Source organism: Halomonas mongoliensis (assembly GCF_052496345.1).
In genome coordinates this window covers 1,794,361-1,848,851 of sequence record NZ_CP199288.1, presented here as the reverse complement: position 1 = coordinate 1,848,851, position 54,491 = coordinate 1,794,361, and the positions used below count along the sequence as shown (strand labels likewise).

Below are 54,491 nucleotides of genomic sequence, written 5' to 3'. Positions count from 1 at the left end.
CATGATCAGCTCGCCGTTGCACTCGGGGCAGTGGCCCACCACGGTGGGGCCGTCGGCCTTGGCCTGGGCGGCCTCCTGGGCCTTGCGCTCGGCCTGCTCGATCTCCTCGGGAGTGGGCGGCGTCCACAGATGGCCGCTGGCCTGGCGCTGGGCGTAGCGGGCCACCAGCTCCTCCACCGGCACCTGGTTGCCATCCTGGTCGAGGAAGCCGCGGCGGTAGAGGATCTGCTGGATCGACCAGGCGATGGCCGCCACCTCGGAGTCGTGGAACACCGGCTTGCCCCAGCGGTTCATGCCGCAGCGCACCAGGCCCTTGTCCCAGGCCACCTTGCGCAGGTCCGCCACCGCCTGGGTGACGTAGCCGCCCCGGGCGGCCAGGGAGAGGCTGCGCATGGTGGCGGTGATCCACTGGTGCTCGCTGGAGAGCTGGCCGGAGGGGAAGAAGAACTCCACCGGGCGCTCGATCACTACCCGCTTGCCGCCCAGCACGCCCTCCACGGGCATGAAGGAGACCAGCAGGTAGACCTTCTTGCGCCCCTCGGCGCCGACGTAGGAGATCTTCTCCGACACGGCCTCAAGGGTGCCCTCGGGGCGCGAGGGGATGCGCACCGTAAGCGGGTTCTCCTCGGGAAGCGGCGGTTCTTCCACCGCCTTCTTGACGCTGTAGGAAACGATCTTGGACGAAATTTCGACGGCCATCAGGGGGCTCCTCCGGTAAGTTTTACGTTGACGCTAGCGTGACAGCAGGCATTACCACTTGCCATAGGTGCCTTCCTTAAGCGCGTCATAGAGGTTGGCCGCATTGTGCTCCTCGCCGTCGTAGATCACCTTCTCGTCACCGGCAAGTTCGATGGTCTCGCCGTTCTCCAGCTCGAACACATAGGTGGTGTTCTTGAGATCGTCCTCGCGCACCAGCACGCCCTGGAAGGCCTCCGGGTTGAAGCGGAAGGTGGTGCAGCCCTTGAGCTTGCTGGCGTAGGCGTCCAGGTAGAGGTCCTTGAACTCCTCGAAGGGGAACTCGGTGGGCACGTTCACCGTCTTGGAGATCGCCGAGTCGACCCATGCCTGGGCGGCGGCCTGCACCGCCACGTGCTGCTTGGGGCTCACCGAATCGGCGGTGATGAAGTAGTCCGGCAGGTCGCTCTCCACGGCGTCGGCGGCGATGAAGTGGCGGTAGGCCGCCAGCTCGAAGGAGACCACCTCCACCTGCTCCTTGGTCTTCTTGCCCGACTGGATCACGTTGCGGAAGTAGCGGTGCGAGAACGACGGCTCGATGCCGTTGGAGGCGTTGTTGCCCAGCGACAGGGAGATGGTGCCGGTGGGGGCGATGGAGCTGTGGTGGGTGAAGCGCGCGCCGTGCTCGGCGAGCTGGGCCACCAGTTCCGGCGCCACCTCGGCGACCTTCTGCATATAGCGGCTGTAGCGGGCGTGCAGGATGCGGCCCGGCACCTTGTCGCCGACCTCGTAGCCGTCCTTCTTGAGCTCCGGGCGCTCGCGCATCATCTTCGGGGTGATCTCGTAGTCCTCGGCCAGCGCCGGGGCCATGCCCTTCTCCCGGGAGAGCTCCAGCGCCTGCTTCCAGCCCTCCACGGCCAGGTTGCGGCTCACCTCCTCGGTGAAGGCCAGCGACTCCGGCGAGCCGTAGGGGATCTTGAGCATGGTCAGGGTGGAGCCCAGGCCCAGGAAGCCCATGCCGTGGCGGCGCTTGGCCTCGATCTCACGGCGCTGGCCCTCCAGGGGCAGGCCGCTGATCTCCACCACGTTGTCGAGCATGCGGGTAAAGATCCCCACCACCTGACGGTAGCGCTCCCAGTCGAAGCGCGGCTTCTTGCCGAAGGGGTCGATGACGAAACGGGTCAGGTTCACCGAGCCCAGCAGGCAGGCGCCCTCCGGGGGCAGCGGCTGCTCGCCGCAGGGGTTGGTGGCGCGGATCTCCTCGCAGAACCAGTTGTTATTCATCCGGTTGACCTGGTCGATCAGGATGAAGCCCGGCTCGGCGAAGTCATAGGTGGAGCTCATGATGGTGTCCCACAGCTCGCGCGCCTTGATCACCTCGACGATGCGGCAGGCCACGCGGCCCTCGGCGTCGACGGTGTAGCCCTCCTCGATCACCGGCCAGTCGCGGTAGATCAGCTCGCTCTCCTCGACGTCGTCCTTCTCGCCGGCGTGGAGCGGGAAGGCCAGGGGCCAGTCGGCGTCCTGCTTCACCGCCTCCATGAACTCGTCGGTGATCAGCAGGCTGAGGTTGAACTGGCGCAGGCGGCCCGCCTCGCGCTTGGCCTCGATAAACTGGCGCACGTCGGGGTGGCCGACGTCGAAGGTGCCCATCTGGGCGCCGCGGCGGCCGCCGGCGGAGGCCACCGTGAAGCACATCTTGTCGTAGATATCCATGAACGCCAGGGGGCCGTTGGTGCCGGCCCCGGCGCCGAACACGAAGGCGCCCTTGTGGCGCAGGGTCGAGAAGTCGTAGCCGATGCCGCAGCCCGCCTTGAGGGTCATGCCAGCGTCCACCACGGAGTCGAGGATATCGTGCATGGAGTCGCGGATGGTGCGCGACACCGTGCAGTTGATCAGGCTCACCGCCGGCTTGTAGGCCTCGGCGCCGGCGTTGGACATGATCCGCCCGGCGGGGATGGCGCCGTTCTCCAGCGCCCAGCGGAACTTGGGCAGCCACTCGTCGGCCTGCTTGCCCTCCACCGCGGCCAGGGCCCGCGCCACCCGCTCCCAGGTCGCCGCCACGTCCTTGTCCACGGGCTTGCCGTGGCGGTCCTTGAGGCGGTACTTGGCGTCCCAGATGTCACGTGACGGGCCCTGCAGGGGGACCTCGCTGGATGACTTCACGGCCTTGGTGGAAGTACTCATGCGGATGGCTCCGGAGAATTCGGTGATAAGAAGGTTAGGTCAGCGCCGCACCAGGCGCTCGAGGCGCACCAGCAGCTCGCCGAAGGGCCCCTGGGCCAGCCCCTCCTCACGACCATCGAGGAGGTTCTTGACCATCAGGCCCAGCTCGGTATCGCCCTCGATCAGCAGGCGACGCTGGAAGAACAGGGCGTCGGGATCCTCGCGCCGGGTGGCCAGGCAAAGAAACTCTCGCCAGCCGCCGCGAATGGTGGCCTCGCCGGGCTCGGCGCACACCCTCAGGCGCTCGCCTTCGAGGGTCAGGGTCAACGCCAGGCCGAGGTCCTCGATGGCCAGGGTGATGCGACGCCCCTCCAGGGCATCGAACTCCCCCTCGGCCAGGGGCTCGGCGAAGGTGCGGTTGAGCACGGGCTCCACCAGCCGGCGCTTGACGGCGATCGGCACGCGGGGATCCACGGCGCGGATCAGGCGGTCGGGAGCGGGAAGACGCGGCAGGGTCGGTAACGGCAGGGACATGATACAGCTCTCCTGATGACTACAGCGCGGACAGGGCCGCCGAACCGCTTATCCTGGGCCGAAATCCCCGGGCCTGCACTGATATGCATCAATGGCGGCGCAGACCCGCCGACCCGACGGCCGCCTACCATATATAGACCATAACCTGCCGGCAAGCCCCATATCTGGTGCAGCCACGGCAGCATCATGACCCTTTTTCATTTGACAGCGGAAACCACCGGAACGGCGGGCCTGGGAGACGAGTACGCCGCCCGCGTCATGGACGGGGCGGCGTCATTGTCATCGGCCAGGGGGCATCAGACGGTGCGCGAATAGCGCCCCTGGCTCTTCGCCAGATAGGCATCGAAGGCCATGGCGGCGTTGCGCATCATCAGACGACCGGCGGGCAGCACCTCGATCTCGCCCTCGCGGATCGCCAGCAGGCCGTCGTCGGCCATCTCCTGCAGCTGCGCCAGGGCGTCGGCGAAGTAGTCGCGGAAGACGATGCCGTGCTCGCGCTCGATGGCGGCGAAGTCGATGCGGTTGTGGCACATCAGGGCGTTGATCACGTCCCGGCGCAGCCGGTCGTCGTCGCTGAGGCGGTAGCCGCGGAACACCGCCAGCTGCCCCTCGCCCAGGCGGTGCTGGTACTGGGCGGTCTCCTTGACGTTCTGGCTGTAGGTATCGCCCACCTTGCCGATGGAGGTGATGCCGAGGCCGATCATGTCGCAGTCGGCGTGGGTGGAGTAGCCCTGGAAGTTGCGCTGCAGGGTACCGTTCTCCCGGGCCAGGGTCAGCTCGTCGTCGGGCAGGGCGAAGTGGTCCATGCCGATATAGACGTAGCCGGCGGCGGTCAGGCGGCGGATGGTGAGCTCGAGCAGCTCGAGCTTGCGCTCCGGCGGCGGCATGTCCTCGGGGCGGATCAGGCGCTGGGCCTTGAACAGCTCCGGCAGGTGGGCATAGCTGTAGGTGGCGATGCGGTCCGGGCGCAGGGCGATGATCTTGTCGAGGGTGGTATCGAAGCTGGCCACCGTCTGCAGCGGCAGGCCGTAGATCAGGTCGACGCTCACCGATTCGAAGCCGGCCTCCCGGGCGGCATGCACCAGTGAGACGACATCCTCCTCGCTCTGCACGCGGTTGACGGCCTTCTGCACGTCGAGATCGAAGTCCTGCACCCCGAAGCTCAGGCGGTTGAAGCCCAGGTCATGGAGCTCGTGGATCTGCTCGGGAGTCACGGTGCGCGGGTCCACCTCCAGGGAGAACTCGCGCTCGGCGGGCGGCGCGAAGTGGAAGGCCTCGTCCAGCGCCGCCATCAGCTCGGCGAGCTGGGCGTTGCTCAGGTAGGTGGGAGTGCCGCCACCCAAGTGGAGCTGGGTCATGCGCCGGGACTCGTCGAAGAGCGCGCCCTGCACGCGGATCTCCTGCTTGAGCCATTCGAGGTACTCGGCGGCACGCTCGGTGTTGTGGGTGATGATCTTGTTGCAGGCGCAGTAGTAGCAGAGGCTCTTGCAGAAGGGGATATGCACATAGACCGACAGCGGCTTGGGCGTCTCGGCCCGGTTGCTGCGCTCGGCGGCAGCGCGGTAGTCATCCTCGGCGAAGGCCGCATGGAACTGGGGCGCCGTAGGGTAGGAGGTGTAGCGCGGCCCGGGGCGGTCATACTTCTCCACCAGGGGGCGATCGAACAGCAGGGTGTCTTGCATCGTGAAACAGCCTCTTGAACCGGAGGGCGGCGCTGCCGGCGCCGCCGTATGGGCAGAGTATGCCATTCAGGGGTCCGTGCGTCGGTACCCTTCTCGAGGTAGCTGACCTGGATCAAGCCTGCGGCGCACCGTGCGGCGACGCCAGTGAAGCAGCCGCCAGGCGGCCAGCAGCCAGGCCAGGCTCCAGGCAAGTGCCGAGCCCCACAGCAGCGGCAGCCACCCCTCCCCGGCGTCCAGCGCCAGCAGGCGCAGCACCGCAGCCAGGGAGAAGAGCAGCGCCAGGGGCAGCAGCAGCGGCTCCGCCTCGGGGCGCCCCTTGGCGCGCAGGATCGCCTGGCGCAGCATGATGCCGGAGGCCAGGGCGCCCAGCGCGCCGATGGTAAAGGCGTGCAGGGTGGCACTGGCGTGGGGCTGCTGCCACCAGGCTCGGGCCAGCAGCAGCAGACCCACTCCCAGCCAGGCATAGCCCAGCATCAGCCCCAGCAGGTCGGGGCGCTGCCGGCAGGCCCAGGGCCGCCAGCGCCATAGCCGCAGCAGCACCAGCAGCCCGGCCGCCAGCACCAGGCTCGCCGCCAGCGGCCGCAGGGGCGGCCACAGCATCAGCAGCGGCGTCGTTCCCAGCAGCACGATCAGCGCCGCCTCGATGGAGGGCTGGACGCCGGCACCGGCCTGGCGGCGGCTCGCCATCAGGTAGCCATTCACCGCCGGCGCCAGGACCCGCCCGCCCATGAAGGTCATCAGCAGCACCAGCCACAGCACCCCCTGGTGCATCACCAGGGCCGTGGTGGGCATGCGCCCCAGGTAGCGCCAGACCAGGGTGACCAGGGCCAGCAGGCAGAGCAGCCCCAGCAGCGGCGACAGCACCCGGTTGCGCCAGCGCTTGGCAGCGATAAAGCGCGGCACCAGGCGCCAGCCGAGCAGCAGCACGAAGGCCCCATCGGCCAGGATCACCGGCAGGGCGACGGGCCACAGCAGTCCGCCCAGGCGTGCCGTCAGCCAGAGGCCGCCCAGCAGCCAGAGCCAGCGCTGGTTGAGCGGTCCCAGCAGGTAGCCGGCGATCACCGCCAGGGCGAAGCCGAAGAGCAGCTCGCGACCGTGTGCCGCAGGGGAGGCCAGCAGCGCCACGCCTGCTGGGTGATAGAGTGACAGCAGGGAGAGCGGCACCAGCAGGGCCCCGTGCAGGGCCGCCAGCGGGAAGAACAGATGCCAGGCCGGCACCGTCGCCGCCTGCGAAGGGTTGAGCATGATAGTCTTTGCACCACTCCTTAACATTCATGTAAAATACTTCTTAATGTGCGCCACCGCCACCCGGAGGTTCCCATGACGCGCCTGGTTTCACGCCTCGCCTGGAGCAGCCTGGCCTATGGCTGTGTGGGCCTGGGCACGGCGGGACTGGTGGTGCCGCTGCTGCCCACGACGCCTTTCCTGCTGGTCGCCGCCTGGGCGGCCCCCAAGGGCTCGCCGCGGCTGGCTCGCTGGCTGCATGAACACCCCCGGCTGGGCCCGACGCTGAACGCCTGGCGGGAGCAGCGGGCCGTACCGCGAAGCGCCAAGCGGCTGGCCCTGCTGCTGCTCGCGGCCAGCTGGCTGGTGCTGTGGCTCGGCGGGGCCCCCCTGCCGGTGCTGGCGCTCACGGCCCTGCTGTTCTGCGGCGTGGCGACCTTCCTGCTGACGCGACCCGATGTCGCAGGACGTGGAACCTTATCCCACGACAGGGGCCGGATGTTATGATGATAGTGATTTGCATCATAAGCTTTGATTAACATCAAGTATCGAGGTCGCCGCAACGCCCATGCACCTGACCCGCTTTACCGACTACTCCCTGCGCGTTCTCATCTTTCTCGCGGTCAAGGGGGAGGAGCGCTCCACCATCAACGAGATCGCGGAACGCTTCGAGATCTCCCGCAACCATCTGATGAAGGTGGTCCAGGAGCTCAGCCACAAGGGCTATATCACCGCCATTCGCGGCAAGAATGGCGGCCTGCTGCTCAAGAAGGCCCCTGAGGAGATCCGCCTCGGGCGGCTGGTACGCGATACCGAGAACGACCTGGAACTGGTGGAGTGCTTCGGTGACAGCAACGAGTGCCGGATCACGCCGGCCTGCCAGCTCAAGCCGATTCTTGCCGAGGCGCTGCGGGCCTTTATCGCCGTACTCGACAAGTACACCCTGGCCGATATGCTGGGCCCCCAGCAGCCGCAGCTGGCCCAGCTGCTCAGCATCGAGCCCCTTAAGAAGGACAGGGACAGCAACGACCCCCTCGAGCCGCCCCTGGCACTCTGAGGCAGCGCCCGGGCACCGCCATGACATAAGTCATGGCGACAATGTGAAGCTTGCGTCATCATCGCTGACATCTGACCGTCGGAGGCAAGGCTGACCTCCGATTTCTTGAATATAGAAAGATGCATTCTGGAGATCTGTTATGAAGCGACTGGCATCCCTGGCCCTGACCGGCGTCGCCGCCCTGACCCTGTCCGCCGCCGCCCAGGCCGAGCCCGATGGCGAGGCGATCTACAACCAGGCCTGCATGGCCTGCCACATGACCGGAGCCGCCGGCGCGCCCATCAAGGGCAACGAGGGGCACTGGGCGGAGCGCCTCGAGAAAGGCATGGACGAACTCTACGCCAACTCAATCAACGGTATCGGCGCCATGCCACCCCGCGGCGGCTTTACCAACCTCAGCGACGAGGAGGTGAAGGCGGCGGTGGACTTCATGCTGGAGCCGGTGCTCTAACCCGCACGGCTCGCCCCAGACGCAAGTGCCCCCGGCAGCCTGACTGCCGGGGGCGCTGCGTTTCAGGGCCGGGCAGCCGCCCGGCGCTATCTACATCATCCGCTCGATATGCGCCCGGGCCAAGTCGTTGAGCACCTGGACGTCGATCTCATCAAAGCGCAGCAGCCGCCCCTCATGCTCGGCCATGAAGGCCCTAGCATCCTCCTCGCGGCCGAAGGAGGCCAGGGTCGGCCCCATGGCCCCCATCACCGGATGCTCCGTCACATAGACCGCCACCTCGGCGTCGATAAAGGCGTCGTCCGAGGGGTGATCCCAGTCGGTGATGCCCATGTCGTGGACATAGGCCTTGCGCAGCAGGGGCACCGAGTCGGGCTGCAGCAGCCAGACGAACATGTCCGAGGTGGAGCAGAAGGTCAGCAGCCGCCCGTTGCGCAGGCAGGCCTGGGCCTTGGGGCCAGGGTAGTGGCTGATGAACATCCCGCAAACCGCACACTCGTCGTCGTCCCGGAAGGGGCGCGGCTCGCAGGCCGCGGCCACCTCCTCCTCGCCGCCGCAGCCGGCCAGCCCCGCCAGGGTGACGCCCCCCACCACGATGATGAACTTCCTGCGTGTCAGCATGTGCCTGTGTCCTGTTCAGATTTCGCGACGACGGAAGATCCACAGCGCCAGCCCCAGGGGCACCGCCACCCAGGCCAGCAGGGCACCGATCAAGAGCGCCGGGTGGAAGGCCGCATCGGCACCGATGGAGGCCAGGCCCGCCTGGGTCCGCGCCGCCTCGAAGAAGGTGAGGTTGACGATGCGGAAGATATCGGTGGGATTGAGCAGCAGCAGATAGTGGAAGAGCCCCTCGCTGACCTGGCCGCCGGTGCCCACCAGCACGCCCAGCAGCACCAGGTCGAAGACGATGACGAAGAGGAACCACACCACCAGGGCGATGCCCGCCGCCTTGGACTTCTCCGCCACGTTGACGCTGATCAGGTAGGCAAAGCCGATAAAGGCCCAGCCCAGCAGCATCGCCGAGAGGATGAAGAGCGCCAGGGCCGCCACCAGCTCGCCCAGCTGCTCCACGCTGCCCAGGACGGCGATGACGGCACCGGCCACGCCGAAGCCCACCAGGGTGGAGACGCCGAGGATGGCCGCATGGCCCAGGAACTTGCCGGCGAGGATCTCGACTCGACTCATCGGGTAGGTGAGCAGCAGCAGCAGGGTCCCCTGCTCGTCCTCGCCGACGATGCTGTCGTAGGCCAGCATCAGGGCGATCAGCGGTATCAGGAACACCGCCAGGCTCGACAGGCTGACGATGGTGGTCGAGACCCGGGTGAAACCCACCTGACCCGAGGCCGCGGCGCCGAAATAGGCCAGGCCGATGGCCAGCAGGCCGAACACCAGGGTGATGGCCAGCACCCAGCGGTTGCGCAGGCCGTCGCGGAACTCCTTGCCGGCCACGATCATCAGGTTTCTCATGCGCTCACTCCCTGCTGGGCATCGAGGGTGGCCGCCGGGGCCGACGCGGGCTCCGCACGGTCGCGAATGGTGGCGTCGAAATGGGCGTAGAGCGACTCCAGGGTGGGCGGCTCCAGGTCCAGGTCGGCGACCTTCGGGTCGGCCATCAGGCGGCGCAGCACCGCCATCTTGGCGCGCACCGGCACCGCCAGCTCGAGGCGGCCCTCCCCGGTGGGGCGGGCCACCACCCCGTGGGGTCGCAACGAGTCGGCCAGGCTCTCGGGGGCCCGGGTCGTGCGCAGGCGCATCACCAGCGGCAGGTCGGCGACCTCGCGCAGCTCGTCGATGCTGCCGGAGGCGAGCATGCGCCCCTGGCCGAGGATCGCCGCCCGGTCGATATGGCGCTCCACCCCGGGTAGCACGTGGGAGCAGAGGATCACGCTCACCCCGCGGCTGCGCAGCTCATCGACCATGCCGTAGAAGTCGCGGGTGGCCATGGGGTCCAGGCCCACGGTGGGCTCGTCGAGCAGCATCAGCCGCGGCTCGCCGATCAGCGCCTGGGCGAGGCCGAGGCGCTGGCGCATGCCCTTGGAGTAGGTCTTCACCCGGCGGTGCATGGCGTGGCCCAGCCCCACCCGCTCCAGCAGGGGCGTCACCACCCCGGTACCGATGCGCTTGAGGCGGGCGAAGTAGTCGAGCACCTCGTAACCCGAGAGCTGCTCGTAGAACTGCACGTTCTCGGGCAGGTAGCCCAGGCGCAGGCGCAGGTCGTTGGCCGCGGCACCGCCGGGGTCGTGGCCGAACACCCTGAGCTCGCCGCTGGTCGGGCGAATCAGGCCCAGGATCAGCTTCATGGAGGTGGACTTGCCGGCGCCGTTGTGGCCCATCAGGCCCAGCACCTCGCCCTCCTTGAGGGTCAGGCTTACCTCGTCGAGGGCGGTCAGCTTGCCGAAGCGCTTGCCGACCGCGCGCATCTCGATCACGGGTTGAGTCATTGCACTATCTCCGCCATCCAGTCGGGAAGGGCCATCAGCGGATGGCTGTCGCGTACGCCCGGCGGGCGCAGGATCGGGAACTCGCGCTGCACCCAGCGCAGCACCTGGACCGCCGGGCTGTTCATCAGGATCTTGGCCATGGGGTAGGTCCAGATCAGGCGGTCCACCGAGTCGTTGGGCTCGTAGGGGATGTCGCCGAGGCCGTCACCGCTGAGGTCCCAGCCCAGGTAGTCGCTCCAGTAGTTGCCGCGGCCCTCGAAGGACCACTCCTGCTCGCGCAGGGCCACGTACTTGACCTGGGTCTCGTTGCCCACGAAGGCGTTGCCGTGGAACTCGTTGTCCTCGGAGCCGGCGGTCATGTGGATGCCGATCTCGGTGCGGGCGAAGAGGTTGTCGCGGATCTCGTTGAACAGCGAGTTGTAGACGAACAGCGCCTTGCCCTCGGTGCCGCTGATGGCGTGGCCGTCGGGAGCCGCCGCCATGCCGCCGCGCTGGGCCTCGATGGAGACGTTCTCGGCGATTACCGAGTGCACGATGAAGTTCATCAGGAAGCCGTAGTTCTGGTCGCGTTCGGAGCGATTGCCCACCACCTCCAGATAACGGGACTGCATCAGCGCATAGCCCAGCCGGTTGTTGCGGGTCACGTTGTCGCGCACCACGTTGTTCTGGGAGAACATGTAGTGCACCCCGTAACGCTGGTCCCGCAGCAGGTTGCCGATCAGCCGGTTGTGGTTGCTGACGTCGATGTAGATGCCGTCCCGGGCCTCCCAGACCTCGTTGCCGCGGATCTCGGCGCCGGTGACGTTGAAGAGCTGCAGGCCATTGCCGCGGTCCTGGGAGCGCAGCGAGGTGTCGCCGCTGATGCGGTTGTCGATCACCCTGGCGTTGGGGGTCCCGTCGAGCCAGATGCCGAAGCCCCGGGCCTCGATGCGGTTGTTCTCGATCAGCGCCCCCTCGGCCTGCGTGGCCACGAAGATGCCGCTGTCGATGTCGGTAAGATTGGCACCGTCCTCGCGCAGGTGCAGGTCGCGCACCGTGACATCGGGAGCGGCTACGGTCAGCACGCTGCCGCGACGCTGGCCATCCAGGATGGCACCGGGCTCGCCAACCAGGGTAAGGGGCACCTCGATCACGAAATTGCCGAGGTGAACGCCTTCGGCCACCCGCACCGTATCACCGGGCGCGGCGGCCGCAAGCACCTGCTGCAGCGGAGTCTCGCCGGGTACGGCACGCCATTCGGCGGCCAGGGCCAGGCCGGGCAGCAGCAGGAGAAGAAAGGGGAGTAACCATCTCGAAGGCATGGTGTTCTCTGCGTGTCTCGAAGGTGGCTGCCGAGCCGGCGTGGCGCGCCGGCTCGGCAGGATCTGCCGATGGACTATTACCGCAATATCAGGCCGGCTCGACCAGCAGGCGGCCGACCATCTCCATGTGCAGCGCGTGGCAGAACCAGTTGCAGTAGTACCAGAACACCCCGGGCTTGTCGGCCGTGAAGGTGATCGAGGCGGTCTGCAGCGGGCTGATCTCCATGCTCACCCCGTGATCCACCACGCAGAAGCCGTGGGTCAGGTCCTCGATGCGATCCAGGTTGGTGATGGTCACGGTGATCTCGTCACCCACCTTGGCCGGGATCTCGGTGATGCCGAAGTTGGGCGCCACCGAGGTCATGTAGACCCGCAGCTTGTTGCCGTCACGGATGATGGTGTTGTCGGTCTCGACGTTGACGCCATCCTCCTCGGCCTGACGAATGGTCTCGGCGAAATAGGGATCATCGCGTTCCCAGACCTGCTTGGTCTGGATCTGGTCGCGGCGGATGATCACCGCGTCGTGGGGCTCGGCGAAGGTAGGCGTATCATGCACCAGCTTCATCTCCTCGCCGGAGATGTCGATCATCTGATCGTTCTCGGGGTGCAGCGGGCCCACCGGCAGGAAGCGATCCTTGGAGAACTTGTTCAGCGAGAACAGCCACTTGCCATCGGCATCCTTGGACTCGGAGAGGGTCGCGTGGTTGTGGCCCGGCTGGTAATGAACGTCGATCTTCTGGCGGATGTACTCGACGTCCTCGCCATTCCAGTGGCGCACGGCGTCTTCCATGTTCCACTTCACCACCTGGCTGTCGATGAACAGGGTGGTGTAGGCGTTGCCGCGGCCGTCGTAGGTGGTGTGAAGCGGCCCGAGGCCCAGCTCCGGCTCGGCGGCGATGACATCGCGCTCGTCGTCGAGGTTGCCCTCGAAGAGGTCGTCGAGCTTGGCGATCTCGATCATCGACACCGTGGGCGAGAGCTTGCCGGCGGCGATGAAGTACTTGCCGTCGGTGGAGGTGTTGAGCCCGTGGGGGTTCTTGGGCACCGGCACGTAGCGGGTGACGTTGAGGCCGGAGCTCTTGCGGCCGTCCACCACCGGCACATCGGAGTCGCCGATGGTCATGTAGTTGCCGTCGGCCACCGCCTGCTCGATGCGCTCGATGCTGAAGATGGTCACCCAGTCGCGGTCGGCGCGCATCTTGCCGGCCAGATCCACGGCGCCCTCGGAGTTGTAGCAGGTCGCCGCGGCGTACTTGCCGGTGTAGTCGGCATCCATGTTGTCCAGGTTGCCGTCGACCATCACCTGCCACTTCACCTCCATGGTGTCGGCATCGATGGCGTTCCAGAGGGTGTGGTACTTCGACGGGTCGTTGATGTCGCGGCCGTCGTTGGGCTGAGGAATCATGTACTCGCCGTTGGCAAACACATAGCCGGTACGCGGCGCCTTCTGCAGGCGCAGGCCGTGGATGGCCTGGACGTTGGGCACGGTCACCATGGCGTCGGTCTTGAAGACGTCCAGGCGTACGCGAGCCACGCGAGTGTTGGCCTTGTCGTTGATAAAGAGGTAGCGGCCGTCGTGGCTGCCGTCGGTGTAGCTGATATGGGGGTGGTGGGCGTCGCCGTTGGTGAAGCGATGGCTGTCGCCCATGATGCGCTTGGACTCGTTGGTCATCCCCCAGCCGGTGGCCGAGCAGTGGTTGAAGACCGGGATGCGCATGATCTCGCGCATGGAGGGCACGCCGTAGACCCGCACCTCACCGTTATGCCCACCGCTCCAGAAGCCGTAGTACTCGTCCAGTTCACCCGGTGCCACGTGAGTGTCGGCGGCACCGCCGTTGCTGGCCGCCCGGGCCGGCTGGCTGCGGGTCATGGCGCCCACGCCCGCCACGCCGGCGGCGCCGGCCATGCTGACCGCGCCAACTGCGGCACTGCCCGCCAGGAAGCGGCGACGCCCCTCGTTGACGGTTCCGGTAGGCTGGTCGCCCTTCTGCTTGTCGCTCATGACGCTTCTCCGTTTCGTTGTCGCTTCTTGCAATGCCGACTCTGCGGCCGGCCTTTTCTTCCGGCGCGTCGTCGGCAGGTGCCGCCGACGCTGCTCGGTTCGCTGCCTGGCAGGTCTGGCGCCTCAGGCACCACCGCCGGGTACTTCGGTTGCCGGAATCCGCCGGCTATCGGCCACCTTGCTGCTCAGGCGAGTCGCCTTCTCACGCTTCTTGCGCTGCACCACCATGGGCGGACACTTGCGGTCGTCGTGATAGGTGATCTGGCAGTCCAGGCAGTAGTGGCACTCGTTGGGGTTGATCCGGCCATCGGGATGGATCGCCTGGATATGGCACTCGTGGGCGCAGATCTGGCAGGGCTTGCCGCACTCCTTGTGGCGACGCAGCCAGTCGAACAGGCGGATACGGGCGGGAATCGCCAGGCCGGCCCCCAGCGGGCAGACGTAGCGGCAGTAGAACTTGTGGTTGAAGGCGCTGATCGCCAGCAGCAGCACCGCGTAGAGCACGAAGCCCCACTCACGCTGGAACTTGAGCAGCACGGCGGTCTTGAAGGGCTCCACCTCGGCGTAGATCTCCGCCTGGCCCAGGGACTGCAGGGAGACGGCGAACAGCGCCAGCAGGATGATGTACTTGAGCGCCCAGAGCCGCTCATGCAGCGCGAAGGGCAGCTCGAACTGCGGCACCTTGAGCTTGAGGGCCACCGCGCTGATCAGCTCCTGCATGGCACCGAAGGGGCAGAGCCAGCCGCAGTAGACGCCGCGGCCCCACAGCAGCAGGGAGACCGCCACGAAGCTCCAGAGGATGAACATCATCGGGTCCATCAGGAAGGTGGACCACTGGAAGTCGGTGAACAGGGCGTTGGCGAAGGTGAAGATATTCACCACCGAGAGCTGGGCCAGGGCGTACCAGCCGATGAACACCACGGTGTAGACCAGGAAGGCGTAGCGAATCGTGTGCAGCAGCCGCGGCCGCTTGGCCAGCCAGTCCTGGAACAGCAGGATGAAGGTGAGCACGCCGAGGCCGGCGCCCAGCACCACGATATGCATGACGCGGTCTTCCCACACCGAGACCCACAGCGGCCGCGCCTCGTCATCCTCGAGCATGGCGTCGGCCACCGGCTCGGGGATCTCCAGGAAGCGTTCGGGCACCTTGAGCTCGGCGGCGAAGCCGACGAACTCGGTGTCCAGGGCGCCCACCTGGCGGCGCACCAGCAGCTCCAGCTCCCAGGGCTGGGCGGGGTCGAAGCGTGCCTCCTCGCGCATGATGAAGATATCGCGCTCGGGCAGACGCGGCGCGCCCTCGGCCTCGACGCCCCACAGGCGGCGCATATCCGCATCGGTGAACTGGTCGGAGCGCGCGCCGTGGTGGATCAGGATGCGGTCGTAGATGCCCCCGCGCACGAAGCCGGAGCCCTTGAAGGAGTAGCGGCCGTCGGCCATGATCGCCAGGGCGTGCTCGCCCTCGGCAAGCCCCTCCATCAGCTGCTCGAACTGGCGCTCGCCGAGCAGGTTGCGGCCCACGGAGGGCACGTTCAGGTAGGCGAAGTAGAGGTCGATGAAGGTCTCCTCCTCGCGCCCCTCGGGGGCCGCCTCGACGCCCTCGGCGTCGGTGCCGACGAAGGCCTCGTCCACCTGGCCCCGGGTCAGGTGCAGGTGGCCGATGGCGCCCTGCGCCTTGAGCTCGGCCCAGCTGGCCTCTTCGAAGAGATCCTCGCGCACGGTGGCGGGCTCGGCCACGCCCCCCTCGAGAATCTCCAGCGCCCTGGCCACCTGACGCGCCGAGCGCATGATCCCCTCGCCCATCACCACCACAGTGACGGTGGCGCCGGAGATGGCGTCGACGTGCTCGTAGCCCTCGCGTCGCTGGCGCGACAGGCCCACGCGGACCTTCTGGCGCACCGACTTACCGGCGTACTGCTCGACGAAGTCGTCGAGCACGGTCTCGGGAATGCCCACCAGCATGATCGGCTCGGAGTGGTCGAGCACCTCGACCCCGGTAATGAGCCCCTCCAGGGACATGCCGACGCGCATATTGACCGGGTGCCCCGAGTAGGCCGGGATGGGGGCGATATCGTTGGTCTCGAAGACATAGCCCACCACCTCGCCGTCGCGCAGCACCGGCAGCACCGGCGGCTCCTCGATGGGCTCGCCGACGGCATCCGCTTCGGGAAAGACCGTGGGCAGCCAGTCGGCCGCCTGGGCCGTGGTCGACAGGGCGACCACCACTACCAGCATCAGGGTTACCAGCCAGGTACGCAGGAAACTTGTCACGAAATGCTCCACTCCGGGTCAGTCAAGCCAGACAAAACATTCATCCGGAAAACCTCTTTAGTGGTGAAGCATGGGACAGAAAGCCGCACCCGACAATGAACCCAGGTCAAGGTAATCGCCTTTTCCCCTTCTGGCCCGGGTGCTATGTTGACCGAACGCCCCTGCCCGGGCGGGTCCCGGCCAACCTCTCAGGAGACTCACGTCCATGGATACTCCGGCCGCCATTCGCCACCCCCTGATTCATCAGCAGCGCTTCCTGGCTGCCGAGATGAGCTTTCAGCTCGGCGAGATCCCCACCGCGATCCGCATCCGCTGCTACCGCGATGCCGGCGGGGGCCGGATCAGCTGCGAGCAGAGCCACTACCTGCAGACGCCGCTGCAGGCCGAGCCCTCCTTCGAGGCAAGCGACGACCACGCCAGCGTCGACGCGGCCCTGGCCGCCATCGCCAACGACATGGTGGCCCAGTACGAGGCGGCCCGGGAGGCAGGGCATCGCCCCGGCGACGACTGGCTGATGCCCAGCCGCGACTTCGACTGAGTCGGCCTCTCTCCCCGTTGACCTGCATCAATGGGGAGCCAGGCGCCCCCTCCTAGAATGACGGCAGGTTCTCTCGACGGAGTGAGTGGATCATGCCGAATGCCCCTGTGGCCCTGCTGGCCACTCTTGCCCTGCTGGCCACTCTTGCCCTGCTGGTCGCCCCCGCGGCGCTGGCGGAAATCGAAACGGTCCTGCCGGGCGACCCCGGGCGGGGTGCCGAGCTGGCTCCTCTCTGTACCAGCTGCCACGGCCGGGAGGGCCGCAGCAATATCACCCGCTACCCCAGCATCGCCGGCATGGAGCCGCTGCTCTTCCGGGAGCGGATGATCGCCCTGCAGGCCGGCGAGGGGGGCCACCTGCTGCAGAGCATGACCCGCGGGCTCAGCGAGCAAGATATCGCCGACCTGGCCGCCTACTTCGCCGACCCGGAGGAGTAGCGTTTCGTGGAGCGGGCGCAGAGGCAGGCTGCTAACATCGACGCCTCGTCCCCGAGGAGCCCTGCCCATGCCCAAGCTCGCCCCCCTTGCCTGCGCACCGCTGCTGGCCGCCCTGCTGCTCGCGCCGGGCCCCGCCCTGGCCGCCCTCTTCAACACCCAGGACAGCGAACGTCATGACCGCTGGCAGTCGCTGACCCTGGCGCTGGGCGAGGAGCGCCACTACCGCGCCATGGAGGCCAGCAGCTACGGTGACTCCCTGCTCAGCGTCAACTTCACCCCGGGAGCCTGCGAGCGCCCCTGGCTGGAGCTGAGGGTGGATCTCGGTGAGCGCCAGCCGGAGAGTCGCGTGGTCAACCGGGTGCCCGCCGACCTGCGCGTGGACCACGAGACCATCCACGGCGGCGAGGCCGAGTTCATCATCGAGCGCGGCGACAGCGGCTTCTACGTGCAGCTCTTCCTCGAGGAGCAGGCGCTGCTGCTGGAGGAGATGGCCAGCGGCGAGACCCTTCGCTTGCGCCTGATGCGCGGCGAGGACGATCCCTGGTTCATGGTGTTCTCCCTGGAGGGTGCCGCCGAGGCCATGGCCCGCGCCCGGCAGCAGTGCCTGGACGACCTCGGCTGAAAGACACGCGCGAGGCGAAAACGACGGCGCCCCGCCCTCCTTTCGGAGGGCGGGGCGCCTGCCTCGGGCCCGGGGACGGCTAGAAGCGGGTGGTCAGGTTGGCCCAGACGATGCGGCCCGGCTCGTTGACCGGCTGGGCGGAGGTCCCCAGGTCGGCGCTGCCGTTCTGGATATGCTCGGCGTAGGTGCGATCGAAGAGGTTGTCGACCCCAAGGGTCAGGGTGGTATTGCCGAACAGCTCACGGCCGCCATAGGCGGAAACGGTGGCGAATCCGGGGGTTTCCCTGGTATCCAGGCTGTAGATGGTGCCCTGCCCCTCGGCGATGCGGTCCTGGCGAGCCACGCCGCGCAGCAGCACGCCGCCGAAGTAGGCATTCCGGGCATAGTCGAGGCCCAGGGTTGCCTCCAGCGGCGGGGTCTGGGCCAGCGGGCGATCCTCGCTGGTGTTGTTGCTGCGCACCCAGGCCAGGGTCGAGGTCAGGCCCCAGCTGTCGGTGAGCCGCAGGCGCATATCGGCCTCGAGGCCATAGGTCCTGGCATCCACGTTATCAGCACTCCGGCCCCCTTCGGTGACCAAAATGTAGTCGTCATACCAGCCATGGAAGAGCGACAGGTTGGCGCTGAGCCTGTCGCCGTGCCAGCTGGCCCCGGTATCCAGCTGAGTCAGGGTCTCGGTCTCCAGGTCGAAGACCCGACGGCGCTCCCAGAAGTCCCCGGCACGCTCGGCGCGCCCCACCCCGGCGAAGAGACTCAGCGGCTGGGGCTCCAGGGCGTACTCGTAGCGGGCGAAGCCGCTCCACAGGGTCGAGCGTGAGGTTTCTCCCCGTTTTGCTCCGCCGAAGCCTTCGAGGCGGGCAAAGCCGTCGGCGCTGCGCGCCTCGGCCTCGCTGCGATCCACGCGCAGGCCCAGGGTGATCCAGCTGCGTTCGGAGAGCTCCTGCTCAACCTCGGTGAAGACGCCGTAGTCCTTGAAGCGCGCCACCTCCTGGCGCGGCAGGTCGCGGTAGGCGAAGGCCTGCATGCCGCCGGCACTCCGGAAGCGGTGCTCGTTCTCGGCATAGTCCATCCCCACCGCCATCCGAGTGGCGGGCGCCAGCTCCAGCTCGGCGGCCAGACGCCCGCCCAGGGTACGGCGGTCCGGGTTCTGTACCATCGGCATGCCCGGCGGCTGGCGCAGGGTGTAGTTGTCCATCACGTGGTCGACGTCGTTATAGTAGAGCTGCAGCTCCACCTCGCCGAGCCAGGGGGTGATGTCCCGGCGGCTGGCGGTCAGGGTATAGCCGGTACGGTCGAACTCGGTGCCGTCCATTCCCCGGTCGTCGTAGGCCGCCTCGGCGTCGCTGCGGTCGAAGGCAAGCTCGATGCGCGTATCGGGGTCGGGGGTCCAGCCGACGATGGCGGTACCGCTCCAGCGGTTGTAGCTCGAGTGCACCTCCTCGCCGTCCCCGTCCTCGTAGTTGTCCTGGTCGGAGAGGGTGCCGATCAGGCGCACATAGCCCTCCCGATTGCCGGCGGTGATATCGCCCACCAGATCGAAGCGGTCGTTGCTGCCCAGGGTGGTACTGGCGAAGCCCTCCACGGTGGACTCGCTCAGCTCGGGCTTGTCGCGCTCGAAGCGCACCACCCCGGCCGGAGCCACGCCGTAGCGCACGCTCTGGGGCCCCTTGATCACCTCGACCCGGTCATAGGCCTGGGGGAAGATATAGGCGGTTGGCGGGTCCATGCGCCCCCCGCAGCCCCCTAGAATATTGGCGCCATCTGCCAGGATATTGAGCCGCGAGCCGCCCAGGCCGCGCAGCTCGGGATCGCCGCTGGTGCCCCCCTTGCGGCTGACGCTGAAGCCGGGGACCGACTTGAGGAAGGCGCCACCGTCGGCGGCGGGCAGCGGCAGCTGCGGCGTGCGGGCATCGGTGGAGACCCGGTAGGGGTCGGTCATGGCCGGCGCGGTGATCACCATGGTCGACATGGCGGGCTCGGCGGCGGCGGCCTGCCAGGCGGCCAGCGAGACGGCGGCCGCCAGGCCGGTGCGGAGAAAGCGAGAGGCGTGCGACATCAATCCTGTTCCCTGAGGTTCCTGTAGACACGGCTTAATGAGCAATTAATGTGCCATCGCGCCTCTTCCACGCGCGGCAGGGGTCAGGAGGAGGAGACATCGCCCGCCGGACACCTCTGGGAGGGGCATTTGGCCTACCGGCTGTGGCATATGCCACAGCCGGCCGCCCCGCCCGGGTCGACATCCGGCTCCCCGAGGCGTCGCTGCGCAGCCGCCACGCAGCCCGCCGGGCCCGGGTGGGCGGCGTGGCGGACAAAAGAAAGCCCCCTGAGAAGGGGGCGAAGCACGTCAACGAAACGGTACCTAGCCTATGCACCTTCCGTGCCAGGATCGGAGGCATAACCCTATATCGAGCTCTCCTGTTGATGCATGGCACCCCGCCATATATCGCCTCCTCGCCCCGAGGACCTGCCGCGGCCAGTGCGATAGAATCAGGGCCAACTCAGGACTCACACCCGGTAAGCCGAAGCGTTCAGGAGACCCTTGCCGATGCCGGCCGAATGGACCGTGGCCTTCCTGCTGGGACTGCTCAGCAGCACCCACTGCCTGGGGATGTGCGGCGGCATCGCCGGGGCCCTCACCTTCAGCCTCTCCCCCGAGGTTCGCCGCCAGCCCCGCTGGCTGATGGCCTTCAACCTGGCCTACAACCTGGGCCGGATCACCAGCTACGTGGTGGCCGGGGTGCTGGTGGCCGCCAGCGCCGGCTGGCTGATGGGCCTGGTGGGCACGCCGGACCGCCTGGTCATGGGCAGTCTGGGCATGCTCTTCCTGGTGGCCGTGGGGCTGCATATCGCCGGCTGGTTTCCCCGTTTTTCGCGCATCGAGTCGCTGGGGCGGCCGCTATGGCGGCGCCTGGAGCCGCTGGGGCGTCGGCTGCTGCCGGTACGGCGCCTGACGCAGGCCTGGGGATTCGGGCTGGTCTGGGGCTGGCTGCCCTGCGGGCTGGTCTACTCGGCGCTGCTCTACGGGATGACCACGGAGAGCGCCCTGCGCGGCGGGCTCTTCATGCTCTTCTTCGGGCTGGGCACCCTGCCCATGCTGTTCACGGTGGGGGTGATGGCGAGCCGCGTAGCCGCCACCCTGCGCCATCCCGCTATCCGCCGGCTGGCCGGGCTGGCCATCATCGCCCTGGCCCCCGTGCCGCTGCTGATCACCCAGTGGGGAGTGTCATGACGCAAGCCCAGGAGCACAAGATGCTCGCCGCCGAGCTTATCGGCGAGTCACCCGCCCTGCAGAGCGTGGTGCGCTCTGCTCGCCTGGTGGCCGCCACCGACGCCACGGTGCTGATTCTCGGCGAGAGCGGCACCGGCAAGGAGCTGATGGCGCGCCTGGTACACCGCGAGAGTCGCCGCGCCGGGGCCCCCTGGGTCACGCTCAACTGCGCCGCCATTCCGGTGGACCTCGTCGAGTCGGAGCTCTTCGGCCACCGCCGCGGGGCCTTTACCGGCGCCCAGGCCGACAAGCGCGGCCGGGTCCAGCAGGCCCACGGCGGCACCCTCTTCCTGGACGAGGTCGCCGAGTTGCCCCTGGCGGCCCAGGGCAAGCTGCTGCGCTTCCTGGAAAACGGCGAGTGTCAGGCCCTGGGAGCGGACCGGGCCGAGCGGGTAGACGTGCGCATTCTCGCCGCTACCCATCAGGACCTGCGCGCCCGGGTGGAGGCCGGCACCTTCCGCGCCGACCTCTTCTACCGGCTTCACGTGATCCCCCTGGAGCTGCCACCCCTGCGCGAGCGAGACGGCGACGTGCCGCTGCTGGTCAAGCGCTTCTGCCGCGAGCTGGCGGGTCGCCACGGCGTAGAGGCTCCCACCTTCACCCCGGCGCTGCTCAGGCGCCTGGCCGCCAATCCCTGGCCGGGCAATGTCCGCGAGCTGCGCAACCTGGTGGAGCGGTGCGTGGTCCTGCTGCACGGCCAGACCCTGACGCCGGAGAGCCTCCCCGAGGGGTGGCTGGCGCCCCTGGCGACGCCGGCAACCGGCGGAGGCTGGCAGCTGCCTTCCTGCGGCCTGAGCCTGGAGGCGCTGGAGATCGAGCTGATTCGTCAGGCACTGGCCCAGACCGGGGGCAACCGCACCCGGGCCGCCGACCTGCTGGGGCTGACCCGGGATACCCTCCTCTACCGCATGAAGAAGCACACCATCGCCTGAGAGGGCGGCTCAGTGACCGATCATCTCGCGCAGCCTCTCCGGCAGCTCGAGTTCGGTGTCGGCCGGCAGCGCCTCGAAGGACTCGGCGTACCAGCGCATGCCGTTCTGGGCCTTGCCCACCATGGTGAAGCCCATCGGCTCACCCTCGGCAAGCTCGGGTGCCGACACCTCCTCGGCCAGATGCAGGTTCATGCGCATGGCCGCCATCACCTGAGGGATCTCCTCGTGGGCCACGCTGATGCGGTGCGCCTCGGCGTCATAGCCGAGATAGATACCGCGCACCTCATGGCGGGACTCCGTCATCTCCCCGTGGGCGTGGCCGTGGTGGCCGTGATCGGACGCCTGGGCCTGGGTGACGGCTCCCGCCAGCAGGGCGGCGGCCAGTAGAACGGTAGGCTTCATCTCGTTACTCCTCGCTATCAGCGGATCAGGGTGTCAACGCATAAAGGGGCCGCCCCTAAGGGCGGCCCCAGGTAGGGCATGATGGCGACCGCGACTACGGCTGGCCGGAGAGCCGCCGGTTATCCAGATACTCCACGGTCAGGTACTCCTCGAAGGTCCACAGCCGCACGAAGCGGTCTCGCTGCTGCTCATCGCCGCCCCAGGCGGTGAAGGCCAGCGGGGTAGCCGGCATGCCCTCGGCAAGCTGCTCCAGCCACCACTCGGCCATCTCCTCCCCCCATGGCTGGCCGTACTCGGCCGTCAGCCGTTCCTTGACCGCGGGGTGATCGTCCACCTCGGGATGGAAGGCCACCACCAGCGCCAGCTGCTCACTGCCCGCGGGGAAGACATAGCGCAGGTCGGTCTCCACCGCAGGGTCGCCGCCCAGGCGGCCATCGATCAGCAGGTCGCCGTCGGCGGTCTGCTCCTCGCTGACGTCGGTCACGCCATCCTCGATCAGGCGCTCGCGCACCTCGTCGGGCGACATGCCGAACTCGGCGCTGCCGTAGCCGGTGATGGTCGGGGCGGCCAGGGCCGCCCCGGCGACCAGCAGCAGGGCCGGCGCCAGGGCGCCGATCCAGCCGCGGAGTTGCCTCGCTTGATTCATTCCACCTCCTTCTTTCAGCGCTCGATGCGCATGGCGTTGATCTCGACCATCTCCTCGTCCACCTCCTCGGCACCGAACATCAGGCCGTGCTGCCAGGAGACATGGTGGAAGCGAGAGGAGGCATGATCATCGTGAAGCGCAAAGTTGATGTTGTACTTGCCGTCCAGGGAGAGCGGCTTGTCGCCCTGCTGACCGGTGCGCAGGGCGCGGGTCATATAGGCGGTCCAGATACCGTCCTCCTTGCCGGCGCTGAACACCACCGCCTCGCTCTCGTCGAAGTGGCGCTGCTCGAGGATATAGCCGGACTCGGTGCGCTCGCTGCCGCTCTTGAAGCGCGCCATGTCCAGGTAGACCCCGCCGCCGAACAGCTCGTCGATCTCCTCCTGCTCCTTGAGCTTGTCCCAGCCGCCGCGGGCGGCGCCGCGACGACCGCGCACCTCGATCTCGGTCCGGCTCTCGGAGAGGTACTTGGTCACGCCCTCCATCAGCGCCAGGCGCTCGGCCAGCTCGCTCTGCTCCAGGGCCTCCTGGTCGGGGGCATCGGGCATATAGGTAGAGTCGTGGTGGCAGCTGGCCCAGCAGCCGCCGCGGTCGGCCATGTCGACGCGGTCATCGGCGAAGCTGACGGTCAGCTTGATCTCGTTCTCCGGGTCCATCATGCCGCCATCGACGAAGGGCAGCGGCGCATGCTCGGCGTCTTCCCACTGGAAGCGCATGTAGAGATAGTCGTCGTCGAAGGCGGTCTGCACCGTCATCGGGATATGGCCGCGCTTGTCGCCCAGGTCATAGGTCTCGATCTTCTCGGCACTGGTTGCCAGGGCGCCGATATCGGCCTCCTCGCCGGCGTGACACCAGATGCAGCGATCGCCGAAGCTGAAGGCGCGACCGCCGCCGTGCTCGCTACCGTCCTGGATCCACTCGATGGAGGCCTGGCCCGGCATGAAGAGGGTCACGTCCAGCACCGGCACCTCATCCCAGGCCAGGGTGGAGGCGATATCGCCTTCGGCGGCCACGGCCTCGCCCAGCTCCTCGGCCTCCAGCGGCATTGCCGGCTCGCCGCGCTCGGCAAGATCGGTCTCCGGCTCGTCGTGCTCGAAGCGGGCGGCCCACACCTCGGACTCGTCCCAGGCCTCGGGCAGCTCGTGGGCGATGCCCTGGTGGCACTCGATGCAGGTCTGGCCCTGCTCGAAGGCGCGGGCGTGTTCACGAGAGGCGCGGGCCGGCTGCTGCTCCAGGTCCATGGCGGACCAGTCGTGACAGTTGCGGCACTCGCGAGAGTCGGTGCGCAGCATGGAGCGCCAGACGTTCTCGGCCAGCTGCAGGCGCTTGCCCTCGAACTTCTCCTTGGTGTTGATGGTCCCCAGCATCCAGTGCCATACCTCGCGGCTGGCCTCGATCTTGCGGATCATCTTGGGCCCCCAGGCGTCGGGCACGTGGCAGTCGGAGCAGGTGGCCCCGACGCCCGACTTGTTGTGGTAGTGGGGGCGGTCCTTGTACTCCTCGTAGACCCAGCTCATCTCGTGGCAGGCGGAGCTGCAGAACTTCATGTTGTTGGTGGCTTCCATCACCGTGTTGAAGCCTCCCCAGAAGAGGATACCGGCGACGAAGAAGACCGCCACGGCCCCCAGCGACGCCCCCATGATCGTGAACTTGCGCCAGTTGCGCAGTCGCTCCCTCAGCATGTCAATCTCCCGAAAATGTCATGACAGCAGATGCCTGCTCTCGAGATGCCTTGCTTTCGTTATGGTGTCCGGCCCCTTGCCCAGCCACTCCGACTGCCTGTTTCCGGAACGACACGAATGGCTGGAAAAGGAGCCGGAGCGCCCAGGGGCGCTCCGGCGGATCGGCTTAGCCGTGCTTGTACTTCGCCTTGCGGTTGTAGACGTTGAACTTGCCGGTCGGCGTGTAGAGGTTCTCGACCCGAGCCTTCTCCTCCATGGTCTTGTCATCGAAGATCACGATGGCGCCGTCCTCCTGGTGGCCGCGGCCGCGGGCCCAGATGGAGACCCACACCTCTTCGCCGGACTGGTCGTACTCGAAGTGCAGGGCAACGGCATCATGCTCGGCGGGACGGTCGGCAACGTGAATCGGCGTCAGCTCACGCGTCTCCTTGTTCATGACCTGGATCCACTGGTTGACGTCGGCCTCCGGGTGCATGGACTGGTCGATCCAGACGTGCGGAGAGTTCGGGTGGCTGCGCAGGAAGAGCCCCGGGCCGTCGGTCTCGACGATGTCGCAGATCTGCCAGGCGTGTTCCGGATAGTTCTCCGGATCGGTGCCCCAGAAGGACATGCGGCCTTCACCCAGATGGGTGGTGCCAGCCACCGGACCACACTCCGGGTCTACCCAGTTGGCGCCCGGCCCCGGGTGCGGAATCGCACCGGTATCGAGCAGGCTGACGAGCTTGCGCTCCACGGTATCGACGAAGGCCATCCGATTGCTGAAGTTGGCCGCGATCATGAAGTAGCGACCGGTGGAGTCGAAGAAGCCGTCGTGCAGGAACTCGGCAGACTCGATCTTGTCGATGCGCAGGTTCTCGAGGTCGCTGTAGTCGACCTGCCAGATCATCCCGGTCTCCTTGACGTTGACCAGGAAGGAGGGCGCCATGGGCGTGTCATAGAGTGCCGCCACCCGGGCCTCATGGACATACTCACCCTTGGTGTTGTAGCCGCGGGTGGAGACGACCTTGAGCGGCTCCATGGTGTGGGCGTCGGCGATCACGAAGTGGGGGGGCCAGTAGCCGCCACCGATGACGTACTTGTTCTCCCACTCGCCGTACTTGGACACCGCCACGTCACGAGCGTCGATACCGATGAACACCTCGGCGGTCACCTGGGGCGGATCCATCCAGAGGTCGATCTTGGAGAGGCGGCCGTCACGGCCCTGGACGTACCAGAAGCGGCCGTCGGAGCTGGACTTGGCCACGTGCACGGCGTAGCCGGTCTCGGCCTCGGTGACGAGCTGCTTGGTGTCGCCGTCGATGATGCCCATGGCGCCACGGTCACGCAGGATGGTGACCATGAAGTTTTCCCAGTTGAGGTCGTGCTGGGGCGAATCCGGCCACTCCTCTTCCGGCACGATAATCTTCCAGGTCTCGCGGATATCGGCGAGCGACATCTCCGGCGGCTCTTCCGGAGGCTGCTGGATGTACTTGGAGATCAGGGTGATCTCCTCGGGATCCAGGATACCGTCGAAGTTGTTCATACCGCCTTCGGTGCCCAGAGTGATGATGCTCTCCAGACGACGCTGACCCATGCCGATGGTGTCTTCCGGCAGCAGGCCGGGGCCGGTCGCGCCACCGCGAAGGGTGCCGTGACAGCCGGCGCAGCGCTGGAAGTAGATGTTACCGGCGCGGTCCATCTCCTCGGCGGTCATCTCCGGTGCATCAGCCTGCACGCCGCCCGCCATCATGGCGGCCAGCGGGAAGCTGAGGGCGAAGATTCCCTTGCTCAGTGCTTTCTTGTGCATAACGTGCCTCGCTCTGTTTCCCCGTGGGGTAAGGTCTGGAAGGAGTCTCACAAGGCCCGGGCCTGCAGCCAGTCAAACCCGGTGACACCCTCCACCTGCGTATAAGTAGTAGCAGCTTTACCTCTTTGCTCACTTGACCACTGTCAAGTGGCAAACCGTCGCGTTGACTTATGTCATGGGAGGCGACGAAAGGAAGTGGGAGACCCGCGTGCCATTGAGACCAGGACAGGCCGGCAGGGGACGCGACTCTCCCCCGCGGACCAGCAGGCGCAGCGCCGGCAGGTCCTCGAGATGGACGCAGTTGCGCTCGCAGCGCACGCCGAACGAACGCAGGCGCGCCAGGGCCCGGGAAAAGCTCTCGGGCTTCATGCCCAGGCGCCCGGCGATCAGCATCTTGTCGCAGGGCAGACAGACGGTGGTGCGAACAGCGTCATCGGGGCAGAGGGAGAGCAGGAAGGCCGCCAGCCGCTGGTGGGTCGACTGGTTGGTGAGCTGATCGATCTGCAGCACCAGGGAGCGCAGCATGCCGGTGAGGTTGGCCAGCAGGTTGAGGGTCAGGTCGCGATGCTCGAACAGGGTGTCCAGGAAGGGCTCGGCCGGGAAGATCATCAGCCGGGCCTCCTCGGCGACGCTGGCGTTCACCGGAAAGCCCTGGCGATCGAACATCGCCGCCTCGGCGAAGGACTCCCCCCGGGTGAAGAGCCCCACCAGGCACTCGCTGCCGTCGGGGCTGTCGCGGAAGAGCTTCACCCAGCCGTCGAGCACCACGTAGAAGCGATCGGCGGGCTCACCCTCGGCAAAGAGGCGGGTGCCGCGAGCGCAGCAGCGCTCATGGGCCCCCCTGGCCAGCAGCCCCAGGGTTTCCTCGGAAAGACCGGCGAAGAGCGGCACCTGGCGCACCGTCCGCAGGGTCTCCCGGCTGAAGCGATAGGTCATCTCGGCCTCCTCGCTGGCGCCATCAGGGCTGCTGCAGCTGCATCAGGTTGCCGCGGATCACCTCGGCCTCGGCGGTGCCTTCCGGCAGCACCGCCAGCAGGCGCTCCCAGTAGGCGCGCGCCTCGTCATGGGCGCCGGCCTGATAGGCCCGGGTACCGGCCAGCCAGAGCCCCTGGGCGTGCTCGGGGTCGATGGCCAGCGCCTGCTCGATGAGCGCCGCAGGCTCCCCCTCCAGGCTGCCTTCAATTTCCGCCAGCACGTCGGCGTAGCGAATCAGCACCTCGGGGTCGCGGTCGCCGCCGTGGCGCAGCGCCTCGCGCAGCGCGCGCCCCGCCGCCTCGAACTCGTCGAGGAAGGTGAGGGTGCGCCCCAGCAGCACCCAGCCCTGAAGGTCATCGGGGTTCTGGGCCAGGCGCGCCTGGAGCCCCTCTACCAGGCGACTGAACTCGCGCACCATCTCCTCGTCGCTGGGCTCCTCCTGGACCAGGGGGGGCATGGCCTGACCCGCCGGGGCCCGGGCGGCGAACACCTCCTCGCTGTAGCCCACCGAGAGGTAGGTGCCGATCGCCAGGAAGGGCAGCAGCGCCATGCTGGCCACCGCCGCGACCTGAGCCAGGCGACGCTGCCGGCGAGTGTCGCTGCCGGCGCCGACGGCGTCCTCCAGCACGCCGCTGTCGAGCAGCTCGCGCTCCAGGTCAGCCAGGGCACGGGCGTGGCGCTCGACCGTCAGGGTGCCGCTGGCCAGGTCCTGGTCGAGCTCGGCCACCCGGTCGCGGTGTACGGCCAGCAGCACCTCGCGACGCTCCGGCGACTCGACGCCGCGGGGCTCGCGCAGCAGCGGTATCAGCACGAAGGCCAGGGCCAGCACGCAGAGGCCCAGGGCCAGCAGCAGAAAGACGCCATTCATCTCGTCGGACCTCCGGGGTCAGTCGCCACGGCGCAGGCGCTCCAGCGCCGCACGCTCTTGGTCGGTGAATTCGGGTTCATCATCGAGGCGGCTGCGCCGGCGCATCACCTGCCACCAGACCAGCAGGCCGCCGCCGAACAGCAGGAAGGGGCTCGCCCAGAGCAGCGCCGTATTGGCCTGCAGCGGCGGCCGATAGCGCACATAGTCGCCATAGCGAGCCACCATGAAGTCGACGATGGCCTCGGCGGTCATGCCGTCCCGGGTCATCTGGTAGACGCGGCGGCGCATGTCGGCGGCGAGCTCGGCGTTGGACTCGTGGATCGTCTCGCTCTGGCACACCGTGCAGCGCAGCTCTCGGGTCAGGGTCTCGTACTGCTGGCGCTGGGCCTCGCTGTCGAAGTCAAGCGGCTCGCCGATGGCCGTGGCCAGGGCGATGCCGGGCGAAAGCGCCAGGGCCAGCAGCATCAGCAGGCCTGCCATCCAGCGGCTCATGTCGTCCTCCCCGCCGGTTCGGCTGCCCGGCGCTGTTCGGCTCTCAGTTTTTCAATCAGGGGCAGCACCTCGTCGAGCAGCAGCTGGCGGGAGAGCGGGCCGATGCGCTTGTAGCGAATCACCCCTTCGGCATCCAGCACATAGGTCTCGGGGGTGGCGTAGACGCCCCAGTCGATGCCGGCATCCCCCGCGGGGTCGTAGGCGATGGTGCGGTAGGGGCTATCGGTCATCTCCAGGTAGCGCAGCGCGGCGTCGCGCTCGTCCCGGTAGTTGAAGGCGTGGATGGGGATGCCGCCCCGGGCCAGCTCCATCAGCAGAGGCTTCTCCTGGCGGCAGGTGCTGCACCAGGTGGCCCAGACATTGACCAGGGCCACCTCGCCGATGAAGTCCTGCTCGGTCAGGAGCACCTCGGGATCCTCCAGGGACTCCAGCATGAAGGCCGGCGCCGGCTGGCCCACCAGGGGCGAGGGCAGGTCCCGGGAGTTGAGCCCCAGGCCCAGCAGCAGCAGGCCGAGCAGGGCCGTGACGGCCACCAGCGGAACCAGCAGCTTGAGCTTCATGAGGCGGTCACCTCCCGGCCGATGCCCGGCTTGGCCGCCGCCTCGCGCTCGCGGCGGCGGGCCAGCCGATAGCGCTTGTCACAGGCCGCCAGCAGGCCGCCCAGGGCGAGCAGGATGGCGCCGCTCCACATCCAGGCCATGTAGGGCTTGTAGTAGAGCCGGAAGCTCCAGGCGTCCCCCACCAGCCGCTCGCCCAGGGAGACATAGACGTCGCGGGTCGCCGCGCGATGCAGCGAGGCCTGGTGCATGGGGTTCTGGGGCTGGGTGTCGTAGTAGCGGCGCTGGGGCAGCAGGGTGGCCACCGCCCGGCCGTCGCGGGTCACCGCAACCACCGCCTGGTCGGCGTCGTAGTTGGGCCCGCGCACCTCCTCCAGGCGCAGCAGGGTGAAGTCGAAGCCCGCCGCCGAGGTGGTCTGGCCGGGCTCCATGCGCACGTCGCGCTCCACCTCGTAGGTGTTGACCATGGCGATGGCGATCACCACCATCGCCAGGCCCAGGTGGGCCAGGTGCATGCCCACGAAGCTCGGGCGCATGACCCGGCGCAGGCGCCTTGTCAGCGGCTGGCGTGAGCTGCCCAGGCGCTTATGGATATCGAGCAGCGCGGTAAGGATGATCCAGCTGCCCAGCATCAGCGAGAGCGCGGTCAGCGGGCGCCAGGCGCCCATGGTCAGCGGCCACAGGCCGCCGGCCACGACGCTTGCCAGCAGCACCCAGCGCAGCTGGCGCACTACCTCGGCGGGGCTGGACTGCTTCCACATCACCGTAGGGCCGAGGCCCACCAGCAGCAGCAGCGGCAGCATCAGCGGCGCAAACACCGCATCGAAGTAGGGGGGGCCCACCGAGATCTTGCCCAGGCCGAAGGCGTCGAGCACCAGGGGGTAGAGGGTGCCGATAAAGACCGCTACGCAGGCCACGGTAAGCAGCACGTTGTTGGCCAGCAGCAGCGACTCCCTGGAGAACCAGTGGAAGCCGCCGCCGAGGCCGACCCGGGGCGCCCGCCAGGCGTAGAGGGTCAGCGAGCCCAGCAGGGTGGCCGCCAGCATGGCCAGCAGGAAGACGCCGCGATCCGGGTCGGTGGCGAAGGCGTGCACCGAGGTGATCACCCCGGAGCGCACGATGAAGGCCGCCAGCACCACCAGCGCGAAGGTGATGATGGCCAGCATCAGGGTCCACACCTTGAAGCCGCCGCGCTTCTCGGTCACCGCCAGGGAGTGGAGCAGTGCCGTGGCGGTGAGCCAGGGCAGGAAGGAGGCGTTCTCCACCGGATCCCAGAACCACCAGCCGCCCCAGCCCAGCTCGTAGTAGGCCCACCAGGAGCCCATGGCGATCCCCAGGGTGAGAAAGACCCAGGCGACGATGGTCCAGGGGCGCGACCAGCGCGCCCAGGCGGCGTCCAGGCGCCCCCCCATCAGCGCCGCCATGGCCAGGGCGAAGACCACCGCGGTGCCCACATAGCCCATGTAGAGCAGCGGCGGGTGCAGGATCATCCCCGGGTCCTGGAGCAGCGGATTCATGCCGCGGCCATCCATGGGACCGGGCACGATGCGGTCGAAGGGGTTGGAGGTGAAGACCGTGAAGGCGATGAAGGCCACCGACACCATGCCCATCACCGCCAGCACCCGGGCCAGCATCTCCCGGGGCAGCGAGCGGCTGAAGCGGGCCACCGCCACGCCCCAGGCGCCGAGGATGGCCACCCAGAGCAGCAGCGACCCCTCGTGGCCGCCCCACACCGCGGTGATCTTGTACATCAGCGGCTGGCTCAGCGCCGAGTGGCTGGCCACGTAGCGCACGCTGAAGTCGCTGACCACGAAGGCCCAGGTCAGGACCCCGTAGGCGATCGCCAGGAAGACGAACTGGCCGCTGGCCAGGAAGCGCCCCGTGCGCATCAGCCTGAGGCTGCCGGTCTGGGCGCCCACCAGCGGCAGCACGCTCTGCAGCAGCGCCAGGCAGAGCGCCAGGATCAGCGCGAAGTTACCGAGTTCCGCCACCATATCTGCTGCACCCTCCCGCCGCTGGTGACACCCGACCGACGGCCGGGCCTGGATTCACCGGGCCGGCGACAGGCGCCGACCCTCATGCAGCGATGGTCCGGGAATCCCCTCATAAGATCCATACTCGATACCTCTTTTCCACCCTCCTCCGTGACCCATGTCAAACATTAACGGACGCTGGATAAACGCAATCACCGGCCAGGCGCTGACAGCGCTGACATGGGGCCTTATGCTGGGAACCCTGACTTTCCGACCATCGATTTCCACAACCCCTCTATTTTCACAAACATGGTGACCCGCCCCGTGAAACGTCCGCTGATTCCCGCCCTGCTGCTTGCCGCCGCCCTGCCCCTGGGCCTCGCCGTCTCTACCGCCCAGGCCGAGGAGGGCACCTCGCCCGACGTCATCCTGCACACCAGCCACGGCGCCATCGGCATCGAGCTGTTCCAGGCCGAGGCCCCGGAGAGCGTCAACAACTTCCTCACCTATGTGCAGGAGGGCCACTACGACGGCACCATCTTCCACCGGGTCATCGACGGCTTCATGATCCAGGGCGGCGGCTTCGACGCCGAGATGCGCCAGAAGGCGACCCGCGACCCCATCACCAACGAGGCCGACAACGGCCTGAAGAACCGCCGCGGCACCCTGGCCATGGCGCGTACCGGCGCGCCCCACTCCGCCACCGCCCAGTTCTTCATCAACGTCGCCGACAACGGCTTCCTGGACCACGTCAGTCCGCAGTCGGGCCAGACCTGGGGCTACGCCGTATTTGGGCAGGTGGTGGAAGGCATGGAGGTGGTCGACGCCATCCGCCGGGTGCCCACCGGCCGCCAGGGCCCCTTCCAGGACGTGCCCCGGGAGCCCGTGGTGATCGAGCGCGCCGAGCTGCCCTGAGCCGGCCAGACAGGAGAGCGATGTGGCAAGACTGCTGTTTCGGCTGGGCAACGTGCCCGACGAGGAGGCCGAGGAGGTGCGTGCCCTGCTGGACGCCCGCGGCTTCGACACCTACGAGACCCGAGCCGGCTTCTGGGGGCTCGGCGTGGCGGCCATCTGGCTCCATGACGAGAGCCAGTACGAGGCAGCCCGGGAGGTGCTCGACGCCTACCAGGAGGGGCTGGCCGAGCGGATGCGCCAGGCGCGCGACGACCTGGTCGAGCGGGGCGAGGCCCCGACCCTGTGGTCGCGCCTGCGCCACCACCCCGTGCGCATGCTGCTGGTGGCCGTGGCGGTGGCGGTGATCCTGGCCCTTACCCTGCTGCCCTTCCTGTGGCTGATGAACTGAGCTGTCACGGCCGACCATGAGAACGACGACGCCCCCGCAGGCCAGGCCTGCGGGGGCGTCGCTGTGAAGGGCGGGGGCCGGGAAGAAGCGCCCGGCCCCGCCGATCAGCTGCGGATCAGGTGGTCGAAGGCGCCGAGGGCGGCCTTGGACCCTTCGCCCATGGCGATGATGATCTGCTTGTAGGGCACCGTGGTCACGTCGCCGGCGGCGAAGATGCCGGGCACGCTGGTCATGCCGTGGGCGTCGGTGATGATCTCGCCGCGCTCGGACATCTCCACCGGGGAGCCCTTGAGCCACTCGGTGTTGGGCACCAGGCCGATCTGCACGAAGATGCCTTCCAGGTCGAGGCGCTTGATCTCGCCGCTGGCGCGCTCCTCATAGGTGAGGCCGTTGACGCGGGCACCGTCGCCGTTCACCTCGGTGGTGCGGGCGCCGAGGATGATGTCGACGTTGGGCAGGCTCTTGAGCTTCTTCTGGAGCACGGCATCGGCGCGCATCTCGTCCATGAACTCGATCAGGGTCACATGGCCGACGATGCCGGCCAGGTCGATGGCCGCCTCGACGCCGGAGTTGCCGCCGCCGATCACCGCCACGCGCTTGCCCTTGAACAGCGGGCCGTCGCAGTGGGGGCAGTAGGCCACGCCCTTGTTGCGGTACTCGGCCTCGCCGGGCACGTTCATCTCGCGCCAGCGGGCACCGGTGGCCAGCACCAGGGTCCGGCTCTTGAGGCTCGCGCCCGACTCGAACTGCACCTCGTGCTCGCCGCCCGGCTGGGCCGCCGGCACCAGCTTGACCGCACGCTGCAGGTTCATGATGTCGACCTCATACTCCTTGACGTGCTCCTCCAGCGCCGCGGCCAGCTTGGGGCCCTCGGTGTGGGGCACGGAGATGAAGTTCTCGATGGCCATGGTATCGAGCACCTGGCCGCCGAAGCGCTCGGCGGCAACGCCGGTGCGGATGCCCTTGCGCGCGGCGTAGACCGCTGCCGCGGCGCCGGCCGGGCCGCCGCCCACCACCAGCACGTCGAAGAGGCCCTTCTCATTGAGCTTGGCGGCCTCACGCTTGGCGGCACCGGTGTCCACCTTGGCCAGGATCTGTTCAAGGCTCATGCGGCCCTGATCGAAGAGCTCGCCGTTGAGGTAGATGCTCGGCACCGACATCACCTGGCGCTCCTCGACCTCGTCCTGGAAGAGGGCCCCGTCGATGGCCACGTGGTGGACATTGGGGTTGAGCACCGCCATCAGGTTCAGCGCCTGGACCACGTCGGGGCAGTTCTGGCAGGAGAGCGAGAAGTAGGTCTCGAAGCGCAGCTCGCCCTCGAGACTCTGGATCTGCTCGATCACCTCCTGGCTGGCCTTGGGCGGATGGCCGCCGACCTGCAGCAGGGCCAGCACCAGGGAGGTGAACTCGTGGCCCATGGGCAGGCCGGCGAAGACCACGCCGGTCTCCTCACCGGGGCGGTTGATGGCAAACGACGGCTTGCGGGCGTCCTGGCCGTCGCTGCGCAGGGTAATCTTGTCGCTCAGGCCGGCAATATCGGTCAGCAGACCGTGCAGCTCCTGAGACTTGGCGCCGTCATCGAGGGACGCGACGATCTCGAACGGCTGGGTGACCTTTTCCAGATAGGCTTTGAGCTGGCTTTTCAGATTGTCGTCCAACATGACAGCGGTTTCCTTCATGTTCGCGAAACGGGATCACAAGGAGGCCGTGCGAGCGCCGAAGGCGTCGCCCGAGACATGCTTGTGACGGGTAGAAAACACCCGGGCAGCAGGTGCCCGGGTGGGAAGCGGCGAGGCCCGGGGCGGGGCCTCGCGGCAGGGGCAGACCTTAGATCTTGCCGACCAGGTCCAGGGAGGGAGCGAGGGTCTCTTCGCCTTCCTTCCACTTGGCCGGGCAGACTTCGTTCGGGTTGTTGCGAACGTACTGGGCGGCCTTGACCTTGCGCAGCAGCTCTTCGGCGTTACGGCCGATGTTGCCGGCGTTCAGCTCGACGATCTGGATCTTGCCGTCCGGGTCCACCACGAAGGTGCCGCGGTCGGCCAGACCGGCTTCCTCGATCAGCACTTCGAAGTTGCGGGAGATCTGCAGGGTCGGGTCGGCCAGCATCGGGTACTGGAGCTTGCCGATGGTCTCGGAGCTGTCGTGCCACGCCTTGTGGGTGAAGTGGGTGTCGGTGGAGACGCTGTAGACCTCGACGCCCAGCTTCTTGAGCTCTTCGTACTTGTCCTGCAGGTCGCCCAGCTCGGTGGGGCAGACAAAGGTGAAGTCGGCCGGATAGAAGAAGAAGATGCTCCACTGGCCCTTCAGGTTCGCTTCGGTGACGTCAACGAACTCGCCGTTGTGGTAGGCGGTGGCCTTGAACGGCTTGACTTCGGTGTTCAGCAGGGACATTCGATGATGCTCCTCTAGACTTTGGTATGAAGGTGAACTGGAATACGGAGCGCATGTTAGCCCGCATTCTTCGATAGCGTAAATTGAATGGTGGCATCGAGGCGATAATTCAACCCTATGGGTGATGACACCCCGATGTCAGCCGATCTGGACGGCCTCGCCCTGGCGGTCCAGCGCCAGGAACTGATCGACGCTGCCCATCTTGAGCGACTCCACCATGCGCTCGAGCTGGGCCTCGGCCTGCTCGGCGCTCGGCGCCTCGCCGCCGCGGCCGGAGAGCGCCCCCACGAAGAGGATGTCCCACTCGATGCCGGTCTCCTTCGACTCCGCCACCAGGGCGGCCATGTCGGAGAGCTCCTCGGGCGCCTTGTCGACGCATAGCACCGGGGTGAGCACGCCGCCGGCGCCCTGCTCGAAATTCCGGCGCTGCTCGGCGGTAGGGTTGTCGGGCAGCTCGGCCCGGGTGAAGACGAACAGCAGCCGCTGGGCGTCGGGCTGCAGGCGGGCCTCGCCGAGCAGGTCGGCAAAGTTGGTGATGGCCATGGAAGCCTCCGGAAAAAGGGGGTGAATGACCGCCAGCCTGCCCCCTTTCTCGCGAGGGCTCAAGGGGCTGGCGGGCATGCCGGCCGAGTCTAGGTGGCGGGGTCAAGGTTATCCCCGGCGCCCCTCGGTGCGTTCGCCTCAGCTCTGGCGAGCGGTCAGGATATGGTGCAGGCCGTCGCATGCCACCAGGGGGTCGTCGCAGTTGACCACCACCTCGGTATGACCGAGCACATAGGCCTTGCCGGTGATGGTGTTCTCCACCACGGCGTGGGGCCCCTCCCGGCGAGTGTCGGTGAAGGTGCCGATGAAGCCGGTCTCGCGCAGGGAGACGGTCTCCAGCCGGTCGCCGGGCTGGATGCGCCCCTCATGGTGCATCAGCGCCAGGCGCGCCGAGGTGCCGGTGCCGGTGGTGCTGCGGCAGATCACCCCCGGGTGCACGTAGGTCGTGGAGCGGGAACGGTAGAAGCCGTCCGCCACCTGCTCCACCGGCCCCATGAAGTGCAGGAAGGGCAGCGGGCCCACGTCGCCCAGGGTGTAGTGGGAGAAGCCCCGCTCGGCCTGGATCGCCTCGACGATGCGGTGGGCGCACTCGGCCAGGGCCCGCTCCTCCTCCCGCACCAGGGAGAAGCCGAGCTCGGTGGCGTCCACCAGGGCGTAGAAGCCGCCGCTGTAGGCCACGCTGTAGGTCACCTCGCCGATGCCCGGCACCTGGATCGACGCACGGTGGGTGTCGATGTAGCTGGGCAGTCCCTCGCAGGTGATCGCCTCCACCACGCCGTTCTCCACCCGGGCCTCGATCTTGACCCGCCCCGCCGGGGCCTCCAGGGTGAAGTGCTGCACCCCCTCCCGCTTGGGCACGATGCCCGCCTCCAGCACCGCGGTGGCGGTGCAGATGGTGTTGGAGCCCGAATAGATCGGATAGCCCATCACCTCCATGATGATGTAGCCGGCGGCGGCCTCGGGGTCGGTGGCCGGCACGATCAGGTCCACCGACATCTCGGGGATGCCGTAGGGCTCGAAGAGCAGCAGCTTGCGCAGGCCGTCGGCATCGTCGCGCAGGTAGTGCATCTGGTCGCGTACGGTGTCGCCGGGCAGCGGCGCGATGCCGCCGAGCACGATGCGGCTGACGTCGCCGCCGGCGTGGGTGTCCATCATCTGGAAGGTCAGCGGGCGGCTCATGGGCGCGGCTCCTGGCGGGCAGAGGGGGAAGCCAGGGCGAAGGGGGCGCCGTGCGTGTCCCACTCGGCGTCGGGGACGATCACGATCTTGCCCAGGAAGTTGCTGCCGCGGCTGACGAAGTAGCGCTCGGCCTCGTGGAGCTCGGAGAGCGGAAAGGCGGCGTGGAGCACCGGCCTGAGCTCGCCCGAGCGGATCCAGGCGATGAGCTGCTCCGCCTCCTCCCGGGTGCCGTGGGAGACGCCGAAGAGCTGCACCTGATAGAGATAGATGCGCGTCCAGAGGATCTCCGAGATATTGCCGCCGCTGGCCCCGGCGATGGAGAGCCGCGGGTAGGTGCTCCGCGCCTTCATGTCGTGGATCATGGTGTCGATGAACAGATCGGTCATCTCGCCGCCGACCAGGTCCATCACCGCATCGATGGGCGCGCCGCCGGTGGCCTCGAGTACCCGGGGCACGAAGGTGGCCAGATCGCCGCGGTCGATCACCGCCTCGGCCCCCAGCGCCTTGAGCGCCTCGGCCTTGTCAGGCTGGCTTACCGCGTAGGGCACGGCGCCGACGATGCGGCAGAGCTGGATCAGGGCCGTGCCCACCCCGCCGCTGGCGCCGGTGACCAGCACCCGCTCACCGGCACTGACCCGTGCCGAGGTCATCATGTGGTAGCCGGTCTGGTAGGAGCACATCCCCATGGCGGCGAGCTCGGCATCTTTGATCTCCGGGTTGGGCACATGGTGGAACTGGTCCGAGGGCACCGCCACGTACTCGGCGAAGCCGCCGTCGGCGCCGTGACCGTAGTAGTCCGGGGTCAGGTTGATATCGCGGCGGGCGTCCGGGTAGAGGTTGAAGTCGAGCAGGCCGCGCTCGCCGATCCGCGCCGGGTCGACCCCCTCGCCCACCGCCGCCACGCGCCCGGCGATATCGGCGCCCTGGATCCGCGGGAAGGTCAGGGTCGGCTCGCCGCCCATGGCAAAGGACGTGACCTCGCCCTTCTTCACCGGGTAGAGCCCCTCGCGGGCCTTGCGGTCGGTATTGTTCTTGGCGGTGGCGGTGACCCGCACTAGCACCTCGCCCGGCCCCGGCCGGGGCACCGGCACGTCGTCGCGGTAGACCAGCCGGTCGACGTCGCCGTGCCCGGTCAGCAGCATGGCCGACATGGTGGCGGGAATCGCGGTATCAGCAAGGGTGTCTGCCATCTGCTGCTGCCTCCTCTCGTTGGGTTCGGGTTGACGCGCAGGGCTTTCGGCAGGCGACCGAAAGCCCTGATTCGCAAGACGAGACGATAGCAGAGGCACCCGGGGACGACCGAGAGGCCGGGACGTGAAATGCGGGGGGAATCCTTTCTGTTTTCGAGAAGCATGCTTGCGCTTTTTCCTGCAGGTCAGAAAACGCAAAAGGCCCGTGGAGAAACTCCACGGGCCTGGCAAGCTGGCGCGCCCAGCAGGATTCGAACCTGCGACCCCTGCCTTCGGAGGGCAGTACTCTATCCAGCTGAGCTATGGGCGCGCATGCCTGGCGGTAACACCAGGCGGCCCACATCCTAAACCGCAAGGCGTCGCCTGTCCAGCGCCGACCGGCTCCATCATTCCCGGCTCTCATGCCAATGGCGGGGGGTGTTGCATTTTCCTGCCGTCGGGGATGTCGGTATACTAGCGCCCATTATGCGCGTCATGGCGTCACCCGGCCGCGCTGCCGCTCAGCCCGCGCCGCACATAACTTCCTACAGGACCGTCAAGAGGTGGTGAGAGTGAAATCCAGCAAGCTGATCATGGGGTGCCTGGCCACCCTCGGCATGACCGCCGGCGTGGCTACCGCCCAGGCCAATGTCGACCGTGACGCCATCGCCGAGCGTCTCAAGCCAGTGGGCCAGCTCTGCCTGCAGGGCGAGGATTGCGGCACCGCGGCCTCTGCCGACGCTGCCCCGGCAGCCAGCGACAACGGCGGTGCCGGCGATATCGACGGCGGCGCCATCTACAACAGCGTCTGCATGGCCTGCCACGAGACCGGCGCCGCCGGCGCGCCGATCCGTGGCGATGAGGGCGCCTGGAGCGCCCGCATCGAGCAGGGCTGGGATACCCTCCTCGACCACTCCATCAACGGCTTCAATGCCATGCCGGCCCGTGGCGGCAACCCCAACCTCTCCGACGAGGAAGTCGCCGCCTCTACCGCCTACCTGCTCGAGCCGGTGATGGACGTGCCGGAGCTTGGCGGCGCCGCGGAAGAGGCACCGGCCGAGGAAGCCCCGGCTGAAGAGGCGCCGACCGAGGAGGCGCCTGCCGAGGCACCCGCCGAGGAAGAGGTCGCCAGCGACGACGCCACCGAGGAAGCCGCCGCCGAGGAAGCCGCCGATGGCGATGCTCCCTCCCATGCGGGCATCGACGGCGAGCCCATCTACAACCAGGCCTGCATGGCCTGTCACATGACCGGTGCCGCCGGCGCCCCGATCAAGGGCGATGCCGCCGCCTGGGGCTCGCGCCTGGAGCAGGGCATGGAGACGCTCTATGACCACTCCATCAACGGCATCGGCGCCATGCCACCCAAGGGTGGCTTTGCCAACCTCAGCGACGACGAGGTGAAGGCTGCCGTGGACTTCATGATCGACGCGCTGGACTGAGTCGACCGGATGACCCGACAGCCAAGCGGGGCGCCCAAGGGCGCCCCGCTTGCGTTTGTGCGTCTGTCTGCTCCAGCCAGCAGAGCCCTCAGCCCAGTAAAGAGCTCTCAGCTCAGTAAAGAGCCCTCAGCCAAGTAAAGAGCGCAGCCCGGCGATGGCATCCTTGCCGCGGGCCTGCTTCTTCTCCGGGTCCTCCCGGTCCGGGCGCCCCTCCCACTCCAGGTCCTCCGCCGGCAGCTCGTCCAGGAAGCGGCTCGGCGCGCAGTCCATCAGCTCGCCATAGGCCTTGCGCTGGCGGGCCAGGGTCAGGGTCAGGGTGCGCCGCGCCCGGGTGATGCCCACATAGGCCAGGCGGCGCTCCTCCTCCACGGTGCCCGCCTCGATGGCGTTGCGGTGGGGCAGCAGCTCCTCCTCGAGCCCCATCAGGTAGACGTGGGGGAACTCCAGCCCCTTGGAGGCGTGCATGGTGAGCAGCTGGACCCGGTCGGAGTCATCCTCCTCCGCCTGCTGCTCGAGGATGTCGCGCAGCACCAGCCGGGAGATGGCCGCCTCCACGCTGTCGGTCTCGGTCTCCTCGGAGGCGCTGCTCTCCTCCGGGTCCGCCTGCATCGACTTCTCGAGCTGGTCGATCAGGATCCAGACGTTGGCCATGCGCCGCTCGGCGATGGTGGGGGCGCTGGCGTTCTGGTAGAGCCAGGCCTCGTAGTCCATCTCGCGCAGCATGTCGCGGATGGCGGCGATGGCGTCGCCCTGGTCCATGCGCCGCCGCACCCCGTCGATAAAGTGGGTAAAGCGCCCTAGCCTTTCGACGGCTCTGACCGGCAGTTGCTGCTCCAGGCCCAGCTCGTGGCAAGCGGCAAACAGCGAGATGCCTCGCTCGGTGGCATAGTTGGCCAGCTTCTCCAGGGTGCCGGGGCCGATCTCCCGGCGCGGCACGTTGACGATGCGCAGGAAGGCGTTGTCGTCCGCCGGGTTGATCAGCAGTCGCAGGTAGGCCATGGCGTCCTTGATCTCATTGCGCGAGAAGAAGGAGGTGCCGCCGGAGAGCTTGTAGGGCACCTGATAGTGCTGCAGCTTGAGCTCCAGCAGCCGGGCCTGGAAGTTGCCGCGGTAGAGCACCGCGAAGTCGCGCCACTCGGCGCGCTCCTTGATGCGCCGGGTGAGGATCTCGCTGGCCACCCGCTCCGCCTCGGCCTCCTCGTGGCGGTTGACCACCACCCGGATCGGCGCCCCCTCGCCCATCTCCGACCAGAGAGTCTTCTCGTAGACGTGGGGGTTGTTGCTGATCAGGGTATTGGCGGCGCGCAGAATGGTGCCGGTGGAGCGGTAGTTCTGCTCCAGCTTGACCACCTGCAGGCGCGGGAAGTCCTCGCCCAGGGTCACCAGGTTCTCGGGCCGCGCGCCCCGCCAGGCGTAGATCGACTGGTCGTCGTCGCCCACCACGGTAAAGGTCTGGCGCTCTCCCATCAGCAGCTGCACCAGCTGGTACTGGCTGACGTTGGTGTCCTGGTACTCGTCCACCAGCATATAGTGGATGCGCTTGCGCCAGCGGGCCAGGGCCTCGGGGTCGTCGCGCAGCAGCACCACCGGCAGCAGGATCAGGTCGTCGAAGTCCACCGCATTGTAGGCCTTGAGGTGGCGGTTGTAGGCCTCATAGACCCGGGCGGCGAAGAGCTCGTCATCGTCCGCGGCGTGGGACATCGCCTGGCCGGGCAGGATCAGGTCGTTCTTCCAGGCCGAGATCTGCTGCTGCACCGAGTTGATCGCCTCGGCGTCCACCTGGGCATCCTTCTGCATCAGGTCGCGCAGCAGCGCCTTGGCGTCCTCGGGGTCGAAGAGCGAGAAGCCCGCCTTGTAGCCCAGCGCCTTGAGCTCGCGACGGATGATGTTGAGCCCCAGGGTGTGGAAGGTGGAGACGGTCAGCCCGTGCCCCTCCTTGCCCTTGAGCATGCTGCCCACCCGCTCCTTCATCTCCCGGGCGGCCTTGTTAGTGAAGGTCACCGCGGCGATGCGCCGGGCGCTCATGCCACAGGCCTGCACCAGGTAGGCGATCTTGGTGGTGATCACGCTGGTCTTGCCGGAGCCGGCGCCGGCCAGCACCAGGCAGGGGCCGTCGATATAGCGCACCGCCTCCTGCTGGCGGGGGTTGAGCCGGCCCAGGCGCTGCTGGATGGTGGCAGGGGTATTCATCGCGCGAGCCTCGCAGGATCCACCGTGGCCGCACCGGGAAAGCCGAGCTGCCGCCAGGCCTCATAGACCAGCACCGCACAGGCGTTGGAGAGATTCAGGCTGCGGCTCTCCTCGCGCATGGGAATGCGCAGCCGCTGCGATTCGGGCAGGGCGTCGAGCAGCGCCTGGGGCAGGCCGCGAGTCTCGGGGCCGAACACCAGGGCATCGCCCTCACCGTAGGCCGGCTCATGATAGCCGGTGCGCCCTCGGGTCGACACGGCGAACACCCGGGTAGGCGCGGCCGCCTCGAGGTAGGCCTCCCAGCTGGGGTGAACCCGCACCGCCGCCCACTCGTGGTAGTCGAGCCCGGCCCGGCGCAGCCGCCTGTCGTCCAGCACGAAACCCAGCGGCTCGATCAGGTGCAGGCGAAAGCCGGTATTGGCGCAGAGCCGGATCAGGTTGCCGGTATTGGGCGGGATCTCGGGCTGGTAGAGAACAACATCGAGCATGGCGGCTCCGGTAGAGAACCCGGTGGAACGCAGACGGGCCCCATGACGGGGCCCGCTGGGCATCGGCGACGAGGATTCGCCGGGACGATCAGAAGCGCAGGCGCACGCCGACCTGGGCGCCGCGATCCAGGGTGCGGGTGCCGGCGTCGTTGTCGAAGTCGGCACCCAGCTGGCGCAGGCCGAGGTAGCCGTCCACGTTGGGGGCGAAGGCGTAGCGGGCGCGCAGGCCGATCTCGTAGCCGTCGTCGAGGTCGCGGCTGGCGGCAACGCCCGGAGTATAGAAGCCGTAGCCCCCCAGGGAGACCTCGGGCAGGTTGGGCAGGTAGACGTAGCCGTAGCCGCCCAGGCCAAGGCCGCCGCCCTTGCCGTAGTCGGTATCGTACTGGGTCCAGCGGGCCCCCACCCCCACCTCATGATCACGGGTGTGGTTGGTACCCATCAGCTGAGCGTGGAAGACGGTGGCATCCTCCCGGTACTCGCTGTGCACCACCCCGCCGCCGAGGCTGATGCCGTCAACGATCTCTCCGGCCGCCTCGAACTGCACCGCATCGGGCCCCAGGTTGAGGTCCAGGCTGGAGGAGGCCTGGACCAGGCCCGCGGCGCCCATCAGGGCCAGGCCGGTCAGCAGCGTCAGTGTCGATTTCATCTCGCTCTCCTTGTCATCGGCTCGCTCTGCGGCGAGCTTGACCCTTGTCTTGTCCAGTCGACGGTCACGCGGTCGCGGTGACGCCGTATCGGGAACGATAGTCACGAATGGCGGCGGCGTGGACACGCAGCGCCTCGCCGGCATGCTCTTCAAGATAGGCCAGGACCATGTCCAGCGTCACGATACTGATGACCGGCATGCCGTAGGTCGCCTCGACCTCCTGGATGGCGCTCTGGGCGCCGCTGCCGCGCTCCTGGCGGTCCAGGGCGATCACCACGCCGGCGGCGCGAGCGCCGGCGGCCTCGATCAGGCCCATCACCTCGCGGATGGCGGTGCCGGCGGTGATGACGTCGTCGATGATCAGTATATCACCGGAAAGCGAAGCACCAACGATATTGCCGCCCTCGCCGTGGGCCTTGGCCTCCTTGCGGTTGAAGGCATAGGGCAGGTCGCGGCCGTGATGGTCGGCCAGGGCGACCGCGGCGGTGGCGGCCAAGGGAATCCCCTTGTAGGCGGGGCCGAAGAGCACGTCGAAGCCGGGGGCGCGGTCGACGATGGCCCGGGCGTAGAAACGCCCCAGACGGGCCAGGGCACCGCCGGTGCGAAACAGCCCGGCGTTGAAGAAGTAGGGGCTGACCCGGCCCGATTTCAGGGTGAACTCGCCGAAGCGCAGTACGCCCTGCTCGATGGCGAACTCGATGAATTCACGCTGGTAGTCCTGCAGCGCAGGCGTGCCGGAATGCTCCACTTCAGGCTCCTATCATCTTTATTGGCGCGGGCCATTTACCCAAACGTCGAAACGTCGGGTATCATACACGCGCGACGGTAAAGGGACCACGTATGAAAATTGCCACCATCAATGTCAACGGCATCCGCGAGGCGGTCGGTCGAGGCTTTCTCGACTGGCTGGCCGGCCAGGATGCCGATGTCGTCTGCGTCCAGAACCTCAAGGCCAAGAGCTTCGAGCTGGACGACAGCATTCTCTATCCGGAAGGCTACGAGGGCTACTTCCTCGACGCCGAGCAGGACGGCTTCTCGGGGGTCGGGATCTACTGCCGCAAGATCCCCAAGGCCATCATGTACGGGCTGGGCTTTCCCCAGTGCGACCATGAGGCGCGCTTCCTGCAGGCCGACTACGACCGCTTCAGCATCGCCAGCTTCCTGATGCCCGATGGCAGCGACCTCGCCGCCAAGCAGGCCTTCATGGCCCAGTATCAGGAGTACCTGAGCAAGATGGCCCGCAAGCGCCGCGAGTACATCATCTGCGGCACCTGGCACATCGCCCACAAGACCATCGACCTGGAGAACTGGGCCGACAACCAGGACACCCCCGGCTTCAAGCCCGAGGAGCGCGCCTGGATGGACCAGGTCTTCGGCCCCACCGGCTTCATCGACTGCTTCCGGGAGATCAACCGCGACGCCGGCGAGTACACCTGGTGGCCCAAGCTTGACCAGGAGGTGCCGCGCTCACGCCAGGAGGGCTGGCGCATCGACTACCAGGTGGTGGGCCCCAACTTCCGGCGCCACGTGGTGGACGCCTGGATCGACTACGACGCCAACTTCTCCGAGTTCGCGCCGCTGATCGTCGAGTACGACCTGCCGATCTGACTCCCTCTCCGTCGCCGTTCCGGCCCTCCGGAACGCATCACGCCGGCCTTGATGGCCGGCGTGATGCGTTGGGGGAGCCTGCTCGGCGCCCTTCGCCTTCTGCTCAGCGCGGAATGCCCAAGGCCTCGCGCTGGTGGTCGAAAAGCTGGGCACCGGCATTCTCGGCCAGCTCCAGCATGGCGTTGAGCTCGGCGCGGCTGAAGGAGCCCTTCTCGGCGGTCCCCTGCACCTCGATGAGGCTGCCGTTCTCGGCCATCACCACATTCATGTCGGTATCGGCCCCGCTATCCTCCGGATAGTCCAGGTCCACCACCGGCACCCCCTTGAAGAGCCCCACCGACACCGAGCTCACCAGCTGCTGGAAGGGATCGCCCTTGATCAGCTTGTTGCGCTGCAAATAGCGGATGGCGTCCACCAGGGCCACGCAGCCGCCGGTGATGGAGGCGGTGCGGGTGCCGCCGTCGGCCTGGATGACGTCGCAGTCCACGGTAATGGTGAACTCGCCGAGCTTCTTGAGGTTCACCGACGCCCGCAGGGAGCGGCCGATCAGCCGCTGGATCTCCAGGGTGCGGCCGCCCTGCTTGCCTCGGGCCGCCTCGCGGCCGCCGCGGGTGTGGGTGGCCCGGGGCAGCATGCCATACTCGGCGGTCACCCAGCCCTGGCCCTTGCCGCGCAGCCAGCGCGGCACGCCGGGCTCGACGCTGGCATTGCACAGCACCTTGGTGTCGCCGAACTCCACCAGCACCGACCCCTCGGCGTGACGGGTGTAGTCGCGGGTCAGGCGGATCTCGCGGGGCTGTTCGGGCGCGCGCCCGCTGGGGCGACGGAACTGAGTAGACATAACACCTCGTGGGCTTGGGTTCAGGAATCGATGGGGCCTCATTCTACACCCTCGGGCCGCCCTCCCGGCGAATCGGGTACACTGCTGGCCCGTTCGATTCTCAGCGCCACCTCAGGAGTCCTCGCCATGGTGCACAGCATGACCGCCTTCACCCGCCAGGAGCACGCCGCCGCCTGGGGCAGCCTGCAGCTCGAGCTGCGCTCGGTGAACCAGCGCTACCTGGAGCCCCACTTCCGCCTGCCGGAGAGCCTGCGCGACCTGGAACCGGCCTTCCGCGAGGCGCTCCGCGCCCGACTGGCCCGAGGCAAGGTGGAGGTGAGCCTTCGCTATGAGCCAGCCGGCAGCGCCTCCGGCCTCGCCGTGAACCCGGCGCGGCTGGCCGAGCTCGCCAGCGCCCTGGCCGAGGTGCGCCAGACCGTGGCCGACGCCACGCCCCCCGACGCCCTGGCGCTGCTCGACTACCCCGGCGTGCTGGAGAGCTCCGGCCCCGACCCGGAGGCGGTCAAGGCCGCGGCACTCGCCCTGTTCCGCACCGCCCTGGACGACCTGGCCGCCGGCCGCGCCCGGGAGGGCGAGAAGCTCGCCGCCCTGATCCGCGAGCGGCTCGTCGCCATCCAGGCCCAGGTGAGCCAGGTGCGCGCCCTGCTGCCGGAGATCCTCGAGCGCCAGCGCGCCCAGCTGCTGGAGCGGCTGGCGAGCGTCCGGGCCGAGCTCGACCCCCAGCGCCTGGAGGCCGAGCTGACCCTGCTCGCCCAGAAGGCCGACGTGGACGAGGAGCTCGACCGCCTGGCTACCCATGTGGCCGAGGTGGAGCGCCAGCTGACCCAGAAGGGACCAGTGGGCCGGCGCCTGGACTTCCTGATGCAGGAACTCAACCGCGAGGCCAACACCCTCTCTTCCAAGTCGGTGGTGGCCAGCACCACCCGCTGCGCGGTGGAGCTCAAGGTACTGATCGAGCAGATGCGCGAGCAGATCCAGAATATCGAGTAGGCCTGCAGTGCGCCGTGAATTCGTGCGATACTTCGCGCTCTGCGACGGCCCATGCCGCTTCATCCAGCTGCCATAACAGGGATGCCGACCATGCCACAGGGTACCCTCTTCATCGTTTCCGCCCCCTCAGGCGCCGGCAAGACCAGCCTGGTGCGCGAGCTGATCGAGAGCCTCGACGGCATCCAGGTGTCGGTATCACACACCACCCGGGCCATGCGCCCCGGCGAGGTGGACGGCGTCAACTACCACTTCGTGGATGTGCCCGCCTTCGAGGCGATGATCGAGCGCGGCGAGTTCTTCGAGCACGCCCGGGTCTTCGACAACTACTACGGGACCTCCCGCCCGGCGGTACAGGCGGCGCTGGATGCGGGCCAGGATGTCATCCTGGAGATCGACTGGCAGGGGGCCCGCCAGGTGCGCAGCCAGATGCCCGACGCGGTCTCCATCTTTATCCTGCCCCCCTCCCGGGATGAGCTGGAGCGCCGCCTGGCCAGCCGCGGCACCGACGAGCACGCAGTGATCGAACGGCGCATGCGCGACGCGGTGAGCGAGATGTCCCACCACGACGAGTACGACTACCTGGTGGTCAACGACGACTTCACCACCGCCCTGCGCGAGCTGCAGGCCCTGGTGGTCGCCCAGCGGCTGAGCCGCGACCGCGCCAGCCAGTCCTACGCTCCCCTGCTCACGGCGCTGCTGGCCTGAATCCCCGGCGCTGCACCGCAGCGCTTGTCACGGCAAGCGGCGGTCGAGTAATCTATCAGGTCTATCCATAGGTGGAACCCGCCCACGCCCACGGCGTGATCGCAGCCGGGTTCCCGCAAGCTTTTCAGGAAGGCATCCATGGCGCGAGTCACAGTCGAAGATTGTCTGGAAAACGTCGAGAACCGCTTCAAGCTGGTGATGATCTCCACCCAGCGCGCCCGCCAGCTGGCACGCGGCTCCCGCGACGCCCAGCTGCCCTGGGAGAACGACAAGCCCACGGTGATGGCCCTGCGCGAGATCGCCGCCGGCCTGGTCGATTCGAGCGTGCTCGACGAGCCCGTCGAGGCAGCGGTGCGCCCGGTGCGTGAACCTCACTACGGCAGCCTCGCCGAGGAGTGATCCCGACGGCGCCCAGGCGCCGTCTTCCTTCTCAGGACACTCAGGCAGAATCAGGGGCGCGCCGCATGTTCACCATCGATGACCTCGCCGACCGACTCGGCGGCTACCTTCCTCAGGACGAGATCCGGCAGGTCAAGCGCGCCTTCTACTACGCCGAGCAGGCCCACGACGGCCAGCGCCGGCGCTCCGGCGAGCCCTACGTCACCCACCCCCTGGCCGTGGCCAATATCCTCGCCAACATGCACATGGACCATCAGAGCCTGATGGCGGCCATGCTGCATGACGTCATCGAGGATACCGGCGTCAGCAAGGAGGCCCTGGCCGAGCAGTTCGGCAAGCCGGTGGCGGAGCTCGTCGACGGCGTCTCCAAGCTGACCCAGATCGCCTTCGAGGACAAGGCGGTCGCCCAGGCCGAAAACTTCCAGAAGATGGTGCTGGCGATGTCCCGGGATATCCGGGTCATCATCGTCAAGCTCGCCGACCGGCTGCACAACATGCGCACCCTGGGCGCCCTGCGCCCCGAGAAGAAGCGCCGCATCGCCCGGGAGACCCTGGAGATCTACGCCCGCATCGCCAGCCGGCTGGGGATCAACACCATCCGCATCGAGCTGGAGGACCTCTCCTTCCAGGCCCTGCACCCCATGCGCGCCGAGCGCATCAAGCGCGCCGTCTCCAGCGCCCGGGGCCATCGCCGCTCGGCGATTCGCCAGATCCAGGACAACCTGCAGCGAACCCTCGACGACGAGGCGCTTCCGGGCACCGTGGTGGGGCGCCAGAAGCATCTGCTGTCGATCTACAAGAAGATGCGCGACCAGCGCAAGTCCTTCAACGAGATCATGGACGTCTTCGCCTTCCGCATCATCACCGAGGACGTGGACAGCTGCTACCGGATACTGGGCATGGTGCACAACCTCTACAAGCCGGTGCCGGGGCGCTTCAAGGACTATATCGCCATCCCCAAGGCCAACGGCTACCAGAGCCTGCATACCACCCTGTTCGGCGCCGGGGGCATGCCCATCGAGGTGCAGATCCGCACCCGGGAGATGGAGGCCATGGCCAACAACGGCATCGCCGCCCACTGGCTCTACAAGGCGGGCCAGACCCAGCATCCCATCGCCGAGGGCAGCCACGCCCGGGCCCGCTCCTGGATCAAGGGACTGCTCGAGATGCAGCGCCACGCCGGGGATTCCCTGGAGTTCATCGAGCACGTCAAGAACGACCTTTTCCCGGACGATATCTACGTGTTCACGCCCAAGGGCGACATCATGGAGCTGCCCCAGGGCGCCACGGTGATCGACTTCGCCTACAGCGTGCACACCGATATCGGTAACAGCACCATCGCCTGCCGCATCGACCGCCACCTGGCCCCGCTCTCCACCCGGCTGGAGAGCGGCCAGACCCTGGAGATCATCACCGCCCCGGGGGCGCGCCCCAACCTCACCTGGCTCAACTTCGTGGCCACCGCCAAGGCGCGCTCGGCCATTCGCCACGCCCTCAAGCACCAGCAGCATACCGAGGCGGTCCAGCTGGGCCGGCGGCTGCTCAACAAGTCACTGGCGGAGTTCGAGACCAGCCTCGAGGAGCTGCCCGGCGAACCGCTGGCCTCCCTGCTGAAGGAGCTGGGCCTGAAGAACGAGGATGCACTGCTGGAGTCCATCGGACTGGGCGGCCGGGTGGCCCACGTGGTGGCCCGCCGCCTGCTCGACCTGCAGCATGGCGAAGCCGCCCCGGGCAAGGGCGAAGCGCGCGCCCATGGCCCCATCGTGATCAGCGGTGCCGAGGGGATGGTGATCAAGTTCGCCCGCTGCTGCCATCCGCTGCCCGGGGACCCGGTGCTCGGCCATCTATCGGTGGGCAAGGGCATCGTGGTGCACCGCGCCGAGTGCCGCAACCTGGCCGAGCTGAAGGGCGACCCCGACAAGCTGTTCGCCCTGGAGTGGTCCGAGGAGATCGACGAGGACTTTCCGGTGGCGCTGCGCCTGGAGGTGGAGAGCCGCCGCGGCCTGGTGGCCGAGCTGGCCGGCCTGGTCACCGATGCCGACGCCAATATCGAGCGCATCGGCATCGAGGAGCGCGACGCGCGCCTGGCCACCGTCAACCTGACCCTGTCGGTACGCAGCCGCGTGCACCTGGCGCGCATCATCAAGCGGCTGCGCAACCTTTCCCACGTCGGGCGTATCACCCGCCTCGGCAACTGATTCCCCCACCGGCCCGGCCCTGCCCCCAGTGGGCAGCCGGGCCGCTTTTCGTCATCTCGCACCGCAACTCACGACGGAGCACACCATGAGCAACAAGGCCGTGATCAACACCGAGCTGGCGCCCGCCGCCATCGGCCCCTACTCCCAGGCCATCAAGGCCGGCAACACCGTCTATCTCTCCGGCCAGATCCCCCTGGATCCGGCCACCATGGAGATCGTCTCCGAGGACTTCGAGGCCCAGGCCCGCCAGGTCTTCACCAACCTCAAGGCCGTCTGCGAGGAGGCCGCCGGCTCCCTGGGCGAGATCGTCAAGCTCAACCTCTATCTGGTGGACCTGGAGAACTTCGCCCTGGTCAACAAGGTGATGGAGGAGTTCTTCGAGAAGCCCTACCCGGCTCGCGCCGCCGTGGGCGTGAAGGCGCTGCCCAAGGGCGCCCAGTTCGAGGCGGAAGCCGTGATGGTCATCGGCGACTGATAGGGGCATGCGGCTCTTCCTGGCGCTGATGCCGCCGCCCTCGCTGCGCGGGCGGCTCGGCGCGCTGGCCGATGCGGCACAGGCCCGCTGCGGCGGGCGGCGCATGCCGGATGAGAGCCTGCACCTGACCCTGGCCTTCCTCGGCGAGGTGGAGGAGACCAGGGCCGCCGCGCTGGTCGACTGGGTGAGCCGCCTGGCGGTGCCGCCCGGCGAGTGGCGGCTCAACGCCTGGGGTCGCTTCCAGCGCCCGGGGATCGTCTGGGTGGGCGGCCAGGCGCCGGATCCGGCCCTGGTCGCCCTGCACTGTCGTCTATGGGACGAGCTCGAGAGCCAGGGGCTCGAGGGTCGCCCCTCGCGCTACGTACCCCACGTCACCCTGCTACGCCGCGCCGAGCGGCTCGAGACCGAAGGGCTGCCGACGCCGGCGCTGACCTGGCGCTATCGGCACCTCCTTCTGGTGCGCTCCTTCACCCGGGATGACGGAGCACACTATGCGACGCTGGCCAGGTCCGCCTGACCCCAGCGCCTGCGCACGGTCTACCGCCCCAGGCCTCAAGCCTTCTCGGGGAGGAAGCCCCCCGCCTTGAGCACCTGGGTGTAGCCCTCGCGGTAGCTGGGGTAGCGGAACGCGTAGCCGCTGGCCAGCAGGCGGGCGTTGCTGCAGCGCTTGCTGGCGCGGCGGCGCAGGGGAGACTGGATGATCTCTGTGGCTTCCACCTTGAGCTGCCTGGCCAACCAGCTCATCACCTCATGCAGCGGGGCCGGCTCGCAGTCGCTGGCCAGGTAGAGCGCCTCGACCTCCTCACCGCCCAGCTCCCGCTCGACCAGGTGGGCCAGCACCCCGACGCAGTCGTCCCGGTGGATGCGGTTGCTGTACATGGCGGGGCTTTCCGGGGCGATGCGCCCCTCGCTGACCTGGCGGATCAGGCGGTCGCGGCCGGGGCCGTAGATGCCCGAGAAGCGCACCGCCGTGCCCGGCAGGACATGGTCGAAGAGCGCCTGCTCCGCCTCGCGGATCAGCATCCCGGCGAAGCCGGTGGGTTCGGCAGGGCTCGCCTCGTCCACCTCTTCGCCGGCCTGCTGGGGGTAGACGCTGGTGGAGGAGACGAAGAAGACCCGCCTTGGCGCCTTCTTGCGGGCGCCGAACTCGGCAAGCACCGCCCTGAGCCCCTCGGCATAGGCGGCCCGGTAGGCCTCCTCCTCGAAGCGGTCGGCGCTGGCCACATAGATCAACACGTCGGCGTCCGGCAGGGCCGTGAGGGTGGCGGGATCGGTGAGGTCCGCCGCCGCCGCCTCCAGCCCGCTGTCGGCCAGTGCCTGGACGTTGCGGCGCACGCCCACCACCCGCTGGCCCACCGACTTGAGCCGCTGGCCCAGCCCGATACCGATATCCCCACAGCCCAGAATCAGCGTTGTTGTCTTCACCTTTTCCCTGCCCCCTGATAAAAAGTCCCTATTGGATTTTCAAGAGGATGCCTGCAAGGCAACCAAGATGACTCTAACAGAACTGCGCTACATCGTGACACTCGCTCAGGAGCGCCACTTCGGGCGCGCCGCCGAACGCTGCTTCGTCTCCCAGCCCACCCTGTCGGTGGCGGTAAAAAAACTCGAGGAGGAGCTGGGTGTTGCCCTGTTCGAGCGCTCCAAGTCCACCGTCCAGGTCACCCCCCTGGGGGAGAAGATCGTCGAGCAGGCCCAGCGGGTGCTGGAACAGACCAGCGTCATCAAGGAGCTGGCCAGCGCCGGCAAGGACCAGCTGGCCAGCCCCCTGCGGCTGGGTGCCATCTACACCATCGGCCCCTACCTCTTCCCACACCTGGTGCCCGAACTGCGCCGCAGCGCCCCCCAGATGCCCCTCTACATCGAGGAGGGGTTCACCGGCAGCCTGCGCCGCAAGCTGCGCAGCGGCGAGCTGGACGCCATCATCGTGGCGCTGCCCTTCACCGAGACCGACGTGCTCACCAAGGCGCTCTACGAGGAGGAGTTCGAGGTGCTGCTGCCGGCGGACCACCCCATGGCCGGGCGCGAGACGATCCACAAGGAGGAGCTGCTCAAGGAGCGGCTGCTGCTGCTGGGCGAGGGTCACTGCTTCCGTGACCAGATCCTCGAGGCCTGCCCGGCCATCAGCCAGAAGCTGGCCAGCCCCACCAATACGCTGACCGCCGAGGGCGGGTCCCTGGAGACCATCCGCCATATGGTCGCCTCCAAGCTCGGCATCACGGTGCTGCCGCGCTCGGCCATCGGCACCAGCCACTACGAGAGCGGCCTGCTGACCAGCGTGCCCTTCGCGCCGCCGGCCCCCACCCGCACCGTGGCCATCGCCTGGCGCGCCAGCTTCCCGCGCCCCAAGGCGATCGATGCGGTCACCGACGCCATTGCCCGCTGCCGCGAGGCGAGACCCGAGCCGGCATGAACGCACTCGATGCGCCGGTCACGTCGCTCAAGGGCGTCGGCGAAGCGCTGGCGCTGAAGCTCGCCCGGCTGCGCATCGAGAGCGTGGCCGACCTGCTCTTCCATCTGCCGCTGCGCTACCAGGACCGCACCCGCATCACCCCCATCGGCACCCTGCGCGCCGGCCACGAGGCGGTGGTGGAAGGGGAGGTGGTGGCCGCCGAGGTGGTGCGCGGTCGTCGGCGCAGCCTGCTGGTGCGCCTGCGTGACGGCTCGGGGCTGCTCAGCCTGCGCTTCTTCCACTTCTCTCCGGCCCAGCAGCAGCAGTTCCAGCCGGGCGGCTGGCTGCGCTGCTTCGGCGAGGCCCGGGCCGGCGCCACCGGGCTGGAGCTCTACCACCCGGAGTATCGGCTGCTCAAGGCGGATGCGCCCCCGGTGGAGGACCATCTGACCCCCATCTACCCGGCCACGGAGGGGCTCCACCAGAGCCGCCTGCGGGCGCTGATCGAGCAGGCCCTGGGGCTGCTCGACGCCCATCCCGAGGCGCTGCCCGACTGGATCACAGAGGACCTGCGCGGCCGCTTTCGCCTGCCCGAGCTGCACCACTGCCTGCACCTGCTGCATCAGCCCACCCCGGACGTGGACCCCGCCCAGCTCGCCAGCGGCCGGCACCCGGCCAGCCGCCGCCTGGCTCTGGAGGAGCTGCTGGCCCACCGCCTCAGCCTCCAGGAGGTCCGCCTGCGCATCCAGGAGGATGGCGCGCCGGCGCTGCCCAGCGGGCGCAGCCTCCAGGCGCGCTTCCTCACCCAGCTGCCCTTCTCGCTGACCGCCGCCCAGCGCCGCGTGCTCGACGAGATCGGCGCCGACCTGGCTCGGGAGGTGCCCATGCTGCGCCTGGTCCAGGGCGACGTGGGCTCCGGCAAGACGGTGGTGGCCGCCATGGCGGCGCTGGCCGCCATCGCCGGCGACTGCCAGGCGGCGATGATGGCCCCCACCGAGATACTGGCCGAGCAGCACTACCGCGCCTTTCGCGCCTGGTTCGCGCCGCTGGGCATCGAGGTGGCCTGGCTCTCCGGCAAGCTCAAGGGCAAGACGCGCCTGGATACCAAGGCGGCCATCCTTGATGGTCGCGCCCGCATGGTGGTAGGCACCCACGCCCTCTTCCAGGGCGACGTGCACTTCCAGCGCCTGGGGCTCGCCATCGTCGACGAGCAGCACCGCTTCGGCGTGCATCAGCGCCTGGCGCTCCGCGAGAAGGGCGAGGCCGGCGGCCTGACGCCCCATCAGCTGGTGATGACCGCCACCCCCATCCCCCGCACCCTGGCCATGAGCGCCTATGCCGACCTGGACGTCTCGGTGATCGACGAGCTGCCCCCGGGGCGCACTCCGGTGAAGACGGTGGCGATGCCCGACGAGCGCCGCCCCGAGGTGGTGGAACGCATCCGCCACGCCTGCGCCGAGGGGCGCCAGGCCTACTGGGTCTGTACCCTGATCGAGGAGTCGGAGGCGCTGGAGTGCCAGGCCGCCGAGGCGACCCGGGACGAGCTCACCGAGGCGCTGCCCGGGCTCGCCGTCGGCCTGGTGCACGGACGCATGAAGGCCGCCGAGAAGGCCGCGGTAATGGACGCCTTCAAGGCCGGCGAGCTGGACCTGCTGGTGGCCACCACGGTGATCGAGGTGGGGGTCGACGTGCCCAACGCCAGCCTGATGATCATCGAGAACCCGGAGCGGCTCGGCCTCTCCCAGCTGCATCAGCTGCGCGGCCGGGTCGGCCGGGGCTCCACCGAGAGCTTCTGCGTGCTGCTCTATCACCCGCCGCTGTCGGCCCACTCCAAGGAGCGCCTGGCGGTGATGCGGGAGACCAACGACGGCTTTCGTATCGCTGAGAAGGACCTGGAGCTGCGCGGCCCCGGGGAGGTGCTGGGGACCCGTCAGACGGGCCTGGCCCAGATGAAGATCGCCGACCTGGAGCGGGACGCGGACCTGCTGGAGCGGGTCGCCCCCCTGGCCCAGGCGCTGCTGGCCCTCCATCCGGAGGCGAGCCGGCCGCTGATCCGCCGCTGGCTGGGCGAGGAGGCGGGCCGCTACGGGCAAGTTTAGCGATAAGCCGTAAGCCGTAAGCCGTAAGCCGTAAGCCGTAAGCCAGGAAGGCTTATCGCTTAAAGCTCCGGGCGAAGCCCGGTCAGAGGTGCCTGAGCAGCCTCTGCAGCTTCTGGAGATCGGCGGAGTCACCGACCAGGCGCACGCTGCCTGCCATCATGCCGTCCAGGAAGGCCTGCTGGGTGGGCTTCTTGAGCACCCTGAGCGCGGTGGCCTCGTCCTCGAAGCGCAGCTCCAGGTCGAGGTCCACCGGCAGGCCGCGACCGCTCTGGATGCCCCGCGGTGACATCCGGTAGTGGCGAGCCACGGAGAGATCCTCGGTGGCGATGCCCCAGTCGAGGCCGCGCATCTCGGTCAGCAGCTCACGAAAGCGCGCCTTGCGGCGCAGGGCGCGCTTGAGCAGAAGGGCCAGCAGCCAGAGCATCAGTCGCAGCTTCATGTCGTTGTCGCCACCGCATCCAGG

53 protein-coding genes and 1 tRNA gene (1 of these 54 running past the window's edge) are annotated in these 54,491 nt (G+C 68.1%); 20 read left to right on the top strand and 34 right to left on the bottom strand.

Annotated features, from left to right (window positions below; translation table 11 throughout):
• The 5 genes from ACRYRV_RS08705 to ACRYRV_RS08685 form a co-directional block, all read right to left on the bottom strand.
• Positions 1-699, bottom strand: partial view of a ribonucleoside-diphosphate reductase gene (locus ACRYRV_RS08705; RefSeq protein ID WP_309636603.1) — the 5' portion only. The gene continues 54 nt to the left of window position 1, outside the view; only the first 699 of its 753 coding nucleotides appear in the window; its start codon is at positions 697-699; its stop codon lies beyond the left edge, outside the window.
• 51 nt (positions 700-750) lie between these two features.
• Positions 751-2,862 (bottom strand): adenosylcobalamin-dependent ribonucleoside-diphosphate reductase, encoded by a 2,112-nt coding sequence (locus ACRYRV_RS08700; protein ID WP_309636602.1) that lies wholly within the window; start codon positions 2,860-2,862, stop codon positions 751-753.
• A gap of 39 nt (positions 2,863-2,901) precedes the next feature.
• A complete protein-coding gene (gene ubiT / locus ACRYRV_RS08695; protein WP_309636601.1) occupies positions 2,902-3,375 on the bottom strand; it encodes a ubiquinone anaerobic biosynthesis accessory factor UbiT in 474 nt (157 codons plus the stop codon).
• Positions 3,376-3,671: 296 nt separating this feature from the next.
• The gene (gene hemN / locus ACRYRV_RS08690; RefSeq protein ID WP_444985392.1) at positions 3,672-5,057 is read right to left on the bottom strand and encodes an oxygen-independent coproporphyrinogen III oxidase; all 1,386 of its coding nucleotides are present in this window, start codon (positions 5,055-5,057) and stop codon (positions 3,672-3,674) included.
• A gap of 66 nt (positions 5,058-5,123) precedes the next feature.
• The gene (locus ACRYRV_RS08685) at positions 5,124-6,302 is read right to left on the bottom strand and encodes an NnrS family protein (protein ID WP_444985393.1); all 1,179 of its coding nucleotides are present in this window, start codon (positions 6,300-6,302) and stop codon (positions 5,124-5,126) included.
• Between the two features lie 75 nt (positions 6,303-6,377).
• Here ACRYRV_RS08685 and ACRYRV_RS08680 point away from each other — a divergent pair, with 75 nt between their 5' ends.
• The 3 genes from ACRYRV_RS08680 (at position 6,378) to ACRYRV_RS08670 (ending at position 7,789) form a co-directional block, all read left to right on the top strand.
• Positions 6,378-6,788, top strand: coding sequence for a YbaN family protein (locus ACRYRV_RS08680; protein WP_444985394.1), 411 nt, complete (start codon positions 6,378-6,380; stop codon positions 6,786-6,788).
• Positions 6,789-6,849: 61 nt separating this feature from the next.
• Entirely contained in the window at positions 6,850-7,338 is a 489-nt protein-coding gene (locus tag ACRYRV_RS08675; RefSeq protein ID WP_309636597.1) for an Rrf2 family transcriptional regulator, read from the top strand.
• A gap of 139 nt (positions 7,339-7,477) precedes the next feature.
• Positions 7,478-7,789 (top strand): c-type cytochrome, encoded by a 312-nt coding sequence (locus ACRYRV_RS08670; RefSeq protein WP_309636596.1) that lies wholly within the window; start codon positions 7,478-7,480, stop codon positions 7,787-7,789.
• A 90-nt stretch (positions 7,790-7,879) separates the two neighbouring features.
• On the opposite strand, the gene ACRYRV_RS08665 is transcribed toward ACRYRV_RS08670, so the two are convergent.
• The 6 genes from ACRYRV_RS08665 to nosR form a co-directional block, all read right to left on the bottom strand.
• A complete protein-coding gene (locus ACRYRV_RS08665; RefSeq protein WP_444985395.1) occupies positions 7,880-8,407 on the bottom strand; it encodes a nitrous oxide reductase accessory protein NosL in 528 nt (175 codons plus the stop codon).
• 15 nt (positions 8,408-8,422) lie between these two features.
• Positions 8,423-9,253 carry an ABC transporter permease subunit gene (locus ACRYRV_RS08660; protein WP_309635709.1) on the bottom strand — a complete coding sequence of 277 codons (831 nt, stop codon included), beginning with the start codon at positions 9,251-9,253 and terminating at the stop codon, positions 8,423-8,425.
• Positions 9,250-10,227 (bottom strand): ABC transporter ATP-binding protein, encoded by a 978-nt coding sequence (locus ACRYRV_RS08655; RefSeq protein ID WP_444985396.1) that lies wholly within the window; start codon positions 10,225-10,227, stop codon positions 9,250-9,252. The genes ACRYRV_RS08660 and ACRYRV_RS08655 overlap by 4 nt, the downstream gene beginning before the upstream one ends.
• A complete protein-coding gene (locus ACRYRV_RS08650; protein WP_444985397.1) occupies positions 10,224-11,528 on the bottom strand; it encodes a nitrous oxide reductase family maturation protein NosD in 1,305 nt (434 codons plus the stop codon). The genes ACRYRV_RS08655 and ACRYRV_RS08650 overlap by 4 nt, the downstream gene beginning before the upstream one ends.
• 88 nt (positions 11,529-11,616) lie before the next feature.
• Entirely contained in the window at positions 11,617-13,530 is a 1,914-nt protein-coding gene (gene nosZ, locus ACRYRV_RS08645) for a TAT-dependent nitrous-oxide reductase (RefSeq protein ID WP_309636591.1), read from the bottom strand.
• Positions 13,531-13,653: 123 nt separating this feature from the next.
• Complete coding sequence (nosR, locus tag ACRYRV_RS08640) at positions 13,654-15,798, bottom strand: transcriptional regulator NosR (protein WP_444985398.1); 2,145 nt, start codon at positions 15,796-15,798, stop codon at positions 13,654-13,656.
• Positions 15,799-16,003: 205 nt separating this feature from the next.
• On the opposite strand from nosR, the gene ACRYRV_RS08635 reads away from it, so the two are divergent.
• The 3 genes from ACRYRV_RS08635 (at position 16,004) to ACRYRV_RS08625 (ending at position 17,395) form a co-directional block, all read left to right on the top strand.
• Positions 16,004-16,336 carry a hypothetical protein gene (locus tag ACRYRV_RS08635; protein WP_444985399.1) on the top strand — a complete coding sequence of 111 codons (333 nt, stop codon included), beginning with the start codon at positions 16,004-16,006 and terminating at the stop codon, positions 16,334-16,336.
• A 92-nt stretch (positions 16,337-16,428) separates the two neighbouring features.
• The gene (locus ACRYRV_RS08630) at positions 16,429-16,773 is read left to right on the top strand and encodes a c-type cytochrome (RefSeq protein WP_444985400.1); all 345 of its coding nucleotides are present in this window, start codon (positions 16,429-16,431) and stop codon (positions 16,771-16,773) included.
• 67 nt (positions 16,774-16,840) lie between these two features.
• Positions 16,841-17,395: a hypothetical protein gene (locus ACRYRV_RS08625; protein WP_444985401.1), complete on the top strand. Its 555-nt coding sequence runs from the start codon at positions 16,841-16,843 to the stop codon at positions 17,393-17,395.
• Between the two features lie 79 nt (positions 17,396-17,474).
• On the opposite strand, the gene ACRYRV_RS08620 is transcribed toward ACRYRV_RS08625, so the two are convergent.
• Positions 17,475-19,448, bottom strand: a complete 1,974-nt coding sequence (locus ACRYRV_RS08620; RefSeq protein WP_444985402.1) for a TonB-dependent copper receptor — start codon at positions 19,446-19,448, stop codon at positions 17,475-17,477.
• 489 nt (positions 19,449-19,937) lie between these two features.
• Between ACRYRV_RS08620 and ACRYRV_RS08615 the strand changes: the two genes are divergently transcribed.
• Both ACRYRV_RS08615 and ACRYRV_RS08610 read left to right on the top strand, forming a co-directional pair.
• Complete coding sequence (locus tag ACRYRV_RS08615; protein WP_253447023.1) at positions 19,938-20,621, top strand: sulfite exporter TauE/SafE family protein; 684 nt, start codon at positions 19,938-19,940, stop codon at positions 20,619-20,621.
• The gene (locus ACRYRV_RS08610; RefSeq protein ID WP_444985403.1) at positions 20,618-21,592 is read left to right on the top strand and encodes a sigma-54 interaction domain-containing protein; all 975 of its coding nucleotides are present in this window, start codon (positions 20,618-20,620) and stop codon (positions 21,590-21,592) included. The genes ACRYRV_RS08615 and ACRYRV_RS08610 overlap by 4 nt, the downstream gene beginning before the upstream one ends.
• A gap of 9 nt (positions 21,593-21,601) precedes the next feature.
• Here ACRYRV_RS08610 and ACRYRV_RS08605 read toward each other — a convergent pair whose 3' ends face one another.
• The 9 genes from ACRYRV_RS08605 to ACRYRV_RS08565 form a co-directional block, all read right to left on the bottom strand.
• Positions 21,602-21,994 carry a hypothetical protein gene (locus tag ACRYRV_RS08605; RefSeq protein WP_444985404.1) on the bottom strand — a complete coding sequence of 131 codons (393 nt, stop codon included), beginning with the start codon at positions 21,992-21,994 and terminating at the stop codon, positions 21,602-21,604.
• A gap of 94 nt (positions 21,995-22,088) precedes the next feature.
• A complete protein-coding gene (locus ACRYRV_RS08600; protein ID WP_253447032.1) occupies positions 22,089-22,640 on the bottom strand; it encodes a hypothetical protein in 552 nt (183 codons plus the stop codon).
• A 14-nt stretch (positions 22,641-22,654) separates the two neighbouring features.
• Positions 22,655-24,322 (bottom strand): NapC/NirT family cytochrome c, encoded by a 1,668-nt coding sequence (locus tag ACRYRV_RS08595; protein WP_253447035.1) that lies wholly within the window; start codon positions 24,320-24,322, stop codon positions 22,655-22,657.
• 166 nt (positions 24,323-24,488) lie between these two features.
• Complete coding sequence (locus tag ACRYRV_RS08590) at positions 24,489-26,108, bottom strand: cytochrome D1 domain-containing protein (RefSeq protein WP_253447039.1); 1,620 nt, start codon at positions 26,106-26,108, stop codon at positions 24,489-24,491.
• A 168-nt stretch (positions 26,109-26,276) separates the two neighbouring features.
• Positions 26,277-27,044 (bottom strand): Crp/Fnr family transcriptional regulator, encoded by a 768-nt coding sequence (locus ACRYRV_RS08585; protein WP_253447042.1) that lies wholly within the window; start codon positions 27,042-27,044, stop codon positions 26,277-26,279.
• Between the two features lie 22 nt (positions 27,045-27,066).
• Positions 27,067-27,951 carry a c-type cytochrome biogenesis protein CcmI gene (gene ccmI / locus ACRYRV_RS08580; RefSeq protein ID WP_444985405.1) on the bottom strand — a complete coding sequence of 295 codons (885 nt, stop codon included), beginning with the start codon at positions 27,949-27,951 and terminating at the stop codon, positions 27,067-27,069.
• 18 nt (positions 27,952-27,969) lie between these two features.
• Entirely contained in the window at positions 27,970-28,443 is a 474-nt protein-coding gene (locus tag ACRYRV_RS08575; protein ID WP_253447049.1) for a cytochrome c-type biogenesis protein, read from the bottom strand.
• Positions 28,440-29,003, bottom strand: coding sequence for a DsbE family thiol:disulfide interchange protein (locus ACRYRV_RS08570; protein ID WP_444985406.1), 564 nt, complete (start codon positions 29,001-29,003; stop codon positions 28,440-28,442). The genes ACRYRV_RS08575 and ACRYRV_RS08570 overlap by 4 nt, the downstream gene beginning before the upstream one ends.
• On the bottom strand, positions 29,000-30,994 hold the full coding sequence (locus tag ACRYRV_RS08565; RefSeq protein ID WP_444985407.1) for a heme lyase CcmF/NrfE family subunit: 1,995 nt from the start codon (positions 30,992-30,994) through the stop codon (positions 29,000-29,002). The genes ACRYRV_RS08570 and ACRYRV_RS08565 overlap by 4 nt, the downstream gene beginning before the upstream one ends.
• A gap of 351 nt (positions 30,995-31,345) precedes the next feature.
• Here ACRYRV_RS08565 and ACRYRV_RS08560 point away from each other — a divergent pair, with 351 nt between their 5' ends.
• Together ACRYRV_RS08560 and ACRYRV_RS08555 are read left to right on the top strand one after the other, a co-directional pair.
• On the top strand, positions 31,346-31,888 hold the full coding sequence (locus ACRYRV_RS08560; RefSeq protein WP_444986183.1) for a peptidylprolyl isomerase: 543 nt from the start codon (positions 31,346-31,348) through the stop codon (positions 31,886-31,888).
• 22 nt (positions 31,889-31,910) lie between these two features.
• A complete protein-coding gene (locus ACRYRV_RS08555; protein ID WP_309637257.1) occupies positions 31,911-32,276 on the top strand; it encodes a DUF6164 family protein in 366 nt (121 codons plus the stop codon).
• Between the two features lie 104 nt (positions 32,277-32,380).
• On the opposite strand, the gene ahpF is transcribed toward ACRYRV_RS08555, so the two are convergent.
• The 6 genes from ahpF to ACRYRV_RS08525 all read right to left on the bottom strand — a co-directional run bounded on the left by ahpF (position 32,381) and on the right by ACRYRV_RS08525 (position 37,889).
• A complete protein-coding gene (ahpF, locus tag ACRYRV_RS08550) occupies positions 32,381-33,937 on the bottom strand; it encodes an alkyl hydroperoxide reductase subunit F (protein ID WP_444985408.1) in 1,557 nt (518 codons plus the stop codon).
• Positions 33,938-34,103: 166 nt separating this feature from the next.
• Positions 34,104-34,667: an alkyl hydroperoxide reductase subunit C gene (gene ahpC / locus ACRYRV_RS08545; RefSeq protein ID WP_299316478.1), complete on the bottom strand. Its 564-nt coding sequence runs from the start codon at positions 34,665-34,667 to the stop codon at positions 34,104-34,106.
• A gap of 138 nt (positions 34,668-34,805) precedes the next feature.
• Positions 34,806-35,210 (bottom strand): ribonucleotide reductase subunit alpha, encoded by a 405-nt coding sequence (locus ACRYRV_RS08540; RefSeq protein ID WP_444985409.1) that lies wholly within the window; start codon positions 35,208-35,210, stop codon positions 34,806-34,808.
• Positions 35,211-35,348: 138 nt separating this feature from the next.
• Positions 35,349-36,389 (bottom strand): proline racemase family protein, encoded by a 1,041-nt coding sequence (locus ACRYRV_RS08535; RefSeq protein ID WP_444985410.1) that lies wholly within the window; start codon positions 36,387-36,389, stop codon positions 35,349-35,351.
• A complete protein-coding gene (locus tag ACRYRV_RS08530) occupies positions 36,386-37,579 on the bottom strand; it encodes an alcohol dehydrogenase catalytic domain-containing protein (RefSeq protein ID WP_444985411.1) in 1,194 nt (397 codons plus the stop codon). Before ACRYRV_RS08530 ends, ACRYRV_RS08535 begins: the two co-directional genes overlap by 4 nt.
• 233 nt (positions 37,580-37,812) lie before the next feature.
• Positions 37,813-37,889, bottom strand: a tRNA-Arg gene (locus ACRYRV_RS08525).
• Positions 37,890-38,130: 241 nt separating this feature from the next.
• Here ACRYRV_RS08525 and ACRYRV_RS08520 point away from each other — a divergent pair.
• The gene (locus ACRYRV_RS08520; protein WP_444985412.1) at positions 38,131-38,997 is read left to right on the top strand and encodes a c-type cytochrome; all 867 of its coding nucleotides are present in this window, start codon (positions 38,131-38,133) and stop codon (positions 38,995-38,997) included.
• 126 nt (positions 38,998-39,123) lie between these two features.
• Here the strand turns inward: ACRYRV_RS08520 and rep are convergent, their stop codons facing one another.
• The 4 genes from rep to pyrE all read right to left on the bottom strand — a co-directional run bounded on the left by rep (position 39,124) and on the right by pyrE (position 43,069).
• Entirely contained in the window at positions 39,124-41,187 is a 2,064-nt protein-coding gene (gene rep, locus ACRYRV_RS08515; RefSeq protein ID WP_444985413.1) for a DNA helicase Rep, read from the bottom strand.
• Positions 41,184-41,675, bottom strand: coding sequence for a tRNA (uridine(34)/cytosine(34)/5-carboxymethylaminomethyluridine(34)-2'-O)-methyltransferase TrmL (gene trmL, locus ACRYRV_RS08510; RefSeq protein WP_309637252.1), 492 nt, complete (start codon positions 41,673-41,675; stop codon positions 41,184-41,186). Before trmL ends, rep begins: the two co-directional genes overlap by 4 nt.
• 88 nt (positions 41,676-41,763) lie before the next feature.
• On the bottom strand, positions 41,764-42,321 hold the full coding sequence (locus ACRYRV_RS08505) for a YfaZ family outer membrane protein (RefSeq protein ID WP_309637251.1): 558 nt from the start codon (positions 42,319-42,321) through the stop codon (positions 41,764-41,766).
• Positions 42,322-42,385: 64 nt separating this feature from the next.
• Positions 42,386-43,069 (bottom strand): orotate phosphoribosyltransferase, encoded by a 684-nt coding sequence (gene pyrE, locus ACRYRV_RS08500; protein WP_444985414.1) that lies wholly within the window; start codon positions 43,067-43,069, stop codon positions 42,386-42,388.
• Between the two features lie 92 nt (positions 43,070-43,161).
• Here pyrE and ACRYRV_RS08495 point away from each other — a divergent pair, with 92 nt between their 5' ends.
• On the top strand, positions 43,162-43,929 hold the full coding sequence (locus tag ACRYRV_RS08495) for an exodeoxyribonuclease III (protein WP_253447110.1): 768 nt from the start codon (positions 43,162-43,164) through the stop codon (positions 43,927-43,929).
• 103 nt (positions 43,930-44,032) lie between these two features.
• On the opposite strand, the gene rph is transcribed toward ACRYRV_RS08495, so the two are convergent.
• Positions 44,033-44,770: a ribonuclease PH gene (gene rph / locus ACRYRV_RS08490; protein ID WP_299314573.1), complete on the bottom strand. Its 738-nt coding sequence runs from the start codon at positions 44,768-44,770 to the stop codon at positions 44,033-44,035.
• 126 nt (positions 44,771-44,896) lie between these two features.
• Between rph and ACRYRV_RS08485 the strand changes: the two genes are divergently transcribed.
• From ACRYRV_RS08485 to thpR, 6 genes are all read left to right on the top strand, one after another.
• Positions 44,897-45,760: a YicC/YloC family endoribonuclease gene (locus tag ACRYRV_RS08485; RefSeq protein ID WP_444985415.1), complete on the top strand. Its 864-nt coding sequence runs from the start codon at positions 44,897-44,899 to the stop codon at positions 45,758-45,760.
• A 90-nt stretch (positions 45,761-45,850) separates the two neighbouring features.
• Positions 45,851-46,465, top strand: a complete 615-nt coding sequence (gene gmk / locus ACRYRV_RS08480) for a guanylate kinase (protein ID WP_253447119.1) — start codon at positions 45,851-45,853, stop codon at positions 46,463-46,465.
• A 138-nt stretch (positions 46,466-46,603) separates the two neighbouring features.
• Positions 46,604-46,864 carry a DNA-directed RNA polymerase subunit omega gene (gene rpoZ / locus ACRYRV_RS08475; RefSeq protein ID WP_253447122.1) on the top strand — a complete coding sequence of 87 codons (261 nt, stop codon included), beginning with the start codon at positions 46,604-46,606 and terminating at the stop codon, positions 46,862-46,864.
• Positions 46,865-46,929: 65 nt separating this feature from the next.
• Positions 46,930-49,062 carry a RelA/SpoT family protein gene (locus ACRYRV_RS08470; protein WP_253447125.1) on the top strand — a complete coding sequence of 711 codons (2,133 nt, stop codon included), beginning with the start codon at positions 46,930-46,932 and terminating at the stop codon, positions 49,060-49,062.
• An 85-nt stretch (positions 49,063-49,147) separates the two neighbouring features.
• On the top strand, positions 49,148-49,537 hold the full coding sequence (locus tag ACRYRV_RS08465) for a RidA family protein (protein ID WP_253447128.1): 390 nt from the start codon (positions 49,148-49,150) through the stop codon (positions 49,535-49,537).
• 7 nt (positions 49,538-49,544) lie between these two features.
• Positions 49,545-50,054, top strand: a complete 510-nt coding sequence (gene thpR / locus ACRYRV_RS08460) for an RNA 2',3'-cyclic phosphodiesterase (RefSeq protein WP_444985416.1) — start codon at positions 49,545-49,547, stop codon at positions 50,052-50,054.
• A gap of 35 nt (positions 50,055-50,089) precedes the next feature.
• Here thpR and ACRYRV_RS08455 read toward each other — a convergent pair whose 3' ends face one another.
• Positions 50,090-50,962 carry an NAD-dependent epimerase/dehydratase family protein gene (locus tag ACRYRV_RS08455; protein WP_444985417.1) on the bottom strand — a complete coding sequence of 291 codons (873 nt, stop codon included), beginning with the start codon at positions 50,960-50,962 and terminating at the stop codon, positions 50,090-50,092.
• Positions 50,963-51,029: 67 nt separating this feature from the next.
• Here ACRYRV_RS08455 and ACRYRV_RS08450 point away from each other — a divergent pair, with 67 nt between their 5' ends.
• Together ACRYRV_RS08450 and recG are read left to right on the top strand one after the other, a co-directional pair.
• Positions 51,030-51,950 (top strand): hydrogen peroxide-inducible genes activator, encoded by a 921-nt coding sequence (locus tag ACRYRV_RS08450; protein ID WP_299311044.1) that lies wholly within the window; start codon positions 51,030-51,032, stop codon positions 51,948-51,950.
• On the top strand, positions 51,947-54,028 hold the full coding sequence (recG, locus tag ACRYRV_RS08445) for an ATP-dependent DNA helicase RecG (RefSeq protein WP_444985418.1): 2,082 nt from the start codon (positions 51,947-51,949) through the stop codon (positions 54,026-54,028). Before ACRYRV_RS08450 ends, recG begins: the two co-directional genes overlap by 4 nt.
• A gap of 82 nt (positions 54,029-54,110) precedes the next feature.
• Here the strand turns inward: recG and ACRYRV_RS08440 are convergent, their stop codons facing one another.
• Entirely contained in the window at positions 54,111-54,467 is a 357-nt protein-coding gene (locus ACRYRV_RS08440; protein WP_253447134.1) for a hypothetical protein, read from the bottom strand.
• Positions 54,468-54,491: the final 24 nt, after the last annotated feature.

Excerpts from the sequence above, each read along its gene's own strand:
- ACRYRV_RS08700 (WP_309636602.1), bottom strand. The coding sequence starts at position 2,862 with ATGAGTACTTCCACCAAGGCCGTGAAGTCATCCAGCGAGGTCCCCCTG.
- ubiT (WP_309636601.1), bottom strand. The coding sequence starts at position 3,375 with ATGTCCCTGCCGTTACCGACCCTGCCGCGTCTTCCCGCTCCCGACCGC.
- hemN (WP_444985392.1), bottom strand. The coding sequence starts at position 5,057 with ATGCAAGACACCCTGCTGTTCGATCGCCCCCTGGTGGAGAAGTATGAC.
- ACRYRV_RS08685 (WP_444985393.1), bottom strand. The coding sequence starts at position 6,302 with ATGCTCAACCCTTCGCAGGCGGCGACGGTGCCGGCCTGGCATCTGTTC.
- ACRYRV_RS08680 (WP_444985394.1), top strand. The coding sequence starts at position 6,378 with ATGACGCGCCTGGTTTCACGCCTCGCCTGGAGCAGCCTGGCCTATGGC.
- ACRYRV_RS08675 (WP_309636597.1), top strand. The coding sequence starts at position 6,850 with ATGCACCTGACCCGCTTTACCGACTACTCCCTGCGCGTTCTCATCTTT.
- ACRYRV_RS08670 (WP_309636596.1), top strand. The coding sequence starts at position 7,478 with ATGAAGCGACTGGCATCCCTGGCCCTGACCGGCGTCGCCGCCCTGACC.
- ACRYRV_RS08665 (WP_444985395.1), bottom strand. The coding sequence starts at position 8,407 with ATGCTGACACGCAGGAAGTTCATCATCGTGGTGGGGGGCGTCACCCTG.
- ACRYRV_RS08660 (WP_309635709.1), bottom strand. The coding sequence starts at position 9,253 with ATGAGAAACCTGATGATCGTGGCCGGCAAGGAGTTCCGCGACGGCCTG.
- ACRYRV_RS08655 (WP_444985396.1), bottom strand. The coding sequence starts at position 10,227 with ATGACTCAACCCGTGATCGAGATGCGCGCGGTCGGCAAGCGCTTCGGC.
- ACRYRV_RS08650 (WP_444985397.1), bottom strand. The coding sequence starts at position 11,528 with ATGCCTTCGAGATGGTTACTCCCCTTTCTTCTCCTGCTGCTGCCCGGC.
- nosZ (WP_309636591.1), bottom strand. The coding sequence starts at position 13,530 with ATGAGCGACAAGCAGAAGGGCGACCAGCCTACCGGAACCGTCAACGAG.
- ACRYRV_RS08635 (WP_444985399.1), top strand. The coding sequence starts at position 16,004 with ATGGATACTCCGGCCGCCATTCGCCACCCCCTGATTCATCAGCAGCGC.
- ACRYRV_RS08630 (WP_444985400.1), top strand. The coding sequence starts at position 16,429 with ATGCCGAATGCCCCTGTGGCCCTGCTGGCCACTCTTGCCCTGCTGGCC.
- ACRYRV_RS08625 (WP_444985401.1), top strand. The coding sequence starts at position 16,841 with ATGCCCAAGCTCGCCCCCCTTGCCTGCGCACCGCTGCTGGCCGCCCTG.
- ACRYRV_RS08620 (WP_444985402.1), bottom strand. The coding sequence starts at position 19,448 with ATGTCGCACGCCTCTCGCTTTCTCCGCACCGGCCTGGCGGCCGCCGTC.
- ACRYRV_RS08615 (WP_253447023.1), top strand. The coding sequence starts at position 19,938 with ATGCCGGCCGAATGGACCGTGGCCTTCCTGCTGGGACTGCTCAGCAGC.
- ACRYRV_RS08610 (WP_444985403.1), top strand. The coding sequence starts at position 20,618 with ATGACGCAAGCCCAGGAGCACAAGATGCTCGCCGCCGAGCTTATCGGC.
- ACRYRV_RS08605 (WP_444985404.1), bottom strand. The coding sequence starts at position 21,994 with ATGAAGCCTACCGTTCTACTGGCCGCCGCCCTGCTGGCGGGAGCCGTC.
- ACRYRV_RS08600 (WP_253447032.1), bottom strand. The coding sequence starts at position 22,640 with ATGAATCAAGCGAGGCAACTCCGCGGCTGGATCGGCGCCCTGGCGCCG.
- ACRYRV_RS08595 (WP_253447035.1), bottom strand. The coding sequence starts at position 24,322 with ATGCTGAGGGAGCGACTGCGCAACTGGCGCAAGTTCACGATCATGGGG.
- ACRYRV_RS08590 (WP_253447039.1), bottom strand. The coding sequence starts at position 26,108 with ATGCACAAGAAAGCACTGAGCAAGGGAATCTTCGCCCTCAGCTTCCCG.
- ACRYRV_RS08585 (WP_253447042.1), bottom strand. The coding sequence starts at position 27,044 with ATGACCTATCGCTTCAGCCGGGAGACCCTGCGGACGGTGCGCCAGGTG.
- ccmI (WP_444985405.1), bottom strand. The coding sequence starts at position 27,951 with ATGAATGGCGTCTTTCTGCTGCTGGCCCTGGGCCTCTGCGTGCTGGCC.
- ACRYRV_RS08575 (WP_253447049.1), bottom strand. The coding sequence starts at position 28,443 with ATGAGCCGCTGGATGGCAGGCCTGCTGATGCTGCTGGCCCTGGCGCTT.
- ACRYRV_RS08570 (WP_444985406.1), bottom strand. The coding sequence starts at position 29,003 with ATGAAGCTCAAGCTGCTGGTTCCGCTGGTGGCCGTCACGGCCCTGCTC.
- ACRYRV_RS08565 (WP_444985407.1), bottom strand. The coding sequence starts at position 30,994 with ATGGTGGCGGAACTCGGTAACTTCGCGCTGATCCTGGCGCTCTGCCTG.
- ahpF (WP_444985408.1), bottom strand. The coding sequence starts at position 33,937 with ATGTTGGACGACAATCTGAAAAGCCAGCTCAAAGCCTATCTGGAAAAG.
- ahpC (WP_299316478.1), bottom strand. The coding sequence starts at position 34,667 with ATGTCCCTGCTGAACACCGAAGTCAAGCCGTTCAAGGCCACCGCCTAC.
- ACRYRV_RS08540 (WP_444985409.1), bottom strand. The coding sequence starts at position 35,210 with ATGGCCATCACCAACTTTGCCGACCTGCTCGGCGAGGCCCGCCTGCAG.
- ACRYRV_RS08535 (WP_444985410.1), bottom strand. The coding sequence starts at position 36,389 with ATGAGCCGCCCGCTGACCTTCCAGATGATGGACACCCACGCCGGCGGC.
- ACRYRV_RS08530 (WP_444985411.1), bottom strand. The coding sequence starts at position 37,579 with ATGGCAGACACCCTTGCTGATACCGCGATTCCCGCCACCATGTCGGCC.
- rep (WP_444985413.1), bottom strand. The coding sequence starts at position 41,187 with ATGAATACCCCTGCCACCATCCAGCAGCGCCTGGGCCGGCTCAACCCC.
- trmL (WP_309637252.1), bottom strand. The coding sequence starts at position 41,675 with ATGCTCGATGTTGTTCTCTACCAGCCCGAGATCCCGCCCAATACCGGC.
- ACRYRV_RS08505 (WP_309637251.1), bottom strand. The coding sequence starts at position 42,321 with ATGAAATCGACACTGACGCTGCTGACCGGCCTGGCCCTGATGGGCGCC.
- ACRYRV_RS08495 (WP_253447110.1), top strand. The coding sequence starts at position 43,162 with ATGAAAATTGCCACCATCAATGTCAACGGCATCCGCGAGGCGGTCGGT.
- rph (WP_299314573.1), bottom strand. The coding sequence starts at position 44,770 with ATGTCTACTCAGTTCCGTCGCCCCAGCGGGCGCGCGCCCGAACAGCCC.
- ACRYRV_RS08485 (WP_444985415.1), top strand. The coding sequence starts at position 44,897 with ATGGTGCACAGCATGACCGCCTTCACCCGCCAGGAGCACGCCGCCGCC.
- gmk (WP_253447119.1), top strand. The coding sequence starts at position 45,851 with ATGCCACAGGGTACCCTCTTCATCGTTTCCGCCCCCTCAGGCGCCGGC.
- rpoZ (WP_253447122.1), top strand. The coding sequence starts at position 46,604 with ATGGCGCGAGTCACAGTCGAAGATTGTCTGGAAAACGTCGAGAACCGC.
- ACRYRV_RS08470 (WP_253447125.1), top strand. The coding sequence starts at position 46,930 with ATGTTCACCATCGATGACCTCGCCGACCGACTCGGCGGCTACCTTCCT.
- ACRYRV_RS08465 (WP_253447128.1), top strand. The coding sequence starts at position 49,148 with ATGAGCAACAAGGCCGTGATCAACACCGAGCTGGCGCCCGCCGCCATC.
- thpR (WP_444985416.1), top strand. The coding sequence starts at position 49,545 with ATGCGGCTCTTCCTGGCGCTGATGCCGCCGCCCTCGCTGCGCGGGCGG.
- ACRYRV_RS08450 (WP_299311044.1), top strand. The coding sequence starts at position 51,030 with ATGACTCTAACAGAACTGCGCTACATCGTGACACTCGCTCAGGAGCGC.
- recG (WP_444985418.1), top strand. The coding sequence starts at position 51,947 with ATGAACGCACTCGATGCGCCGGTCACGTCGCTCAAGGGCGTCGGCGAA.
- ACRYRV_RS08440 (WP_253447134.1), bottom strand. The coding sequence starts at position 54,467 with ATGAAGCTGCGACTGATGCTCTGGCTGCTGGCCCTTCTGCTCAAGCGC.